Origin of the sequence: Listeria tempestatis (assembly GCF_963575625.1) — a bacterium.
In the GTDB taxonomy this organism is placed as follows: domain Bacteria; phylum Bacillota; class Bacilli; order Lactobacillales; family Listeriaceae; genus Listeria; species Listeria tempestatis.
Genome location: NZ_CAUYTK010000009.1, coordinates 1 through 56,300, shown reverse-complemented (window position 1 = coordinate 56,300; position 56,300 = coordinate 1). Strand labels below are relative to the sequence as shown.

Genomic DNA, 56,300 nt, shown 5'->3' with positions numbered 1-56,300 from the left:
CCCGAACAAACAACGATGATGCCGTTTTAAAAACCATCAAACAACTTTTAGAAGCTTAAAGCATGCGCATAATCTTGCGTGGAATGTTTTGTCTCGCGTAGACTCTGAAGCTAGCGCCTTTCTACTTAGAAGGGCTTTTTTTGTGTATAATGGAAAGATGTGGAGGGGATGCAATTGATACGATACCAAAATTTAAACGGCGTTTCTGTTCAGACGATTTACGAAACGTTTTTAGACGCTTTTTCAGACTACGCGATACAGATGAAACCAAGTGTGGCTGAATTTCAAAAGATGCTTATTGGTAAGGGATTTCAAGCGGATATTTCCGTTGGCGCCTTTTGTGGTGCCGATTTAGTCGGCTTTATTTTGAATGCAGAAAGAGAAAACTACTTTTATAACCTAGGAACAGGTGTGAAAATTTCGTATCGAGCGCACAAAGTGGCTTCTAAAATGCTAGATATGAGCTTGTGTTTACTAAAAGAGCGTAGCAAAGAAGGATATCTTCTTGAGGTTTTACAAGAAAATCAAAAGGCATTCGCGCTTTATGCACAAAAAGGCTTTCAAATCACGAGGCATTTTTTATGTCTCCGCCTAGATTTCCCGAAAATTCAGCCGCAATTGTCAACATATGTGACAAGAGAAGCAATTGAACAAGTTGGAAATCTTGAAACCACGCTTCTATTTCCGCCGTCGTGGCAAAATAATCGGCATGCTATATTAGCTTTGCGTGAGCAGTTCCAATGTTTTGTGTACCGGGAGGGTGGAAAAGTGCTTGGCTACGCTATCATCAATTCGGCTAGTCAATCACTCATTCAAATGGAGGCACACACGAAAGAAGCTGGCGTGGCGTTATTATCACATATTCTGGCGCTGTTTTCTTTTACAACGCTAAATATGATAAATGTGGATGAAAGAAATAAATCGCTTATCAATTTGCTTATGGAATTTGGTTTTTCGGACACAGTAAAACAATACGAGATGCTTTTCTCCCAGAAATAGGTTCTTATTCGCGCTAAAGCGGCAATTCCGTTATACTTATATTGAAGCGAACATGTTTTTGGAGAAAGTAGGGGTTTTATGAAGTGGAATCAACTTTTAAATGATAAGAGGCGGAGAGAATCTTCTGTGACGCGCACGAAAAGCACTGATATTCGTAGTGCTTTCGAAAATGATTACCAACGAATTGTTATGAGTGCGTCTTTTAGGCGTTTGCAAGATAAAACACAAATTTTTCCGCTGGAGAAAAGTGATTTTGTGCGGACGCGGTTAACGCATTCGATGGAAGTTTCGACGATTGCAAAATCAATGGGGAACATGGTGTCACATACGATTTTAACGGAGAAATTAGATGATTCTTTTACGCGGGAACACGCTATGAATATGGCTGATATTTTATCTTGTGCAGGCTTATTACATGACATGGGGAACCCGCCATTTGGTCATTTTGGTGAGGAATCAATTCGCGAATGGTTTAAGGAAAACTTAGCGAGTTTGGATTATGATGGGCAAGTTTTGACGGACATTTTAAGTGAGCAAATGAAGCAGGACTTTTACCATTTTGAAGGGAACGCCCAAGTTTTACGTGTTGTTTCAAAGTTGCATTACTTGTTTGATGAGTATGGGCTCAATTTGACTCACGCCACGCTAAATTCGATTATTAAATATCCAGTTTCGTCTTTAAAAATAAATAAAAAACAAATTCGGAGTAAGAAATTAGGTTATTTTTATGCCGATGAAGCGATTTTTCATGAAGTGACAGAAGCTACTGGCGCGGGAAATAGTCGCCATCCACTGACGTTTTTACTTGAAGTCGCAGACGATATCGCCTATTTAAATGCGGATTTGGAAGATGGTGTGAAGAAAGGGACCATCACGATACCGCAAATTTTGCGCGGCTTTGAAGAGGTTCCAGAACACAATTGGGTGACGGCCGCTTGCTTTAACGAGCTAAAGAAAAAAGCCGATCGTTATGAGGGGCAAGAGGATGGTTTTATTGCGCAGCAGTGGCTTGCATCTAACGTCCGCGGACATTTAATCAACCGCTCGCTAGAGAAATTTTATGAAAACTATGCGGCGATTATGGCGGGCACATTTCAAGATTCCCTTCTTGATGTGTCTGAGGCGTTTGAGCTTGTGCAAGTGCTTCAAAACTTGTCGGCCACATATATTTATACGAATCAAGGCGTTGTGGAGTCAGAAATTGCTGGCAATAAAATTATTACATCACTTTTAGATAGTTACATTCCGGCTGTGCTTTACTACGATAGCCCAATGCCTGAAAAAATAACCGCCAAAGATAAACGTTTGCTGTCGCTTATTTCAGATAACTATATCGGATGTTATCGAAAAAACGCTACAGGACAGGACGAAACGGTCAAACTTTACCTGCGCTTACTTCTTATTACCGACTTCATTTGCGGCATGACAGATAGCTACGCAAAAGATTTATACCAAGAATTAAACGGTTTACGCTAAACGAAAAGGAGAGAATAATTTTGAAAAAACTTTTAACAACAGCACTAATTTACTGTATTTTAGGACTAACTTCTGGAGTATATTACCGTGAAATCACAAAATTCAATGATTTTACTGGCGAAACACAGCTCTCTGTCCTACATACGCATCTTCTAATGCTCGGAATGTTCACTTTCATCATTGTCCTATTACTCGAAAAAAACTTCCATATTATGAAGAGCAAAAAATTCAACATTTTTTACTACGTCTACAACGCGGGTCTACTCCTAACCGTCGGCCTAATGACATTTCACGGCACGATGACCGTTATTGGGAAGGAAACTGGCGCCGCCGTATCTGGCATTGCGGGGTTAGGACATATTCTGCTCGCAGTCGGTCTAATCACCCTATTTTTAGCAATGTATGAGCGTCTTAAAGTAGAAAAATAACAAAAACCTTGAAGCAAACGCTTCAAGGTTTTTGTTTACTTATTTTCCCGCAAAACTTTCTCCATACTCTTCCCCTTCGCAAGCTCGTCCACAAGTTTATCCAAGTAACGAATCTTTTGCATCAAAGGGTCTTCAATTTCCTCCACACGAACGCCGCAAATGGTACCTGTAATAAGGGACACTTTTGGATTCATTTCGGGTGCTTTTTCAAAAAATGTTTCAAAATCAACCTGCTCCGCAATTTGTTCATCTAAAGTCGCCTGGTCATAACCTGTCAGCCAACAAATGGCAGTATCTAATTCTTCTTTTGTACGGTCTTTTCGTTCAATTTTCGTCACATAAAGCGGATAGACACTCGCAAAGCTCGTCGTGAAAATTCGATGTTTCGCCATCTTAAATCCCTCACTATCACATTAATTTTCTTCATCATAGCATATTTTTCCTAAATATACATGACTTAAAAAGAAAGGCTTTAACTTAGCATCATTTGGATTATCCAGGTAAGTAAATTTTCCTGTTGCGTTATGTCTACATAAAAAATATATTCTTCATGATAGAAATTAAAAAAGCAAACTATATTCTTGAAATCAGAGGATACAATTTGCTATGTAATTATACATTGAAAGACGGAAGACCTATTCATCTGCTGCAGTTTTCTAGCTAAAATGGAAAAGTAAAACTTTTTGTTCAGACTTCATGACAAAAGAAGTTATATGCACAATTGAAAGCGTTTTTATTTGCGTGTAAGCTTATTTTAAAGAGTTGGTGGGGGATAAAATTGAAATTAGATAGACGATGCATTGACATACTCGATTTACTGTTGACTCGTGATGATTATGAGAAAGTGAAGGAACTCGCGCTTGCTTTTAAAACTTCTGAACGCAATATTCGCTATAGCTTGGAGAAAATTGATGCCTTTTTGGTTGAATTGAACGGTGAAAAACTTAGTAGACATCCTAAAAAAGGTGTAATGATTGAAAATCGCAATAAAATTAGCGGAAGCTTTAAGAAGTTTAAGCAACAAATGACGCCAGAAAAGTATAAATATGATGCTGAAGAAATGGAACAGTTTTTATTACTCAAATTACTTTTAGAGGAAGAACCAGTTTCTGTGCAATATTTTCAGGATATCTTATTTATTTCTAGATCAACCGTGCTCAATCATTTACGCGCAATTGATGGCGATGTATTTTTGAATGACATGACGCTTATTCATAAAACGCGTATTGGGTATCAAGTGACTGGCGATATTGTAACAAAGTGTACGCTTTTTGCTAGAAAGCTACTTAAATTCATGAATATGCGCGAATTTTATCAGTTTCTCGAATCAGAACAAAGTTTATCCAAAAAAGGAGAGCTCTTTTTTTATAATCTTTTTGAACTTTCTCTTTTAAAGGAAGCAGTGTCAGAAGTGGATGCGATTACGCAAAATTTAAGAAGGAATGTGGATGACCAGCTCTACCTTACCATTTTGGTCATGCTTCTTAAAATGCGGAGTGTGTCTAAAGATTTTCGTTACGAAACATGGAAAAATGGCGGCAGTATGTATGATATGGGACTTGAAACGGTTATTAATGCGGTGAAACAGTTTAAAGATGCTGGACAAATTGAACATGTCATGGATTTTTCCAAACGACTTTGCGTCAAAATGGGCGAGCTTTACCATACCGATTTTTTGACAGACAATCAAGCATTTTTTAATCAGATTACCTCACACATTAGTTTAATGATTAGGCGAATTCGTGGTGGAATCAGTGTGGAAAATCCGATTTTTTCTGATTTCATGCGTGATAACAAAGAAATTTTTCTGGCAACAAAGCAAATTTGTGAGGAGCTGGAGGAAGAATTTGAGTTTTCTACGAGTGCACAGGAAGTTTCGTTTTTAGCCATTTATTTTGCTTCTGAGCTTGAAAGAAGTCATGCGCTAGAACGAAATCGTCCAACACTGTTAATCGTTTGTGCGGAAGGAATGGCTGTTTCTAATATGTTGCAAGTTCAACTCAATCAGCTTTTTGAGTTTTCGTCCATTTCAACAACGTCACTTCGAAAGTTCAATCAAAAAATGTTGGAACAATTTGATTACGTCATTACGACCGTTAAAATTCCTGATATATCTTCTAAAAAAATGATTCGCATTCATAGTTACTTACAAAAAGAAGATATGCAACTCTTGCAAGAGCATTTTCAAATGAAACTCGTAACGAACAGAAAACAAGCGATTGATAAATTTAGTGAAATTATGAATATCATTAGTGAAAATACACAAATTATCAATCTTAGTAAGTTGGAACTAGATTTGTTAGACGTATTAACCAAGCAGCCTAAAAAAGAACACATTGAACTGCCTGAAATCGAGTTCAAAGAGCAGCTTATCGTCACTGAAAAACATGTGAACACTTGGCAGCAAGCTATTAGGCTCGGAACAGAAGTTTTATTCCAAACAGGTTGTATTGAAAAACGTTATACGGAAAAAATCATCCAGCATTTAAAGGCGTTTGGTCCGTATATGGTCATTGCTCCCGGAATTGTTTTGGCACATGCAAGCCCAAAAGATGGTGTTTTAAAAGATAGTATGGCAGTGACCGTTTTAGAAGAGGGAATTTCCTTTTTTGATCGTTACGGCGAACCCGTCCGTTTGATTTTCACGCTTGCCTTTGAATCGAAGGAAGCAAGACGTTTGGTCGAGCAGCTGATGAAAGTAGTGCTAAACGAAGAACAAGTTAGCCGAATTCTTTCAGCCAAAAGCCACAAAGATATTTATAGTTATGTGAAATCTGCAATTTATGAATGAGAGAAGGTAGTTTTATGAAAACAGAAGAAATCGCATTTTCATTAATTTCACTTGCTGGAGATTCTTTTTCGCAGCTTGTTGAAGCATTACAATGTGCGAAAGCGGGCAGAAAAAGTGAAATGGAAGAAAAATTAGTGGAAGCAGATCGATTGATGAATGAAGCACATAAAGTGCAAACAGAATTAATGGTAGAAGAAATTCGCGGGGATAAAACGGAATTTTCCGTCTTGCTTGTACATGCACAGGACACACTAATGAACACGATTCTAGCTTCTACGCTAATTCGTGAAATGATTGATATGTATATCGAATTAAAAGGAAAGCAGGAGGCGACAGAAAATGAATTTTGATAAATTGCATATTTTATTAGTTTGTAACTTAGGGGCTTCAACCGGTGTGATGGTCACAAAAATGAAGGAAATTGCTGCTGGAAGCGAAAAATTAAAAAATACCGACATTCGCATTGAAGCACATCCAGCCGGGGAGCTACGTGAATATATTGAAGATTTTGATGTTGTTATGGTAGGGCCACAAATCAAACATCAATTTAAAATGTTGAAGGAAATTGCAGATGAAGCGGGAAAACCGATTCAAGTTATTGATACAAAAGATTACGGTACAGTAAATGGCGCCAATATTTTGAAAGATGCCATCATTCTTAAAACAAGCAATTAAAATTTAGGAGGAAAAGTCATGAGTAAGAATAAGACATCAGTCATGGAACGCTTTATTGCCTTCATGGAAAAGTATTTTGAACCAATTGCTGCTAAAATTGAGAAACAACGACATATTCAATCCATTAAAAATGGGATGATAGCCCTTATTTCGGTCCTTATCATTGGCTCGTTTTCACTGATTATCTCTGCCATTGGAAACATGTTTCCAGAAGGAACCGCAATCAAAACATTTTTTGTTGATAATGCTGAAATGTTGAATTTGCCTTTCCAATTTACTTTCGGACTATTGTCGCTTTATGCGGCGGTCACAATTTCATATAATCACGCTAAACAACTTAAAGTACCTATTTTACACAGCATTTTAGGTGCTGTAATGACAACTATTGTTTTAAACACAAAATTTATTGATGGGAAGCTCAGTACGGAATATTTAGATTCACGCGGCTTATTTATCGCGATTTTCGGTTCACTTCTTGCGGTTGAAACCATTCACTTCTTTATTAAAAAGAAAGTTACGATTCGAATTAAAGGCTTACCAGACGGAATAGCTCAAACATTTGAAGCTATCGTACCACTTGTTGTCATCCTCTTTTTATCTGTCATCATAAGCATTTTAATGCAAACGATTACAAAAGGGCAAATCATTCCAGAAGCATTTACAACGATGCTTGCACCAGCCATTAACAGTATTGATACGCCTTATGCAGTATTTTTAATTTGCTTCTTCGAAATGCTATTTTGGTTCATTGGACTAAATGGATATGCCATTTTAGTAGGCTTTGTTATGCCGTTTATGACACAATACTTGGGCGCAAATGCGGCGGCGTATGCTGCAGGCGAATCAATTCCACATGTTTTTGCTCCAAATTTCTGGGACTATTTTATGGGCTTTTCGGGCTCTGGGATTACGGGTGCACTCGTGTTACTCGCTTTATTTAGCCGCTCTAAAGAATTAAAAGCGGTCGGAAAAGCATCTGTCGTGCCAGCAGTCTTTACGATTTCTGAACCTGTAGTGTTCGGCCTGCCCATTTGTTACAACCCATATTTATTCATTCCATTTGTTCTTGGAACGCCAATTATTGCGGTGGGGCAGTGGTTTGTCTTCCATCTAGGTTGGGTTCGCCCGCCAATCGCAAACGTAGGCGGAACGCCGATTCCACTTGCGCAGTACTTAGCGACAATGGACTGGCGCGCCATCATTTTAATCATTTTCGTACTAGCAGCGGCTACCTTAATGTACTATCCATTCTTCAAAATGTACGAAAGAAGCCTCGTGAAGCAGGAGTCCGTCATTTCAGAACGGCAAGCTGCACACGATGCGTTAGAGCTTGATTTTTAGGAGGAAAAAAGATGTTAAAGAAATTTTATGACGACAAGGCAGTAGCAATCGCTATCAGCAACCAAATTGAAGCCCTCTTACATGAAAAGCCAGATGCGCTTATTTGTATCGCGGGAGGCGACACGCCGCTTAAAACTATGGCGGAACTTGTTCGTCGGAATAAAAAAGGCCAAATTGATTTCAGCAAAGCGTATTTTGTTGGCTTAGACGAGTGGGTTGGACTCGGACGTGAAACAAAAGGAAGTTGTCGCCAAACGCTCTATGATTATTTCTATGACCAATTGGAAAACGTAAGTCCAGATAATATTTGCTTTTTCGATGGTAAAGCGAAGGATTTAGCTGCGGAATGCAAGCGAATTGATGATTTTATTGACGAAAGAGACGGAATTGATTTTATTTTGCTTGGAATTGGCATGAATGGTCATATTGGATTTAATGAACCCGGGGTACCAGTTGACGTAAATGCGCATGTGGTTGAACTTGATGATGTTACTAAAAAAGTGATGAGTAAATATTTCGAACAAGAACTGCCGCTTACAATGGGAATTTCGCTTGGTATGCAACAAATTGAACAGGCAAAAGAAATCATTGTAGCTGCAACAGGTAGCAAAAAGGCAGAAATTGTTGAACGAACGATGAACACCGAGCCGACCGCTGAAATTCCAGCTACTTTGCTTAAAAACGCAGCAAGTACTCAATTTTTCGTAGATCAGGAAGCGGGCGCACGCGTTTAATATTAAAAACTAGTTTGAACTAAAAGAAACAGGTGGCGATAACATTGAAACAAATTCAAGTAAACGGAAAAAAAGATGGAAAAGATATTTTAATCCCATGCTCAAACCTTGTCATGGGCGCTGGAGACTTTTTACGAGCAGACAACATGGATGTGGCGGGGGAGATTTTGGATCGCTATTTTGAATGCGGTGGCAACATTTTTGATACCGCAAGACATTACCGCCATAGTGAAAATGCAATTGGCAAATGGATGGAATTGCGACAAAATCGGGACCAAGTCATTATTCAAACGAAAGGCTGCCACCCAGTGCGCGGCGCACTAGATGTACCACGTGTGACACCAGAAGCAATCCATGAAGATATTTCGACAAGTTTAGAAATGCTTCGAACAGATCATGTAGAACTTTTTGCGCTTCATCGCGATGATGAATCTGTCCCAGTCGGCCCATTAATGGAAGCTTTGCATAAAGAAGTTGAAGATGGCCGTGTCTATGCAATAGGTGTTTCCAATTGGGAGCTAGCACGAATCATTCAGGCGAATGAATATGCGAAAACACACGGTTTGACGCCGCTTAGCTTTAATAGCCCAAATTTAAGCTTGCCAAAAGTTAATCGTCCGCGCTGGGAGGACTGCGTCTCGGCAGATGATGCGATGATAAAATGGCATGAGCAGACGGATTTGCCGCTCTTTTCTTGGTCGAGTCAGGCGGGAGGATTCTTCTCAGGTAGATTCACGAGAGACAATTTGGAAGACAGTGAAATGGTCGAAGTTTACTACAGCGAAAAGAACTGGGAACGCTTTGCACGAGCGAAAGAACTCGCGCGGGAAAAAGGTGTGACACCGATTCAAATTTCACTCGCCTACGTCTTACATCAATCATTCCCGACAGCAGCGGTCATCGGTCCAGAAACAGCGAACGAACTGAATTCTTCCATCGAAGCAGCAAGCATTCACTTAACTCAAACAGAAGTTGACTGGCTCGATTTAAGGAGGAGTAACCGATGAGCTTTCACGATAAAATCGCAATTCAGCTATATTCTGTTCGAAAAGAAATGGAAGCAGATTTGGAAGGAACACTTCGCCGCGTGAGCGAACTAGGCGTAAAAAACGTTCAGCTTGACGGCATGCGTGGAAACCCGCCGCTTGAAGTGGCTAGACTGCTTAAAAAGTACAACCTAAACGTTGTTGGCATGCATATTAAACATGATCGCTTCTTTAGCGATTTAGACGGCATTATTTACGAAGCCTGCCTATTTGATTGTAAAACAATTTATGATAAATACATCGAAGAAGAAGACCAAAATGAAGCGGGATACCGGAAAACAAAACGTGCTCTACTAGACGTAGCGTATAAACTGGCGCCGTTAGGATTTCGAGTAGGCCTTCACAATCCCGAATACGATTTTAAAACGAAAATTGCTGGGCGAATGATGATGGATTTCATTACCGATCCTGAAGCGGGCGTTTCAATTTATGCGGAACCAGACACATACTGGATTTCTGCGTCCAATGTGGATCCGGTCGAATATATTAAGCGCTATTCCGGGCGAGCCCCAATTGTTCACATGAAAGATTATATCCCTGGCTTTGAGATGACAGATATGGATAATAATTTAACAGAAATCGGTTTTGGCTCCGTCGATTTTAAAAGCATCATCGAATGGGGCGAACAAAACGGCGTTGAATTTTATTGCATCGAACAAGATCGCAGTAAAATGGATATGTTTGACAGTTTAGCAACTAGCATGAAGGCTTTAAAAGCTATTCAAATTTAAATAGGAGCGCGCGCATGAAGGTTTTCCTTGTAGTGCGCGTGTTTTTGTCATTTCTGTGAATATTTTTCTATATTAATTTTAAAAAATAAAAGATGATATTGTAATTTCAAGCGAGATATGAAAAAATGAAAGAGATTGTAGCGGAAGGGGATGACTATGGAAAACGCACACAAATTTCAAGTGAATTTAGGTGGAATGATTGATATTCTTTCCAACCATTTATACGATTCAAAAGATGTTTATATTCGCGAGTTATTACAAAATGCAACAGATGCAATCCGCGCACGAAAAAAAATTACGCCTGATTTTGCAGGGGAAATTCATGTTGAACTGGCAGGTGAAACCATCGTATTTTCCGATAATGGGATTGGTTTGACAGAAGACGAAGTACACACTTTTCTTGCGACAATCGCTAATTCTTCCAAAGGTTTGAAGACATTTCAGCCAGGTGAGAACGATTATATTGGCCGATTTGGCATTGGCTTGTTATCTTGCTTTATTGTTAGCACGGAAATCGTGATGATTACAACTTCTGCTAAAAATGGTGAAACAACAGAGTGGCGTGGTAATGCAGATGGAACTTATAAGGTAAAACGGTTAGAAGCTGATGAGCGTGAGCCCGGCACCATTGTGTATTTACGAAAAGCAGCCGAAATTCTTTTAGAAGAAAGTTGTTTTGAACAAATAACGCTACAAGAAACACTTGAAAAATACGGAGCTGCTATTGAAATTCCGATTTTTGCAGGAGCTGATACGGCGCTAAATGGTTGGACGAAAGACTTTGCGGAAAAGAAAACTTTGTTTGCGAAATCAGACGAGGAAATTTTAGCTTTCGGGCAGAAAATTTTAAAACAAGATTTTCATGATTATTTCTTTTTGGAAAACGAGACGGGGAATACATTTGGCATCGCCTATATTATCCCCTATGCGGTTCAAATGTCGGCGCAAAATGCGCATACGGTCTTTTTAAATCGCATGTTTGTGACGAGTCAAATGGCTGATATTCTACCTAAATGGGCCTTCTTCACCAAAGCCATTTTGTTCACTACTGAACTACAACCGGTTGCTTCACGTGAAAATTTCTATAAAAATACCCATCTAAGTCAAACTGCAAATGCACTTGGTGAGGCACTCAAAAATGGCTTGAAGCAATTGCCAGCGCATACGTTAGAACGTGTTATCGCTACGCATTACCTCGCATTTAAAGCCGTTTCAACGGAAGATTCTGACCTTTTGACTTTTATTTATCCGTATTTGCCGTTTCGGACGCTTGACGGGGAAGAGACTTTCGGAGACTTGATGAAGCAATCAGAAACCATTTACTATACACATTCTGTCGATGATTTCCGTCAAATTCGTGATTTAGCCAGAAGCCACGGGCTGACATTAATCAACGGAGGCTATACGTATGACGCCGCACTGCTTTCACATTTAAGGCACTTTTTGCCAAGCGGGATTCAATTAGAGGCGATCGAACCCGAACAGCTAACGGAAAATTTGCTCATGCCGCCCGCTCACTTTATTCAAAAATCTCAGGGGCTTTTGGATAAAATAAATGGGATAATGCAGGAATACGAGGTAGAAATAGAAATACGGGAGTTCATGCCTAGCAATCTGCCGATGGTTTTTATTAATCCGGTCGTCACACAGACGCATAAAGAGCTTGAGCGTGCAGCGGAAGAAAGCAATCCACTTTTTAGTGAACTTTTAAATAATATTAAAAGTGATGAGGAAGTGCCATTTACGAAACTGTTTTTAAACTATGCGAATCCGCTAATTCAAAAGCTTTTTAACGAGGAAAAATCGCTAGCATCACTAACCGCTATTTTTAAAATGTTGTATATCCAGTCCTTGCTTTTAGGGCACTATCCGCTAAAACGGAAGGAAATGGAACTAATGAACACGAACTACTTAGAAATTCTAGATATGTTATAGGAGGGGAAAAATGGATTATTATGATGAGCTTGAAAAAGCATATGAAGTAGGGGTTGAAAGTAAAGAGGCACTCCCCATTTTAGAACGAGTCATTATGACGGCTGATGCTAATCATGATGTGTCAATCGGCATTGAAGCGCGCGATTTATTTGTTGAAGCGGCCGTTTTTAACGGTGAGTCGGTGAAACTCTTGCAGGCGTTTAGCTGGCTTGTGAAACAATACGAGGATGGAAATCAAGAGGTGAACACGTTTGACTTGCTTTGGAAGTATAAATGGGTTGGCGAAGAGATTCCCTACTTTGACGCGATTTCAAAACAGCAAATTGAAGCACTATTAAATGATATGAAGACGAAGTTTGAAGAAAATAATTATTCGCTACAACCTTACTACAAGGTGAAGACGCTTGTTGCCATTTATATGGGCGACAAACAAGTGGCAGAAGAATTTTTTGAGAAGTGGCAACATACAAAAGGCGACTATATGAGTGACTGCGCGGCGTGTGAAACGCATGAAAAAGCGCACTATTATGTTTTTATGGGTAAATATGCAGAGGCTATAAAAACGGCGAAACCAATTTTAAATGGAAGACAGAGATGCGCGGAAGTGCCACATTTAACTTATGGAATCATGTCAAAAGCGTTCTTAGAGTTAAATGAGGTTGAAAAAGCGAAAGAGTGCATAGATGCTGGCTATCCACTAGTGAAAGGTGAACCAGGTCTGCTCTTTTCGCTAGCAAGTCTAATCACAACTAGTATTAAACTCGGCGAAACCGACAGAGCATTAAACATGTTTGAGGAAAATGAGCATCTCGTTTGGGGTCGCGAAAATAATTTAAATAATTTCCTAGTGCTTCTAGCAATCTACCCGTTACTAGATGACGCAGAAAAGCGGGCACAAATTGCTGCTCAAGCTCGGAAATTCGATGAAAGAAATGGAAATACGTATTTCCAAGACCAACTTTGAGCCTAATTCCCCTGTTCTGAAGAGAGCAGGGGAATTGTGAATTTAGACAGAAAAAACTTGACACAAAACCCGGCAAGTGTTATTATATTCGAGGTGCCTCACCTATAGAGGTCTTGAAATAATGAATGTTGTAGTGCACATCTACAGCAGTTTTATTTTTTCGAAAAAATGAACCACCTGGATGTGTGGAACTACTAAACCGAGAAAGGAGGAACCTATCCAATGCCTACTATTAACCAATTAGTTCGCAAACCGCGTCAATCTAAATCTAAGAAATCTGACTCTCCAGCACTTAACAAAGGGCTAAACACTTTCAAGCGTGAACTTACTAACGTGAATTCGCCGCAAAAACGTGGTGTTTGTACTCGTGTTGGTACAATGACTCCAAAGAAACCTAACTCCGCGCTTCGTAAATATGCTCGTGTGCGCTTAAGTAACGGTATTGAAGTAACGGCTTATATCCCAGGTATCGGACACAACTTACAAGAGCACAGTGTTGTTCTTATTCGTGGTGGACGTGTAAAAGATTTACCAGGGGTACGTTATCATATCGTACGTGGTGCTCTTGACACTGCTGGTGTTGAAAATAGAGGACAAAGCCGTTCTAAATATGGAACGAAAAAACCTAAAGCAAGCAAATAATTCTTAAAATTTTATCCTTATGAAAGGAGGATATCCAATGCCTCGTAAAGGTCCTGTTGCTAAACGTGACGTGTTGCCAGATCCTATTTATAATTCGAAATTGGTAACTCGCTTAATTAATAAAATGATGGTTGATGGTAAACGTGGAAAATCCCAAGCGATTTTATACGCTGCTTTTGACATTATTAAAGAAGAAACTGGTAATGATCCAATGGAAGTTTTTGATCAAGCGATTAAAAATATCATGCCTGTTCTTGAAGTAAAAGCTCGTCGTGTCGGTGGTGCAAACTATCAGGTTCCAATCGAAGTACGTCCAGATCGTCGTACAACGCTTGGTCTTCGTTGGTTAGTAAACTATGCACGTCTTCGTGGTGAAAGAACGATGGAACTTCGTCTTGCGCGCGAAATTATGGATGCTGCTAACAATACGGGTGCTTCCGTTAAGAAACGTGAAGATACTCATAAAATGGCAGATGCAAACAGAGCATTCGCTCACTATCGTTGGTAATAATCATTTTTATCAATATAAATTAAACTCGAAAAGGCTAATCGCCTAAAAACGTTTTATGGAAGGAGAAAGAAAACATGGCAAGAGAGTTCTCCTTAGAAAAGACTCGTAATATTGGTATTATGGCGCACATCGATGCGGGTAAAACTACTACTACTGAGCGTATTCTTTTCTATACAGGGCGTATTCACAAAATTGGTGAAACGCATGAAGGTGCCTCCCAAATGGACTGGATGGAGCAAGAGCAAGAACGTGGTATCACAATCACTTCTGCTGCGACAACAGCTCAGTGGAATGGCTACCGCGTAAATATCATTGATACACCTGGACACGTAGACTTCACAGTTGAAGTTGAACGTTCGCTTCGTGTACTTGATGGTGCTGTTGCGGTTCTAGATGCACAATCTGGTGTAGAACCACAAACAGAAACAGTTTGGCGTCAAGCTACTACTTACGGGGTTCCTCGTGTAGTATTCGTCAACAAAATGGATAAAATTGGTGCAGATTTCTTGTATTCTGTAGGCACTTTACATGATCGTCTTGATGCAAATGCACATCCAATTCAATTACCAATTGGTGCTGAGGATACTTTCACTGGTATCATCGATTTAATTGAAATGAATGCACTATACTATGAAGACGATTTAGGCAACGATCCTCATATTAAAGAAATTCCTGAAGATATGAAAGATCTTGCTGAAGAATATCATGGTAAACTAATCGAGGCAGTTGCTGAACTTGATGAAGAACTTATGATGAAATATCTTGAAGGTGAAGAAATTACGAAAGATGAGCTTAAAGCGGCAATCCGTAAAGGAACACTTGCAGTTGAGTTTTATCCAGTAGTATGTGGTACAGCGTTCAAAAACAAAGGTGTTCAACCAATGCTTGATGCTGTTATCGATTACCTTCCAGCGCCAACTGACGTTCCTTCTATCAAAGGTATTTTACCTGATGGTGAAGAATCTGAACGTCATGCTAGTGACGAGGAACCATTCTCTTCTCTAGCATTTAAAGTTATGACTGACCCTTATGTAGGTCGTTTAACTTTCTTCCGCGTTTACTCTGGTACTTTGAACTCTGGTTCTTACGTACAAAACTCAACAAAAGGTAAACGTGAACGTGTAGGTCGTATCTTGCAAATGCACGCCAATCACCGTGAGGAAATCGATATCGTTTACTCTGGTGACATCGCTGCTGCTGTAGGTCTTAAAGACACTACAACTGGGGACACTCTATGTGATGAAAAGAACCAAATTATCTTAGAATCTATGGAATTCCCAGAACCAGTTATCTCGGTTGCGATTGAGCCTAAATCAAAAGCTGACCAAGATAAAATGGGTCAGGCTCTTGCTAAATTAGCAGAGGAAGATCCAACTTTCCGTACTGAAACAAATACGGAAACTGGGCAAACTATCATCTCTGGTATGGGTGAACTTCACTTGGATATCCTAGTTGACCGTATGAAACGTGAATTCCGCGTTGAGGCTAACGTAGGTGCCCCACAAGTATCTTATCGTGAAACATTCCGCACATCAGCACAAGTCGAAGGTAAATTCGTTCGTCAATCTGGTGGTCGTGGTCAATATGGTCACGTTTGGATCGAGTTCGCTCCTAACGAAGAAGGTAAAGGTTTTGAATTTGAAAATGCAATTGTCGGTGGGGTTGTTCCACGTGAATACATTCCAGCTGTTCAAGCAGGTCTTGAAGGCGCACTAGATAATGGTGTACTTGCAGGCTATCCGCTAATTGATATCAAAGCAAAACTTTATGATGGATCTTACCATGACGTTGACTCCAACGAAATGGCATTTAAAGTAGCTGCAAGCATGGCGCTTCGTAACGCTGCTAAAAAATGTGATCCAGTTATTTTAGAACCAATCATGTCTGTTGAAGTTGTTATCCCAGAAGAATATCTTGGTGATATTATGGGTAACATTACAAGCCGTCGTGGACGTGTAGATGGTATGGAAGCTCGCGGAAACGCTCAAGTTGTTCGTGCTTTCGTTCCACTTGCTGAAATGTTCGGTTATGCAACTGACTTACGTTCTGCAACTCAAGGTCGTGGTACTTACACAATGCAATTTGATCACTACGAAGAAGTTCCTAAATCTATTGCAGAAGACATTATCAAGAAAAACGGTGGAAACAAAGACGAAGATTAATCTCTTCTGATTTAACGCAATGAATTGCATTTTTGCTCAATTTCTTGTATAACATTAGTTAGAAGTATCTACTAAATGAATTTCATTTAGTGACTTAAATATCATTTTTTCAAACATTGAGGAGGATTTTATAAAATGGCAAAAGAAAAATTTGACCGCTCTAAACCCCATGTTAACGTTGGTACAATTGGACACGTCGATCATGGTAAAACTACTTTAACAGCAGCTATCACTACTGTTTTATCTAAAAAAGGTTTTGCACAAGCTTCTGCATATGACCAAATTGATGGTGCTCCAGAAGAACGCGAACGTGGAATCACAATCTCTACAGCACACGTAGAGTACGAAACTGAAAACCGTCACTATGCACACGTTGACTGCCCAGGACATGCTGACTATGTTAAAAACATGATCACTGGTGCTGCACAAATGGACGGTGGTATCTTAGTAGTATCTGCTGCTGATGGTCCAATGCCACAAACTCGTGAGCATATCTTACTTTCTCGTCAAGTAGGTGTTCCTTACATCGTTGTATTCTTAAACAAATGCGACATGGTTGATGATGAAGAATTATTAGAATTAGTTGAAATGGAAGTTCGTGATCTATTATCTGAATACGAATTCCCTGGTGATGACATTCCTGTAATTAAAGGTTCTGCTCTTAAAGCTCTTGAAGGTGACGCAGCTTGGGAAGAAAAAATCTACGAATTAATGGATGCAGTAGATTCTTATATCCCAACTCCAGAACGTGATAAAGCTAAACCATTCATGATGCCAGTTGAGGATGTATTCTCTATCACTGGTCGTGGTACAGTTGCAACTGGACGTGTTGAGCGTGGTGAAGTTCGTGTTGGTGATGAAATCGAAATCATCGGTATCGAAACTGAAACTTCCAAAACAACTGTTACAGGTGTAGAAATGTTCCGTAAGCTTCTTGATTATGCTGAAGCTGGCGACAACATTGGTGCATTACTTCGTGGTGTTGCACGTGAAGATATTCAACGTGGTCAAGTTTTAGCTAAACCAGGTTCGATTACTCCACACACTAACTTTAAAGCTGAAACTTATGTTTTATCTAAAGAAGAAGGTGGACGTCATACTCCATTCTTCAACAACTACCGTCCACAATTCTATTTCCGTACAACTGACGTAACTGGTATTGTTACTTTACCAGAAGGTACTGAAATGGTTATGCCTGGCGATAACGTAGAATTAACTGTTGAATTAATCGCGCCAATCGCGATTGAAGATGGTACTAAATTCTCTATCCGTGAAGGTGGACGTACTGTAGGCGCTGGCGTTGTTTCCAGCATCCAAAAATAATTAATCGTTATTTCAAAACCAACAGGACTTTTTGTTCTGTTGGTTTTTTTGTGCATAAAATAAAAGCAGCAGGCATATATAATGCTTGCTGCTTTTTTGATATAATAGAGAAAAAATAAAGGAGTTGCAGCAATTTGGAAAGAGAACAAAGCTATGTAGACGGACTGACACAATTACTTTTAGAAAATTATGAGCTTGTTCGGACAAGTAAAGTAAACTTTGTTGATAAGCGAATCCGTTTTTTAATTGCTAGACTATTTACTGGGAAAAATGAAGTGATTGACCCAAAGCGTTTTTTTGAGTTAAATGGTTTAATCAAAAGTGAACTAGGTTTTTTTACAAGTTTAAACGGGAATGTTCGCGCGTCACTTTCAGGGCTTTTACTGGCTGATGGATTAGAGGATACCGCAGTTGTAAAACAACTAATTAGAAATTACCGAGAACTTGTTGATGTGAAATTTAGTCGATCAGAGTTTACTTATTTTGCAGCATATTTACTTTTAAAGCAAGAAAATCAAGATGTGCCAGAAATAGCAAAACGGGCAAAAGAAATTCATAAATGCTTAAAGAAATTTCATCCGTTTTTAACGGGAGCAGAAGATGCCACCTCAAGCGTTATGCTTGCTACACTAGACGCTAAGCTTTCGCCTCAAGAGATTGCTGATATTGTGGAATTTTATTTTCAAGAGTTTGCAGACCTTGATTTTCATAAAAACAATGGTTTACAAGCACTAGCAGCCACTTCGGCACTCCTTTATGGAAAAAAAGACCGGACTTTTGTTGCGCGTGTTAGGTCGCTTCTAAACGAACTAGATAAAAATGACATGAAAGTAAAGGAATTATACTATAATACAATTGGAATTTTGGCCTATGTTTTAGATGGGAATAAACTAGATTCTCGTTTTTTTGAATTAGTAACAGGACTTAGTGAATTACGAGGCTTGAAATTTTTAGGAAAGACCTTTACAACAGCTTTAGCGATGAGTTTATATACAGAAGAAATTACGGGGCAAATGAATCAAGAGCAAGTGGAAAACTTGATGGTAAGTGTGCATGTGCTTATTGCTATGGAACAAGCGGGTGCAGTAGCCGCGACAGCCGCAGCAAGTGCCGCTGCAGCCAGCAGTTCGTAAAGTTTATTTTTTACGGGAATGGACAATAAAAGACAGCAAGGAGATAGTCTATTACTTTTTCGCTGTCTTTTATTGTATCGAGTAAGTGAACTGAGATAAAATCGTTTCATTAAGAATGCCACTTCCTCGTGAAAGAGGGGAATTCAATGGAAAAAATTGAAGTGACGTTCGTTACGAAATTTATATGAAAATAGTGCAATAAAAAAGAGCCTGGAGGCTCTTTTTTACTTACCAGTCCATTCGTCGTTGGAGTGCGCTGGCTTGCTACTTGTACTTAAAACATAGGTTTTTAAAAAACTAGCAGGTGCTTTTTGCCATAATGGAAGACCACTTGATTTAGGCGGCGCTACGCCGGCAAAGTAAGATAAGTTATTAAGTGCCATCGTATCAGCCATTTTTTCCTTTTCAAGAGTGGTATAGTCTTCAAAATCATCACTCGTAGTAAGGTCCTCCATCGCTTTTCCGTAGCCATTCAAATAAAATTGATCATAATCTTTTTTATTAAAAGAAGCGAATTTGGCGTCAGTAAGTCCATTTTTTTTCGCGTATGCCTCCAAATTTACTTTCCCCGTCTGATAACGAAAAAGAGCGTTTTCCCCCGTATAAGTGATTTTTCCATATTTGTGAGGGTAAACAGAGAGCGCATTCGTTGTAATATCGGTGAGAGAGCCTTTTGTAGCAATGTTTTGCGTATGAATATGACCACTCAAGGCGAAAGTGAAGTTTGCTTTTTTAAAAGTGTTTTGGACATCTTCAGCGTAATTAATGGTGTAGCCTTGCCTTAGAACCTCGCTATGGTCGAGTAAATTATGGTGCATGACGGGAATAACTTTAACGCCATTTTCTTTTGCTAAAGCGGCAGCCTCAGAAATCCACTCAAGCGTTCCAGTTGTGAGCCCGCCGTCTGTTTGCGGAGAACCAAGCTGCATATTACTCTTATAATGATTAGTATCAAGCATAAGGAGCCAAACGTCCTTTGACGCGGGTGCTAGGTAGCTAAGTGAAAATTTATCTTTTGAAATGGCTTCTTTTAGGCCGAAATCTTCATAAATTTTGGCGAAATCTTGTTCCGTAATGCTTTCCGTTTTATATTGCTCATCTGCTTTGAAACTTCTCGCCCAAGGATTATTAATATCATGGTTGCCTGGAATCACATAGACATCAGTGCCCGTTTTTTCAATGTTTTTTAGCTTTTTAGCTAAATTTTCATGGCTTTTTCGTTCACCATTATTCGTTAAATCGCCACTTAAAATTAAAATATCCGTTTTATCTTGCTTGACATTAGCTAAGAAAGCATCTGTCATTTCATCGCTTACTTGGAGGGCTTTCCCGTCTCCTGATGCCACATAGGTATTGAATGCTGGACCAAAATCCGTTAGTTCTGGTGCCAAATAATGAATATCTGTCGCCACTTGAATAGAAATATCCGTTTTATTTTTAATCGGATGAATGGTTTGTTTTGCCTCGCTAGATGAACATGCAGCAAGGTAAGCGCATGCGCTAAGTAACAATATAATCAGTGTAAAACGTTTCATGCAACTTCCTCCTTTGATAAAATATTCACAAGCACATTTGTGCAGAAAAATTAAATTTTCCGCGTAAGGATTTCATTTGTAAGGCGCCCAAGAATTTCTTTGTAACCACCCTCAGGCAATTTCGAAATTTCTTTTTGAGCCTTTTTCGTGTATTTCTGTGCCAAATCAAACGCTTTTTCAACGCCCTTGTGTTTTTCGATTAATTCAAGGAGCATCTTTAAATCGTCATCCGTCATCGCTTCTTTTTTAGAAAGTAAAGGTTCAAACTCACTTTTTTGTCCGCGCATTGCATAAATAAGCGGTAGCGAATAAACGCCTTGCAAGACATCGTTCAAGACAGGTTTTCCAAGTCCCGCATCTGAACTCGTATAATCCAAAACATCATCAATAATTTGGAAAGCCATTCCCAAATAATGCCCGATATTCCAAGCTTTCATCGCCATCTTTCGCGAGGCCTTACTCGCCGTCGCGCCAGAATAGCAACTAAGCGCAAAAAGTTGTGCCGTTTTCCCAGATATCCGCGACAAATACGCCTTCACCGACACGTCAAGATTGTAGCGCATCCGCATTTGGTCCAGCTCACCCATTAAAATCTTCTCGATATTGCGACTGCTAAACTCAATATTTTGTAGCGACTCAGAGTGTTTTGACAAAATTTTGAAACAAACCGTAAATAAATAATCGCCAGTATAAACCGCGTAATGGTTCCCGTAGCGAGAATGAATCGTAGGCTCCCCGCGTCTAAGTGGCGATTCGTCTACCACGTCATCGTGAATGAGCGTAGCCATATGTAAAACTTCAAGAGCTGCCGCAATCGAAATCGCCCGTTCGCGCTCATAATCTGGCCCGATCTCTGCCATCAAAAGCGCATATGCTGGACGAAGTAATTTGCCACCTGCATGAATGAGCGACTGTACATTTTGGTTCACACGCTTATCGCGAATTTGAATATTTTTTTCAATTGTAGTTAACACATCTTTTAAATCAGTTTTTAAATCTGGGTACGAAGCCCACATGGAATGAAGTTGCATCATGAAACTCCTTTTTTATTTATTAAAGCCTGTTCTTTCTTGGCATCGAAAAACGTGCGTAATGTTTGTACGTTCTGAAGTAAATAGTTCGCTGCAATCCCAATTGCAATCCCAGATAAAATCCCGATAAACGAAAGGACAGGTAAGTAGAGCATAACGTTCCAAGATCCAGCAATCCAGCTTGCCACAACAAGTTGACCAACATTATGCAAAATTCCGCCTGTCGTACTCACACCAATAATACTGACTCGTTTTGGCCCGAGCTTCTGCACCGCCCACATACCAACAAAACTAAGTAAAGCTCCCGCCGCGCTGTATAAAAACGTCGAAATTGTCCCACCTAAAAGTGTTGAAAGCACAAGCCTGATACAGACAATCATAAAAGCATCTTTCGTTGATAACGTATATAAAGAAATACACGTTATAATATTTGATAACCCCAGTTTAGCACCAGGCGCAAAAGCGAATGGGAAGGGGATAGCTCGTTCTAGCAAGCTAATGACAACCGCCTGAGCCGCCAAAAGCGCTATATAAACTAGACGTTTATTTTTAGTCATCAACATTCACAATCCTTTTTTTATAAAAATTAAGAAGAAATAATCATATCGTCATCGTTTGATGTCCCGTCAGTCGCTTTGACCTCAATAACAACTTTATGCGGCAAGCAAACAATCGTTTCGCCAAGCTTTCCGACCGCGCCAGTGCGAACGCAAACTTGATCCCCGCAATTTGCCTTACTAATCCTGATTTTTTCATCCTTAACTTCAATTGTATTGTAGTCGCCATCCTCTTGTGTAATTGTAAAAGTATCCGTTCCAGAGTGCCCCGTCAAATCAACGCGCTTATATTCCTTCCCGTCAACTGTAATAACTGCGACAAGCGTCTTATCCGCCCCGTCATCTGGCGCATTTGCTTGTACATAAGAAAAAATAGCTAGAGGCAGAAAAGAGAGCAGACTAAGCGTAATAACGATGATAACATCAAAGCGCCGAATCATTTTTAAATATGGTTTCACATCTTTGCCCCCTCTAAACATTTTTTCTAACCTTATTGTAAAGGATTTTGCATAAAAAATATACCTTAAATGAAAAGAAAAGATAAGCGAAAGGACGAGCCTCTCGCTTATCTCGAAATTGTATCGTTATTTGCCTGAATCGCGGTAAATAGCGCGAGGTTTACCATACCACCAGTGGCCAAGGTGTTTTTGGAACCAAGGAACAACCCAGTAGTCTAAACCGAATGTGCGGCCAGCACCGTTTAACATAGCAATAGAAGCAGGTAGTGCCCAGAATTTGTCCCAACCAAGCATAGCGCTTAATGTGAACATTGCTAGGAAACCAATACTTCCTGCGCTTGCTAACCAAGTGAACAGACCCACAACAAGTGCAAGACCGATAGCCAATTCCACGAAAGGAACAACTTTTTGCATAAATACAGCTACGTCTTGATTTGGCATAATAATTTTCATAATCCATTCAAACCAACCAGGCATGTGGCTGAAAATTGGTGTTGTAACGTTTTGCGCCGCATCACCCGCTGCATCACCAGCAGCTTGGCTTGCGCCAGACGTTGCCGCAGTTTGCAACCAAGAGAATGGCATTTTCGATGTTTCAGCAGTTAACCAAGAATCAGGACCCAATCCTTGGAATAATGGTTTTAAGTTTGTAAGACTAACTTTATCCCATGTGCTTTCACCATAAATTTTTGCAAGTGCTTCATCAACCCAGAACCAGCCAAGATAAATACGTAGTGGCAAGCTCCAAAGTACATTTCCATAACGGGAAGTCCAGCCGCGGAAAATGTTACGGTGGTCGCGAATATGGAAGAACTCATGGACGATATACTGCCACATATAGTAACCACTGCGAATTCCGAAGAAGTAGTACAAGTTTACCATGTGTTTCATAAAGATAGCGAACCAACCAGATAAATGCATGCTACCTAGATGGGCAACACCATACTTAGCGCCAATGGAAACCATGACACCATGATATTTCCCGTGGAAAGCTTCTTTTTGTCCGCCGCTGATTTCAGCAATAATGCTTTTTGCAGCAGTCATACCTGTTTGTTCGGCAGCTTCAACGATTTGAGGAGTAGGTTTTCCTTCTTCATCTTCGAAGTAAGCTAGGTCACCGATAACATAAGTGTTTTCGAATTTTTCAGCTTCCATGTATTGGTTAACTTTAAGTCGTCCAGCACGAGCTGTTTCCATACCATAATCTTTAGTATCAGAGTTAGCACGAACACCCGCTGTCCAGATTAAAGTATGAGTTGGAAGTTCTTCGCCAGATTTTAAAATGATGCTTTCAGGTTTAACCTCAACAATAGCAGCTTCTTTAAGGATTTTTATGCCTTTTTTCACCATGTATTTTTCAGCTTTATCGGCATCACGGCGTTCAAGCATATTCAAAATTGTTGGAGCAGCCTCGACAACCATTAACTCAATTTCATCTTGGTCAATTTTGTTATCTTTTGCAAGACGGTCTTTCCATTCAAGCAATTCGCCGACCATTTCGATACCAGTGAAACCTGAACCACAAACGACAAAGCGAAGCATCGCTTTACGTTTTTCAACGTCTTGTTCGCGACTTGCTTTTGTTACAGTTTCTTCGATGTGTGTACGCAAACGAACAGAATTTTCCCAAGACCATAACGTGAAGCCATTTTCAGCAACACCAGGCGTCCCGAAATCATTTGGCTCTCCGCCCATACCTAATACAAGGTAATCAAACGGATAAGTGCCGTTTTCTGTCACAACCACTTTCTTGTCGTGGTCAACATTTGTCACATTGTCTGTAACAAGATTTACTTTCGTGCGATTGAATAAACGACGCAAGTCATACTGAATGGCTGTAGGTTCTACGCGCCCACCAGCAACCTCATGTAATTCAGTCATCATTGTATGGTACGAATGACGGTCGATAAGCGTGATTTTAACGTCTTTGTCTTTTTTGTACTTTTTCGCTAACTTCTTAGCTGCATGTACACCTGCATACCCTGCCCCTATTAGAACGATATTTTTTTCAGGCATATGCTTTCTCAACTCCTTGTTTATTTTTTCACAAAAATAGTATTAGTTCAATAACCAAAATATAGTAATAACCTAACATAGTGTAACAGAAAAGAGGGGGGATTGTCTACATAATATATAGGAATAAGAGCATAAAAAACAAAAATAGTTCTTTCTTATAAAAAAGCCAATTTTTATGGTTAAAAACTCCTCATTTTTTATAGGCGAAAGGTCTGTTTTGTTGTTTTTATACAATTAAATCTACAAAATTGAATAAAAAAATAAGCCGAACGTCATTTTTTGAAAATTTATGGAATTAAGTAATTTTAATAAACCTAGACAAACCTAGTACTTGATGTTATTATTTGTATGTATCGTGATATCGCTTTTGCAGTCTATCTTATATTGCTCGTGATATCACAAACATTTTAATCAAACCAAAAGGTGGGAGCAAATTATGAAATTGAAAAAAGTGGCAATGGGCCTTACGGTAGTTGTAGCGTCCAGTATGTTATTAGTAGCTTGTGGAAATGACAACAGTTCAGACAAAAAATCTAGTGAAGAACCTAAGCAAACTGAAACAAAGAAAACTGAAGCTAAAACTGACGGTACAATGACAGACGGCACTTACAAATTAGAAGAAAAAAATTATGATGATAAAGGCTGGAAAGCTTTTGCGTCAATCGAAGTAAAAGATGGTAAAATTACTAAAGCTAACTACGATTACAAAAATAAAGATGGCGAATTGAAATCTGAAGACGCTGACTATGAAAAAGCAATGAAAGATAAAGTAGGTACAGGTCCTCAAGAATACTTAAAACAATTAAGCGATTCATTAGTTAAATCACAATCAGCTTCTGGTGTAGATGTTGTAACAGGAGCAACTCATTCTTCTGAAACATTCATTAACTATGCGAACCAATTAATCCAAGCTGCACAAAAAGCTGATACAACTACTATTTCTATCAACAATGGTGCTGAATTGCAAGATGGTAAATACAATCTTGAAGAACAAAACTATTCACACGGATACCGCGCTGTTTTCGCTATGGAAGTTAAAGATGGTAAAATCGTAACTTCTGATTACAACTATGTAAACGAAGATGGTCAAAAGAAAACAGACGATGCTGATTATGAAAAGAACATGAAAGCAAAATCTGGTACTGGTCCACAAGAATACATCCCAGCATTAAACAAATCTTTAGTTGACAAACAAAGCCCAGCTGAAGTAGATACTGTTTCTGGTGCTACAAGTTCTTCTAACCAATTCAGAATTTATGCAGCACAACTTGAAAATGCAGCACAAAATGGCGACACTGATACAATTAAAGTTTACAATAAAGTAGAAGAAGAGTAAGATTAGCAATTAACTTAAAACACAGAACACCCTTAAAGTTTATGCGAACTTTAAGGGTGTTTTAATATAGCGCTTGAATAAAATTTACGCTATAGTGTAAGAAGCAATAGAAAAATTGAAAGGTGTTCGCGCATGAAGAAAATCTTTTTTTTAACAGGACTTATTTTTATTTTATTATTAAGTGCATGCTCAGAGGAAAAAGAACAGACCGAGTTGCTGGATCAGCCTTATTCGAAAACAGAATTTTTAATGGGAACGGTCGTTACATTAAAAGTCTACGATAAAGGAAAAGAAGAGGCGATTAATAAGAGCTTTGAGCGCGTTAAAAAGCTTGCCGCCGAAATTACAACGAGTGATGCAGGTAAGTCTGAAATTGATAAAGTCAATCAAAATGCAGGAATAAAGCCAGTTAAAGTTACGTCAGATATGTTCTATCTTGTTGAAGAAGGAATTAAATATAGTAAAGCATCTGATGGTGATTTTGATATTACGGTAGGGCCGTTAACAGATTTGTGGCACATTGGTTTTTCAGATGCAAAAAAACCAACAGAGGCTGAAATTCAGGCGGTTCTGCCGCTAATAGATTATAAGAAAGTAGAAATGAACGAAAAAAATCAAACAATTTATTTGCCGGAAAAAGGTATGGCGCTAGATTTAGGTGGTATTGCAAAAGGTTATATTGCTGATGAGGTAAACAAAGTCATGAAAGACGAGGGTGTAACGTCGGCAATTATTGATTTAGGTGGCAATATTTTTGTGCGCGGCAATAATCCAAAAGGCGATAACTGGACAATAGGTATTCAAAATCCATTTGAAGCTCGCGGGCAAACAATTGGGAAATTGCCGGGTTCGGATATTTCGGTCGTAACATCAGGGATTTATGAGCGCTATTTAGAAGTTGATGGAGTAAAATATCATCACATTTTAAGTCCATTTACAGGCTATCCGTGCAACAATGAACTTGCGGGCGTTAGTATCGTTTCGAAAAAATCAATTGATGGTGATGGACTCTCTACTGCTGTTTTCATGAAGGGCGTCAAAGGCGGTATGGAGTATGTCGATTCATTTCCGGATGTGGAAGCCATTTTTGTAACGAAAGATAAGAAAGTATATGTGACAGATGGCTTGAAAGATAAATTTGAACTTACTAATAAGGCGTTTAAAATGGCCGAGCTAGATGGGAAGGAGGGGGAATAATTGACGTTTCGGACGTTTTTAGAACTAGTTGAAATTCGTACGAAAATTGCAAGTGTATACCCATTTATGTTCGGGACACTGTATGTGCTTTATGAATATCAAGTATTCAACTGGCAAAATACAATTATTTTCTTCCTCGCGATGCTGATTTTTGATTTAACCACAACGGCGATTAATAATTATATGGACTACCGTAAAGCAACAAATAATCATGACTATGATTTCCGTAAAACAAGTAATATAATTGGGCAAAAGGAAATTCCGGAACTTACGGTCATCATTTTAATTTTTGCGATGTTTTTCATCGCAACTGGGCTAGGGGTTTGGCTTGTTTTTAGGACTGACTTGCTCGTTCTTTTGATTGGGTTCGTATGTTTTTGTATTGGTATTTTATATACGTTTGGTCCGGTGCCACTTTCGCGTATGCCACTTGGCGAAATTTTTTCTGGCGTGACAATGGGGTTTGGCATTTTTTTCCTCGCTGTCTATGTAAATGCGTTTGACGCGGGGATTGCGAACCTCGTCTGGCAAGGTGAGTGGATCAACATTCGCTTCAACCTGTTAGAAATCATTCAAATCGCTGTTGTTTCGCTTCCTTGTATCTTCACGATTGCAAATATCATGCTGGCAAATAACTTATGCGATCTCGATGAAGATATTCGTAACCATCGATACACACTCCCTTATTATATTGGAAGGAAAATGGGGGTTCTCTTGTTCAACGTGCTTTATTACGCGTCATTCTTAGCCGTAGTTGTAGCCGTTCTACTTGGATACTTGCACCCAGTCATGCTGCTCGCGCTTATTGTGATTCTACCAGTTTACAACAATTTGAAAAAATTCAATCAAGAGCAGGTGAAAGCGAAAACGTTTATTATTGGCATTAAAAATTTTGTGATGATTAACGCTTCGCTAACCGTCTTAATGGCGATTAGTGTTGGCATTGTTTACTTCACGCGTTAAAGGAGAGAGCGGAAATGATAGATAAGCTTATATTTGGTCGTTTTGTTCCAGGTCAGTCGCTCATCCATGCGTTAGATGCGCGAACAAAGCTACTAGCAGGATTTTATTTCATTGGTATTCTATTTTTAGCAAATAACATCCAAACTTATGCGCTCATGATTTTATTTACGCTCATGGTTATTATGATGACAGGTATCAAAATTAAAGTTTTTATAAAAGGTGTTAGACCACTTATTTGGCTGATTCTATTCACGGTAATGATGCAAATGCTTTTTACAAGTGGTGGTACGATTTATTTAGATTTTGGTCCATTCGTAATCTCTTCTTTTGGAATTCTAAATGGTGTTTACGTATTCATCCGTTTTACGCTTATCATCATTTTGTCTACAGCGATTACTTTAACTACAACGCCGATGGATTTAACGGATGCAATTGCGTATCTTTTACAACCTTTTAAATATGTTAAAATGCCTGTCCAAGATATCGCGCTCATGTTGTCTGTCGCTTTGCGTTTTATTCCAACGTTAATGGAAGAAACAGATAAAATTATGAAAGCCCAGCGTGCCCGCGGTGTCGAATTCGGTGAAGGGAATTTATTTGAACAAATGAAAGTAGTCGTCCCAATATTCATCCCATTGTTCGTCAGCTCGTTTAATCGGGCTGAGGAATTAGCGGATGCAATGGAAGTTCGTGGCTATCAGGGTGACAAAGAGAGGACGCGCTTTAAAATTCTCCACTTCCATTTAAATGATGTAATAGCATTATTTGTACTTATTCTATTAACTGCGATGCTAATTTTATTCCGAACTTAAAATCTAGGAATCTTCAAGGATGAAGATTCCTAGATTTTTTGCAAAAATTGCACTTTATATTAGACGTGATTGCGTCTCGTAAACTCATTAATAGAAGATAATACTTGTTTTTTTAAAACCCATGTCTTTCTTGTAATTGTTTGGTCTTATGCTTTTAAAAAATAAGATAGGAACGAACGCTTGTTTTTAAACTAAAGAGAAAGTCAAACTTTTTTCAAAAAGCGGTTGATTACAAGGGGCAACACGTGTATAATAGATAAAGTGCAAATGAGTAGGCATCCGTCTGCCCTTTTGTATGAGCACCCCTAATCTATTGGGGCGCAAGATGTGATGAAGTGGAAGGTTGCTGACACACCCGGCCGCTTTGCCATGGCGGGTACTCAGGTAATTTCTACGGAGAATGTCTATTTTAAAAGTAGGCGAGAAGGAGGGAAAATAATGGCAAAACAAAAAATTCGTATTCGTTTAAAAGCTTATGATCACCGTATTCTAGATCAATCGGCTGAGAAAATTGTGGAAACTGCGAAACGTTCTGGTGCTTCTGTATCTGGTCCGATTCCACTTCCAACAGAGAAATCTGTATACACAGTTTTACGTGCGGTTCACAAATACAAAGATTCGCGCGAACAATTCGAAATGCGTACGCATAAACGTTTAATCGACATCGTCAATCCAACACCACAAACTGTGGATAGCTTGATGCGTTTAGACTTGCCAAGCGGTGTAGATATCGAAATTAAACTATAATAAACTCTTGGGTAATTTTTGCCCGAAAAAAATCAACTATTAACAGGAGGTGTGACTCATGACCAAAGGAATCTTAGGTAGAAAAGTAGGGATGACTCAAGTTTTCACTGAAAATGGAGAATTAATTCCAGTAACGGTAATTGAAGCAGCTAATAACGTTGTACTTCAAAAGAAAACTGTTGAAACTGACGGCTACGAAGCGGTACAAATTGGCTTCGAAGACAAACGTGAAGTTTTATCAAACAAACCCGAAAAAGGTCATGTAGCAAAAGCCAATACTACTCCTAAGCGCTTCATTCGCGAATTCCGCGATGTTAACTTAGACGAGTATGAGATTGGTTCTGAAGTAAAAGTAGACGTATTCGCAGAAGGTGACATCATCGACGCGACCGGCGTATCAAAAGGTAAAGGGTTCCAAGGTGTAATTAAACGCCACGGACAATCTCGCGGGCCTATGGCTCACGGTTCTCGTTACCACCGTCGCCCTGGTTCAATGGGTCCTGTAGCGCCTAACCGTGTTTTCAAAAATAAACTTCTTCCAGGTCGTATGGGTGGAGATCAAATCACTATCCAAAACTTGGAAATCGTAAAAGTAGACGTAGAAAAGAACTTGCTTTTAATTAAAGGTAACGTTCCTGGTGCGAAAAAATCATTAGTTCAAATTAAAACTGCTATTAAAGCAAAATAATTTATTTGGAAAGGAGGACTAACGAATGCCAAAACTAAGCTTACTTAAACAAGATGGTTCTAAAGCTGGCGAAATTACATTAAATGATGCTGTCTTCGGTATCGAACCGAATGAAAAAGTAGTTGTTGATGTGATTTTGAGCCAACGAGCTTCCTTACGTCAAGGAACTCATAAAGTAAAAAATCGTTCTGAAGTACGTGGTGGTGGACGTAAACCATGGCGTCAAAAAGGTACTGGTCGTGCCCGTCAAGGCTCGATTCGTTCCCCGCAATGGCGCGGAGGTGGTGTCGTATTCGGCCCAACACCTCGTTCATATGCATACAAGTTACCAAAGAAAGTTCGCCGTTTAGCGGTTAAATCAATCCTATCTTCTAAAGTGAAAGACGAAAACGTTCTTGTACTTGAAAACTTAGCGTTTGATACACCTAAAACAAAAGATTTTGCGGCTTTCCTTAAAAATATCTCTGTAGATTCTAAAGCTTTAATTGTAGTTGCTGGAGAAAGCGAAAACGTAGAATTATCTGCACGCAACATCCAAGGCATTACAGTTATCCCAGCTGAAAGTATCTCAGTACTAGAAGTTGCTAGTCATGATAAATTAATCATCACTAAAGCAGCTGTTCAAAAGATAGAGGAGGTGCTTGCGTAATGGATGCACGCGACATCATTAAGCGCCCAGTCGTAACAGAGGAATCTACAAGTATTCTTGATGACAAGAAATATACTTTTGAAGTAGACACTCGAGCAACGAAATCTCAAATTAAACATGCGATTGAAGAAATTTTTGAAGTTGACGTTGTAAAAGTAAACGTTATGAACTACAAAGGTAAAAAGAAACGCATGGGTCGTTACGTTGGCTATACAAACAAACGTCGTAAAGCGATTGTTACACTTAGTGCTGACAGTAAAGAAATTCAACTTTTTGAAGTTTAAAACGAACGTTTAGAATAAAAAAATCTAACGAGGAGGGAAAAAAATGGCGATTAAAAAGTACAAACCTACCACAAATGGCCGCCGTCATATGACAAGTTCTGATTTTGCTGAGATTACAACTAGTACTCCAGAAAAATCTTTACTACGTCCTATGAAAAAGAAGGCTGGTCGTAACAACCAAGGTAAGTTAACTGTTCGTCATCACGGTGGCGGTCATAAACGTCAATACCGTGTGATCGATTTCAAACGTAATAAAGATGGCGTTCCAGGTCGTGTGGCAACAATCGAATACGATCCTAACCGCTCTGCAAATATTGCGTTAATCAACTACGCTGATGGAGAAAAACGCTACATCATCGCAGCAAAAGGTCTTGAAGTAGGCCAAACAATTCACTCTGGAGCAGAAGCAGACATTAAAGTCGGTAACGCTTTAGAACTCAAAGATATTCCAGTGGGTACAGTTATCCATAATATCGAATTAAAACCTGGTAAAGGTGGACAATTAGTTCGCTCTGCCGGCACAAGTGCACAAGTACTTGGTAAAGAAGGAAAATATGTTCTAATTCGTCTTAACTCTGGTGAAGTTCGCATGATTCTTGCTACTTGCCGTGCTACTATCGGTCAAGTTGGAAACGAACAACACGAACTTATCAACATCGGTAAGGCTGGACGTAGCCGTTGGTTAGGCAAACGCCCAACTGTACGTGGTTCCGTTATGAACCCTAACGATCACCCACACGGTGGTGGTGAAGGTAAAGCGCCAATCGGACGTAAATCTCCAATGTCACCATGGGGTAAACCAACTCTTGGTTACAAAACACGTAAGAAAAACAATAACTCCGATAAATTTATCGTACGTCGTCGTAAAGGTAAATAATATCTGGATTAATATGACTAAATTAAAGTTAGCAGGACAGCACGGAGAAATGCTCCGAGCTGCCTGACTATACGAAGGGAGGTTCCGTCATGGGTCGTAGTTTGAAAAAAGGACCTTTTGTCGATGATCACTTGATGAAGAAAGTGGAAGCTGCTAATGAAAGCGACAAAAAACAAGTTATTAAAACTTGGTCTCGTCGTTCCACAATCTTCCCAGTATTTGTAGGTCAAACAATCGCTGTATATGATGGACGTAAACACGTTCCTGTTTATATCCAAGAAGATATGGTAGGACATAAATTAGGTGAATTTGCACCAACTCGTACTTACCGTGGCCACGCGGCAGACGATAAGAAAACTAGACGATAATTCGAGAGGAGGCTATCTAAATGGCAAATGAAGTTACAAGCGCAAAAGCCGTTGCCAAAACGGTACGTATTGCTCCTCGTAAAGCGAGAATCGTTATTGATTTAATCCGAGGTAAGCAAGTAGGCGAAGCAATCGCAATTTTGAAGTTCACTCCAAAAGCGGCTTCACCAATTATTGAAAAAGTATTAAAATCTGCTATGGCTAACGCTGAGCACAATTATGATTTAGACGTGAATAGTTTAGTTGTATCTGAAGCTTTCGTAGATGAAGGTCCAACTCTTAAACGTTTCCGTCCACGTGCACAAGGTCGTGCAAGTGCAATTAATAAACGTACTAGCCACATCACAGTTGTGGTATCTGAAGTGAAGGAGGGATAACGTTGGGTCAAAAAGTACATCCAATAGGTATGCGTATCGGTGTCATTCGTGACTGGGATTCTAAATGGTACGCTGAAAAAGAATATGCGGACTTCTTACATGAAGATCTACGCATTCGTGATTTTATCGCAAAACGTCTTGCTGATGCTTCTGTTTCACGTGTTGAAATTGAACGTGCAGCTAATCGTGTAAACATTACAATTCACACTGCAAAACCTGGTATGGTAATTGGTAAAGGTGGTTCTGAAGTTGAAGCACTTCGTAAATCACTAAACGATTTAACAGGCAAACGCGTACACATCAATATCGTTGAAATTAAACGTGCTGATTTAGACGCTAAACTAGTTGCAGAAAATATTGCTAGACAACTTGAAGGTCGTGTTTCCTTCCGTCGTGCGCAAAAACAAGCAATTCAACGTACTATGCGTGCTGGAGCAAAAGGAATTAAGACTCAAGTATCTGGTCGTCTTGGCGGAGCTGATATTGCTCGTGCTGAACATTATAGCGAAGGAACAGTACCTCTTCATACATTGCGTGCAGATATTGACTACGCATGGGAAGAAGCTGACACAACTTACGGTAAATTAGGCGTTAAAGTTTGGATTTATCGCGGTGAAGTCCTTCCTACGAAGAAAAACAATGTGGAAGGAGGAAAATAATAATGTTAGTTCCAAAACGTGTTAAATATCGTCGTGAGTTTCGTGGTAACATGCGCGGACGTGCAAAAGGCGGAACTGAAGTAGCATTTGGTGAATATGGTCTTCAAGCAGTTGAAGCTTCTTGGATTACTAACCGCCAAATCGAAGCTGCTCGTATCGCTATGACTCGTTACATGAAACGTGGCGGTAAAGTTTGGATTAAAATTTTCCCTCATAAATCTTACACTTCTAAACCAATCGGGGTTCGGATGGGTAAAGGTAAAGGTGCTCCGGAAGGCTGGGTAAGCCCAGTTAAACGTGGCAAAATTATGTTCGAAATCGCAGGTGTTTCTGAAGAAGTTGCGCGTGAAGCGTTACGTCTAGCGTCACACAAACTGCCGGTCAAAACTAAGATCGTAAAACGTGAAGAAATTGGTGGTGAAGCAAATGAAAGCTAATGATATCCGTGAACTATCCACTACCGAAATCAAAGATCAAGAAAAAGCGCTAAAAGAAGAGCTTTTCAACCTGCGCTTTCAATTAGCTACAGGACAATTGGAAAACACTGCACGTATTAGAGAAGTACGTAAATCTATCGCGCGTATGAAAACAATTGTTAAAGAAAGAGAACTTGCTTAAAAAGAAAATCGTAAGGAGGTTTTAATGCATGACTGACCGTAATCAACGTAAAATTTATACAGGTCGCGTAGTATCCGACAAAATGGATAAAACAATCACTGTAGTAGTTGAAACATACAAAAAGCATGGCTTGTATGGTAAACGCGTTAAGTATTCGAAAAAGTTCAAAGCGCATGATGAAAATAACACTGCTAAAGCTGGCGATATCGTTCGCATCATGGAAACTCGCCCTCTATCCGCAACTAAACGCTTCCGTTTAATTGATGTAGTAGAAGAAGCAGTAATTATCTAACGTTTATTATAAAAATAAGAAATTATTTCTTACCCGTTATTCTGGAAGGAGGGTGTCCTAATGATTCAACAAGAAAGTCGTATGAAAGTGGCTGATAACTCTGGCGCGCGTGAAGTGCTAACTATTAAAGTGCTAGGTGGATCAGGACGCAAAACTGCTAACATTGGCGATGTTGTCGTGTGTACCGTTAAACAAGCAACACCAGGCGGCGTTGTCAAAAAAGGTGAAGTTGTTAAAGCAGTAATCGTTCGTACTAAGAGTGGAGCACGTCGTCAAGATGGTTCTTACATCAAATTTGATGAAAATGCATGTGTCATTATCCGTGATGATAAAAGTCCTCGTGGAACACGTATTTTTGGACCTGTTGCTCGCGAACTTCGTGAAAACAACTTTATGAAGATCGTTTCTTTAGCTCCAGAAGTTCTTTAAAAAACAAGTTTCAAACCAAGGAGGTGCTAAGACTAATGCATGTCAAAAAAGGTGATAAAGTACAAGTTATTACTGGTAAAGATAAAGGCAAATCCGGCAAAATCCTTGCTGCATTTCCAAAAAAAGATCGTGTAATTGTTGAAGGAATCAACATGGTGAAAAAACATACGAAACCTTCCAACATCAATCCACAAGGTGGAATCTTGAATGTTGAGGCACCAATTCACGTATCAAACGTAATGCTTATCGATCCTAAAACTGGCGAACCTACTCGTGTAGGCTATGAAGTAAAAGGCGATAAAAAAGTACGTGTAGCTAAAAAATCCGGTGAAGTAATCGATAAATAAGTATTTGAGGAAGGAGGCAACATTACATGAATCGCCTTAAAGATCGCTATCTTAAGGAAATTGTTCCTGCTATGATGAGCAAGTTTAACTATTCTTCCGTTATGGAAGTACCAAAAATTGAAAAAATCGTAATCAACACTGGTGTTGGTGACGCAGTAGCAAACGCTAAAGTTTTAGACAGTGCTGTTGAAGAATTAGCTTTAATCACTGGTCAAAAACCTGTAATCACAAAAGCAAAAAACTCTATCGCTGGTTTCCGTCTTCGTGAAGGAATGCCAATTGGCGCTAAAGTAACGCTTCGTGGTGAGCGTATGTATGATTTCTTAGACAAATTAATTACTGTTTCGCTTCCACGTGTACGTGACTTCCGTGGTGTTTCGAAAAAAGCTTTCGACGGCCGTGGAAACTATACGCTGGGTGTGAGAGAACAATTAATTTTCCCTGAAATTGATTATGATCAAGTGTCTAAAGTTCGAGGTATGGATGTAGTTATTGTTACAACTGCCAAAACTGATGAAGAATCCCGTGAGTTATTAACTCTAGCTGGAATGCCGTTTCAAAAATAATCAATAATTAAAAGTAGGGAGGCGAAAACGTGGCTAAAAAGTCAATGATCGCTAAGCAAAAACGCGAACCAAAATTCGCAGTTCAAGCGTATACTCGTTGCGAACGTTGTGGACGTCCACATTCCGTTATTCGCAAATTCAAATTATGCCGTATTTGTTTCCGTGAACTTGCCTATAAAGGTCAAATTCCCGGCGTAAAAAAAGCAAGCTGGTAAGTTAAAGTTTAAGGAAGGAGGGTAATTACACATGGTGATGACAGATCCAATTGCAGATTTTCTAACTCGTATCCGTAATGCGAACATGGTAAAGCATGATAAATTAGAATTACCTGCATCTAAAATCAAGAAAGAAATCGCTGAAATCTTGAAACGTGAAGGTTTTGTACGCGATGTTGAGTATATCGAAGACGACAAACAAGGTACTATCCGTGTTTTCTTAAAATATAGTCCGTCTGGCGAACGTGTAATCACTGGTTTGAAACGTATCAGTAAACCAGGTCTGCGTGTATACGCTAAATCAAATGAGGTGCCTAAAGTACTTAACGGTCTTGGTATCGCAATCGTATCAACTTCTCAAGGTGTTTTGACTGATAAAGAAGCTCGCGCTAAACAAGTTGGCGGAGAAGTTCTAGCATACGTTTGGTAAGAAATATATAACACAAGGAGGTGCGGAAAATGTCCCGTATCGGTAAAAAGCCTATTACAATTCCTGCCGGTGTAACTGTTACACTTGACGGAGCTAAGGCTACAGTTAAAGGTCCTAAAGGTGAACTCGTTAAAGAGTTTAATCCAGATATTAAAATTGATATTGAAGGAAGCGAAATTAACATTTCCCGTCCAACTGATAATAAAACTCATCGTGCTCTTCATGGTACGACTCGTGCAATCTTAAATAACATGGTTGTCGGAGTGTCTGAAGGCTACGAAAAAACTTTAGAATTAATCGGTGTCGGTTACCGTGCACAAAAGCAAGGTTCTAAACTTGTTCTTAATGTAGGTTACTCTCATCCAGTAGAATTCGAAGCGCCAAAAGGTGTAGAAATTGATGTTCCTGCAAATACGAAAATCATTGTTAAAGGCTTCAATAAAGAACACGTTGGTGAACTAGCTGCGAACATTCGCGCTGTGCGTCCGCCTGAACCATATAAAGGTAAAGGTATCCGCTATGAAGGTGAATATGTACGCCGCAAAGAAGGTAAAACTGGTAAATAATGCCGCATAGGCTATTTAGAGAAGAGGTGAGTCGTGTGATTACCAAAATCGACAAAAATAAAGTTCGTAAAAAAAGACATGCTCGTGTTCGTTCTAAAATTACTGGAACTGAAAGTCGTCCGCGTTTAAACGTTTTTCGTTCTAATAAAAATATTTATGCTCAATTAATTGACGATGTAAATGGCGTAACACTTGTAAGTGCATCGAATTTAGATAAAGATTTCGCATCTAGCGAATCAAAAGTTGATGCTGCTAGCAAAGTTGGCGAATTAGTCGCAAAACGTGCTTCTGAAAAAGGAATTTCTGCTGTTGTATTCGACCGCGGAGGCTACTTATATCATGGTCGCGTAAAAGCTCTTGCTGAAGCTGCTCGTGAAAACGGATTACAATTCTAATAAGAAGGAGGGAAACCTTGCATGGCTGAAATTATTGATGGAAACAAATTAGATTTAGAAGAACGCGTTGTTACAATCAACCGTGTTGCTAAAGTAGTTAAAGGTGGTCGTCGTTTCCGCTTCACAGCACTTGTTGTTGTTGGTGATAAAAACGGTCACGTGGGCTTCGGTACTGGTAAAGCACAAGAAGTTCCAGACGCTATTCGTAAAGCTGTTGAAGATGCGAAGAAAAACATGGTATTCGTACCAACTGTTGACACAACAATTCCGCATACAGTTGTAGGTCACTTCGGTGGAGGAGAAATCCTTCTTAAACCTGCAAGCGCCGGTTCTGGTGTAACTGCTGGTGGTCCTGTTCGTGCCGTACTTGAGCTTGCTGGTGTTGCAGATGTATCTTCCAAATCACTTGGATCAAATACACCTATTAACATGGTGCGTGCTACAATCGACGGTATTAAACAACTTAAAAAAGCTGAAGAAGTTGCAAAACTTCGCGGTAAAACTGTAGAAGAATTGCTAGGATAAGGAGGGAATTATCATTATGGCTAAATTAGAAATCACTCTAAAACGTAGCTTAATCGGTCGTCCCGAACCACAACGTAAAACTGTTCAAGCATTAGGTCTTGGTAAAACAAATTCCGTTGTCGTTAAAGAAGATAATCCTGCAATTCGTGGGATGATTAACAAAGTTAGTCATCTTCTGGACGTTAAAGAAGTTTAAGCGAAATTTTCAAATGTAATAAACTAGAATTAGGAGGAGGTGCTTGACATGAAACTACACGAACTTAAACCTGCTGAAGGTTCTCGCAAGGAGCGTAATCGTGTTGGTCGTGGTACAGGCTCTGGTAACGGTAAAACTTCCGGTCGTGGACATAAAGGGCAAAAAGCTCGTTCCGGCGGTGGTGTGCGTTTAGGTTTTGAAGGTGGACAACTTCCATTATTCCGCCGTATACCAAAACGTGGATTTACGAACATCAACCGTAAAGAATTTGCAGTTGTGAATTTAGATGTTTTAAATCGCTTTGAAGATGGTACAGAAGTAACACCAGAATTATTAATTGAAACTGGTGTTGTGCGTAATGCGAAATCTGGTATTAAGATTCTATCAAATGGATCTATCGAGAAAAAACTTACAGTGAAAGCAAATAAATTTTCCACAGCTGCTAAGGAAGCAATTGAAGCCGCTGGTGGGAAAACCGAGGTGATCTAATGTTTTCGACGTTAGTCAACTTCTTTAGAGTAGCTGATATCCGTAAAAAAATTCTTTTCACCATTGCAATGCTAATTATTTTCCGTATCGGAACATTCGTGCCCGTGCCTGGGGTGAATGCTGCTGCATTGCAACAAACGATGGAAGGCGGTATTTTTGGCTTTCTAAATACATTTAATGGTGGAGCATTAAAAAACTTCTCCGTTTTAGCAATGGGCGTTATGCCGTATATTACGGCGTCCATCATTGTTCAACTATTACAAATGGATGTTGTTCCTAAACTTACGGAATGGGCAAAACAAGGGGAAATGGGTCGTAAAAAACTCAACCAACTCACTCGTTATTTAACAATCATTTTAGGGTTAATAGAAGCATTTGGTATGGCTTACGGCTTTAACAGACTTTCTGGCTCTACTTTGATTTTTAATGCATCAATTCCGCAATACATTCTAATTGCGATTGTACTGATGACAGGTACAATGTTCCTAATGTGGTTAGGGGAACAAATTACAGTTAAAGGTGTGGGTAATGGAGTTTCCATTATTATCTTTGCTGGTATCGTTGCACGTATTCCTGATGGTGTTCGTCAAGTTTATGTACAACAAATCGAAGGTGCTGGAGATCAGCTTTTCCTTCACATTTTAGTTCTTGCTGGAATTGCATTAGCTGCACTTCTCATTGTAGTTGTGGTTATTTACTTCCAACAAGCTTTACGTAAAATCCCGATTCAATATTCAAAACGTGTTGCAGGCAACAAACAAGCTGGTGCTCAGGCGACTCACTTGCCACTTAAACTGAACTCTGCTGGGGTTATTCCGGTAATCTTTGCGAGTGCGTTTATTATTACACCGCAAACTATTCTTACTTTCTTTGATAGTAGCAATGAAGTTGTTGCTGTGCTTAAAAATGTTTTTGATTATACAAAACCAATCGGCATGATTTTATATGTAGCACTAATTATCGCATTCACTTATTTCTATGCTTTCATTCAAGTTAACCCTGAAAAAGTGGCTGACAATTTGAAAAAGCAAGGTGGATATATCCCTAGTAAACGCCCAGGTAGAGAAACACAAGCATATCTTACTTCGGTACTTTACCGTCTAACATTTGTTGGTGCGCTTTTCCTAGCGGCAGTTGCTGTAATTCCAACTATCGGTACGACCGCTTTTGGTCTTCCTCAAACGCTTGCTATCGGTGGTACAAGTCTTCTAATCGTAATCGGTGTAGCACTTGATACAACGAAACAACTCGAAGGTCAACTTGTAAAACGGAATTATCGTGGATTCATCAAATAACACGCAGGCACTTGCTTAGGATTACCTAGCAGGGCCCCTGCGCGTAGCCGAGGAGCGAAACAGTTGAAATTAGTATTAATGGGACTACCAGGAGCTGGAAAAGGTACTCAAGCTGAGAAAATTGTTGAAAAATATAATATCCCTCATATTTCTACAGGGGATATGTTCCGCCAAGCGATGAAAAATGAAACGGATTTAGGACTAAAAGCTAAGTCTTATATGGATAAAGGTGATTTAGTTCCCGATGAAGTGACAAATGGTATTGTTCGTGAACGTTTAGCACAAGATGATGCGAAAAACGGTTTTCTATTAGATGGCTTCCCGCGTACAGTGGCACAAGCTGAAGAGCTAGAGAGCATATTGAAAGATTTTGGAACAGAACTTGATGCTGTTATTAACATCAATGTTGAAAAAGAAATTTTAATGAAACGCTTAACGGGTCGTTGGATTTGTAAAACTTGCGGTCGCACGTATCATGAAATTTATAATCCTCCTAAAGTTGCAGGAAAATGTGACGTGGACGGGACAGACCTTTATCAACGTGATGATGACAAAAAAGAGACTGTTGAAAATCGCTTGAATGTCAATATGAAACAAACAGAACCTCTTCTTAATTTCTACAAAGAAACAGGTAAGCTTCACAACGTAAACGGTGAACAAGACATTAATGACGTTTTTGCGGATGTGGATAAGATTCTTGCTTCTTTCTAAGTGTGGAAAATGCTTGTCCTGCTAACAAATTAATACGTGCAAATTCAATTGGATTGTAGTATAATGGATAATTGGCAGTGGAATAAAAGCATCATAGCAAATCATGATGAACGAGAGAACCATTTGAAGATCATCCGAAAGATTATATCGAGCTTTAACTTTGAGCATGTTTGTTCAAAATCTCGGCATTACGGATTCACTTTGCGGGTTGTCTAAAAACACCGAAAACGTTGCAATATGCGGCGAGTTTTGGCTTGTTTACCGTTTTTTCATGTAATCAAGTTTTACACTGATAAAATTTAGTAACCAAGTGGTCTAGTAACCGAGAAGGAGGTAGCGAACATATGGCTAAAGAAGATGTAATCGAAGTGGAAGGCGTTGTTCAAGAAACTTTACCAAATGCGATGTTTAGTGTTGAACTCGAAAATGGTCATAAAGTGCTTGCCACTGTTTCTGGTAAAATTCGTATGCACTACATCCGTATTTTACCTGGGGACAAAGTGACAGTTGAACTTTCCCCGTATGATTTAACTCGTGGAAGAATCACTTATCGTTTTAAATAATTTGCACTCCGAAATTGAATTTATATACCGGTCTGGTTCGCCAGCTTAGTAAGTATCGGTTTATAGAGACACTTTCTCTAATAAACAAGGAGGTATATGGAATATGAAAGTAAGACCATCCGTTAAACCTATGTGCGAAAAATGTAAGGTTATTCGTCGTAAAGGTAAAGTAATGGTAATTTGTGAAAACCCTAAACATAAGCAAAAACAAGGATAATATAAGGAGGTGCTTGACTAAATGGCACGTATTGCAGGTGTGGACGTTCCACGTGAAAAACGTATTGTTATTTCCCTGACTTACATTTACGGTATTGGTAAACAAACGGCTATTCAAGTTTTGAAAGAAGCAGGCGTTTCTGAAGATACTCGTACTCGTGATTTAACAGAAGAAGAATTAGGTAAAATCCGTGAAATCGTTGACCGTATTAAAGTAGAAGGTGATCTTCGTCGTGAAGTGAACTTAAATATTAAACGTCTGATTGAAATCGGTTCTTACCGTGGTATGCGTCACCGTCGTGGACTTCCCGTTCGTGGACAAAATACTAAAAATAATGCTCGTACTCGTAAAGGTCCTTCTAAGACTGTTGCAGGTAAGAAGAAATAATAAGTTAGTAAAGGAGGTAGTAAGTGAATGGCACGTAAAACAAATACTCGTAAACGTCGTGTGAAAAAGAATATCGAAAGCGGTATTGCACACATTCGTTCTACATTTAATAATACGATTGTAATGATTACTGACACGCATGGAAATGCTTTAGCTTGGTCTAGCGCTGGTGCTTTAGGATTTAAAGGTTCTCGTAAATCTACTCCTTTCGCAGCTCAAATGGCAGCTGAAAGTGCAGCTAAATCAGCTCAAGAACATGGCTTGAAAACTTTAGAAGTAACTGTTAAAGGTCCAGGTGCTGGTCGTGAAGCAGCGATTCGTGCTCTTCAAGCAGCAGGTCTTGAAGTTACAGCAATTAAAGATGTAACTCCAGTTCCCCACAACGGTTGTCGTCCTCCAAAACGTCGTCGTGTATAAGTAGTCGTATTTCTTATACCACTCTATACTTCGATTGTGAGACTTGTAAAGAGGTTCGACTAGATTTAGGAAATAAGACGTTTTGAAGGAGGGTAAATTTGAATGATCGAAATTGAAAAGCCAAAAATCGAGACGATTGAGATCAGCGATGATGCCAAGTATGGAAAGTTTGTTGTAGAACCACTTGAGCGTGGATATGGTACAACTTTGGGTAACTCCTTACGTCGTATTCTATTATCTTCACTACCAGGTGCTGCAGTCACTTCGATTCAAATTGATGGTGCATTGCATGAGTTTTCTGTTATTGAAGGTGTAGTTGAAGATGTGACAACAATGATTTTAAATATCAAAAAACTAGCACTTAAAGTTTACTCTGATGAAGAAAAAACTTTAGAAATTGATATGCAAGGACCAGGTGTTGTAACTGCTGGAGATATTAATTATGACAGTGATGTTGAAATTTTAAATCCAGATTTGCATATTGCTACATTAAGTGATAACGCAAAATTCCATGTACGCTTAAACGCCACTCGTGGGCGTGGTTATACACCAGCCGACCAAAACAAACGTGAAAGTATGCCTATTGGTGTATTGCCAATAGATTCTATTTTTTCTCCAGTAATTCGTGTGAATTATCAAGTTGAAAATACACGTGTAGGTCAATCGACAAATTATGATAAGCTAACTTTTGATGTTTTGACTGATGGAAGTATTAGCCCAGAAGAAGCTGTATCTCTTGGTGCGAAAATCCTTTCTGAGCATTTGAGCATCTTTGTTAACTTAACAGATGAAGCCCAAAAAGCAGAAATTATGATTGAAAAAGAAGAAAGCCATAAAGAGAAAGTGCTTGAAATGACAATTGAAGAATTGGATCTTTCTGTTCGTTCTTATAACTGTCTGAAACGCGCTGGAATCAATACTGTACAAGAATTAGCTGACAAATCAGAAGATGATATGATGAAAGTTCGTAACTTGGGTCGTAAATCTCTTGAGGAAGTTAAAGTTAAACTTGCTGACCTTGGCTTAGGTCTAAGAAACGAAAACTGATAGAAAAGTAAGGAGGGAATTCCATGGGTTACAGAAAATTAGGCCGTACGAGCTCACAACGTAAAGCATTACTACGTGATCTTGCAACGGATTTAATCGTACATGAACGTATCGAAACAACTGAAGCTCGCGCTAAAGAGATTCGTAAAGTTGTTGAAAAACTTATTACTTCCGGTAAAAAAGGTGACTTGCACGCTCGTCGTCAAGCTGCTGCTTTTGTTCGCCATGAAGTTGCTGACGTTAAACAAGTTGACGTAACAAACAAAAAAGGTGAAACTGTGAAGAAAAACCAAGCGGTATACGCGCTTCAAAAACTATTTGATGATGTAGCACCTCGTTACGCTGATCGTCAAGGTGGTTACACTCGTATTTACAAAAAAGGACCTCGTCGCGGTGACGGTGCTCCAATGGTAATTATCGAGTTAGTTTAATAGAAAATGTATGAAAGCAAGTAGAGTGTCATGATAAGCAGGAAACCCTGTCTTGTCTAGCTCTGTGCGCCTTCCTTTGTTTAAAACAGGGTGGGCGCAGGCTTTTTTTATTTCTGTCTAGACTCAAAGTCATTACTTTGAGTTTTTTTGTGTTCAAAAACGTAATTATTTCTAAAAGACTAAGTTTTTAAGAACAGGCTTTGCGTGTTATGACGCTTTATACTATAATAAATAAGGTGTAGCCTGTATGAAAGAGGTGCGAATAATGGCAGAAGATTTTGTGAAGATAGATCACGTTTTTTATAAATATGATGATGAGTCGAACTATGCAGTAAAAGACGTAACTTTTTCTGTTAAAAAAGGTGAATGGCTAGCTTTAGTAGGTCATAATGGTTCTGGAAAATCAACGCTTGCCAGACTTTTAAATGGTTTGCTTTTTCCAGAAAAGGGTTTAATTAAAATCGGACATTATGTTTTGTCGGAAAAAACAATTTGGGATATTCGCAGACAAGTTGGTATGGTCTTTCAAAATCCCGATAATCAATTTGTTGGCGCAACTGTGCAAGATGACGTTGCTTTCGGCTTAGAGAACCACGGCGTACCGCATGATGATATGGTGGAGCGTGTGAGCGAGGCGCTACGTGAGGTTGGTATGCAAGAATATAAGGAGCAAGAGCCAGCGCGTTTGTCGGGTGGTCAGAAGCAACGGGTAGCCATTGCTGGGGTTTTGGCACTTAAACCAGATGTTATTATCTTGGATGAAGCAACGTCTATGTTAGATCCGCGAGGCCGAGCTGAAGTAATGGAAACAATACGCAGGCTTAGGGAAAAAGAAGATATTACAGTTATTTCCATTACACACGACTTGGATGAAGTGCTTTATGCTGATAAGGTCATTGTGATGAATAATGGAGAGCATTTTAAAGAAGGCACGCCAAAAGAAATTTTTAAAAATACGGATGAAATGAAAAAAATTGGTCTAGGCGTTCCGTTTATTGTTGAATTAGAAGGACAGCTAGAAAAGCAAGGGATTCCAATTGGGGAGCCAGTTTTATCGGAAGGAGAGCTGTTAAATTTATTATGGGAATCAAACTCGAACAAGTAGGATATTGTTACCAAAAAAATAGCCCTTTTGAGAAACGTGCGCTCACTCGCGTTAATGTGACCTTTGAAACTGGCAGTTATACGGCAGTTATCGGCCATACAGGATCTGGAAAGTCGACACTTGTACAACACTTAAATGCACTTCTTTTACCTACTGAGGGAAAAATAACGTTGTTCGATCGTGAAATGATTGCGGGTGTGAAGCAAAAAAAATTACGCGATATTCGTCGCCGCGTGGGCATCGTATTCCAGTTTCCAGAGGCCCAATTGTTTGAAGAAACCGTATTAAAAGATATTATGTTTGGGCCGCTTAATTTTGGAGCGACAAAAGAGGAGGCGGAAAAACGTGCGCGTGAGGTTATCCAAGAAGTCGGATTAACAGACGCGATTTTGGAACGTTCTCCGTTTGAACTTTCGGGCGGTCAAAAACGGCGTGTCGCCATTGCTGGAGTTCTTGCGATGGAGCCAGAAGTCCTCGTATTAGATGAGCCGACAGCTGGTCTTGACCCAAACGGACGTCAGGAAATTATGGAAATGTTTTATGACTTGCATCAACATAAAAAATTGACGACCATCTTGGTCACGCATAGCATGGAAGATGCAGCACGTTACGCTGAAAAGATTGTGCTTATGAAAGACGGCACTGTGAATCAGGTCGGGGATCCCCGAACGATTTTTGCGGAGTCGGAGAAGCTGCTCAATTTGGGGCTTTTAGTACCAGAAGTAGTTCGGTTTCAGCGGAATTTTGAGCGGAAATTTGATGTGATGCTATCCAAAACGTGTCTAAATATGGAGGAATTGTTGCAGGAAATTTTGCCGTTTTTAGCGAAGGATGAGTCGTTATTATGATGGATAAAATGATTTTAGGGCGGTATATTCCGAGCGATTCGTGGTTACATAAAATCGATCCGCGCGCTAAGATTACGGCTGTTATGGCGTTTATTGTCATTGTTTTTTTAGCGAACAATTGGTTGACCTACGCAGTCTTGTTTATATACGTTCTAGCATTAGCTTTCACTTCGAAAGTTCCTTTTCTCTTCTTTCTAAAAGGCTTGCAACCGATCATGTGGCTAATTCTTTTAACATTATTACTTCAAGTTTTTTTCACGCAAGGGGGAGAAACGTTATTTGCACTCGGTCCGATTAAAGTGACGACACTTGGGCTTATGAACGGGGTTAAAATGTTTTGTCGCTTCGTGTTAATTGTGTTTATGACAACGCTTCTGACGCTCACCACAAGTCCGATAGAGCTTACTGACGGCCTGGAGAAAATTTTGGCGCCGTTCCGAATTGTTCGCCTTCCAGTTCATGAACTAGCTCTTATGCTTAGCATTTCGCTGCGCTTCATTCCGACTTTGATGGATGAAACGGAAAAAATAATGAAAGCACAAAAAGCGCGCGGTGTTGAATTTACAAGCGGTAAAATTAGCGACCGCATCCGAGCAATTGTCCCACTTCTTATTCCACTTTTTATTAGTGCATTTAAGCGTGCGGAAGATTTGGCTGTTGCAATGGAGGCACGCGGTTACCGCGGAGGGCACGGACGGACAAGATTCCGTCTACTCAAATGGCGTTTTTCCGATACTGGCTTACTTATTTCGCTCATCATTTTGACGGGGATATTAGTATTACTTAGAAATTAGGAGGCGTTTTTGTGACGCGATATAAAGCGGTTATTGCTTATGATGGCAGTGATTTCTCTGGCTATCAAGTACAGCCGAATGGACGTACAGTACAAGAAGAAATTGAAAAAGCGCTAAAAAAAATGCATAAAGGCAATTTTGGACGGATTGTTGCGTCAGGTCGGACAGACACAGGTGTTCATGCAACTGGGCAGGTCATTCATTTTGATTCGCCGCTTCAAATCGAGCCGGAAAAATTTCGGATCGCCTTGCAAACAGGAACCCCGCGCGACATTAGCTTTCTATCCGTAGAAAAGGTTCCAGACGATTTTCATGCTCGTTTCGACGTAACTGGTAAGGAGTACCGCTACGTTATCGATCGTTCTAAAATCTTTAATCCGTTTAAAAGGGATTTTGCGCTACATTTCCCGTATGCGCTAGACATTGAAAAAATGGCTGCAGTCGCTAAGCTCCTAATTGGGGAGCACGACTTCACTAGTTTTTGTTCGGCGCGGGCTGAACAAGAAAGCAAGGTGCGAACGATTTACCATATCGAAATTACCGAACTCGATGAAACGACGCTCATGATTTCTTATCAAGGAAGCGGCTTTTTGTATAACATGGTGCGGATTTTAACTGGTGCTCTATTAGATGCTGGGCAGGGCAAACTTAGTGAAGCAGATATTCTGCGCGTCTTTCATGCCAAAAATCGTAAAGCTTTAAAAAGTAAGACAGCACCTCCAGAAGGCTTATATTTACATGCCGTTTTTTATGATTCATTTTTCTATTCAAATAAAACATGATATACTTGTAAAAGATATGACAAATTATAAAGGATGTAAGGCATGAATGATACAAAGTACGAATTGATTGCAAGTGATATAAGGCGAAAAATCCAAGAAGGTGCCTATGAAGTAAATGAGCAACTTCCGTTTGAGAAAGACTTGTGTAAGGCGTATAGTGCGAGTAGAATTACTATTAGAAAAGCGATGGATATGCTTGTAAATGAAGGGCTCATATATAAACGCAGAGGTTCTGGAAGTTATGTAAAAGGCACCGAAATGAGTGCTAATCTACAAGCAACGACGTTAGAGAATTTCACGGGGAAAGATATAACAACAGAGATTATTGACTTTACGGTCATAAAATCACCCGATGAAATTGCAGAAAAGCTTAAAATTTCCTCTTTTGATTTTGTTTATGACATACGTAGGTTGCATAAAAAGAACGATTCTCCTTTTGCGATTGAACAGAGTTATATGCCGATTCAACTCATTCAAGGAATGCGGATGGACGTCTTAACAACATCCATTTATAATTTTGTTAAAGATGAAATCGGTCTCGTACCAAAAAGTGTTCATCGGCAGCTAAATGCTTCTCATCCAACGAAAAGCGAAGAGCAATTGCTTGAAGTCGATTGGAATTTTCCGCTTCTTGAAATGGAACAAATTGTGTATTTGGATAACGGGAAGCCTTGTGAATACTCTGTTTCTAAAATTAAAACAGGAGAATATAAATTTCAAACAGTAAATATTATTTAAAGAAAGCCAGATAGGTTTTCTTTTTTTATTCCTAAATATGTCATATCTTATATAAATAAGTATTGACTTATTTATATAAAACGTTATACTAATACTTAAGAAAACGTTTTCTAAACTAACATACAAGGAGTCTTTAATGATGAAAATAGCACTGTTTTGTAGTGGTGGAATGTCCACGAGTTTAGTAGGGTCGAAAATGCAAAAAGCTTATGATGCAAAAGGGGTGAAAAATGTAACTGTAGAGGCGTATGATTTTGCGATGATTGATGAAATCGGACATGAAGTAGATGTTATCATCATTGCCCCGCAAATTGCTTGGGCATTTGAACAAGTAAAAGCAGCACATCCAGATAAAAAAGTTGTAGATTTAACAATGGCTGAGTTTGGCGCGATGGACGGCGTTTCAATCATCAAAAGGCTTGAAAATGAAGGGGTGAGCCCCGAATGACTGATGGAAAATTTTCGAAATTTCAAATGGCCTTTACACGAATTGTGGGAAAAATCGCAGCGAATAAATTACTGTTAACACTTCGTGATACATTTATTTTAGTAGCCGCAGTCACCATGATAGCAGGTTTTGCAATCATGATCAGTTCAGTCTTCCTTGATCCGAATGGACTGATTTTCGGGCAACAAGGTTTACATTTAGGTAAGTTAATTAGCGGTTCTTGGGATGCGTGGGCAAACTCAAATTTCGCTGAAACACTAGTTTACATACAATCACTTATCAATTTGTTCTCTCAAGGTGCACTATCCGTATTTTCTTTACTCATCGTAGTCGTATTTTCATATACTTTTTCTAAGAAATTTTTTCCGAAAAATAAAGAACATATGACGTCTGTTTTATATGCGATGGCTGCATTTTTTATTTGTTTACCATGGAACTATGATTATATGGTGGGAACTAAAAATGTAGAAATTACAGGAATGCTAAATTCTAATTTTTTAGGAACGCAAGGTGTTTTTTCAGCACTTTTAATTAGTGGTTTAGCGGTGTGGGTTTATAATAAGGTGCTAGAAAGGAATCTTGTTATTAAAATGCCAGATTCTGTACCACCTGCAGTCGCTAGAAGTTTTGAGTCACTAATTCCTGGAATTATTACTTTAGCCGTTTTCGTTGCAGGAACTGGTCTTAGCGTCGGTTTAGCGGGTGTTTCACTACCAGAGTTATTACTGCAAATTTTACAAAAACCAGCCATGGCCATATCAGGAACTGCCATCTTTGCGCTTGTCGTTCAAATCACTTGGCCACTTCTGCAGTGGTTTGGGATTCACCCAACATCAATTTGGGGTCCAGTATTTGGCGTAACTTGGAATGTTGCCGATACTGAAAATATAATGGGAACCGCAAAACATTTATATTCTACAATGTTTATGAACTTTTCAACCATTGCGGCAGGAACATTTGCGCTTGCTCCAGTCATTGCGCTACTTATTTTTTCTAAAGTAAATTCGGATAAGAAAGTGGCTAAAATTGCGTTAATGCCCGCTGTCTTTAATATTAGTGAGCCCATTACATTTGGTTTGCCAATTGTTTTAAACCCCATCATGTTTGTACCTTTCGTCATTGTGCAACCCATTTGTTTTTATTTAGCCGTATTTTTCACGGAAATTGGATTTATAGATGTTATTACAAATAACGTTCCGTGGACGGTGCCGCCGCTCATTTCAGGGCTGCTCTTTACGGGGACGATAAACGGCGCCATTGTACAGCTCGTCAATTTGGCTGTTGCAACCGTTATTTATTTACCGTTTATTAAAATTGCAAACCAAATGAATCAAAAGCGTTTAGGGGATGTTTAAATGGATGAAAAAAGGCTAGAAGAAGCGATGCAATTAATTTTTATTGCAGGAAATGCTAAAACACAAGCAATGAAAGCCATTTTAAAAGCAGAAGAGGGTGACGCTATAGAAGCGGAAGTGATGCTTAGACAAGCGAAAAAGGAATTGCACGGCGCCCATTTGATTCAAACAAACTGGCTTACAAGCGAAATGAATAATACGGAAGTTGAAAAAAGCATTTTGCTTATTCATTCGCAAGATCATTTTATGGCAGCGACAACGACAATAGATATGGCAGAACGATTTTGCGCGCTCTATAAAAAATTGGAGGTCAACTAAATGAGCTTTCAACTTGCTAAAGTCTTTAGAAATCGAATGGTTTTGCAACGTGATGAGCCGCTACGCTTTTTTGGGAAAGCTAAGCCAGGAGTAGTTGTGACAGTTCAAATTGGAGAGGAGGTTTGGTCTTCTGAGGCAGACCAAACCTCCTCTTTTGAAGTTGTGGCAAGGGCGTTCAAATCAGGCCCATCAAAAGACATCGTCATCTCCGCTTTAGACAAAAAAGTGTTTTTAAAAGACTGTTTATTCGGTGATGTTTTCTTAGTTTCCGGCCAGTCCAACATCGAATACCCTCTAAAGCAGGATGCAGAGTACGAAAAAGAGCTCGCGAATTTCAAGAACATGAACCTCCGCTTTTACAACCTTTTAGCCCCTTTGGATGAAAAAGCAGAGCCGTTTTATTGGGAAGACGTGAACGGAAATATTTCTGCGGTAGCTTACTATTTCGCCAAACAGCTACACCTAGAAAATCCTGCTGTCCCAATTGGAATTGTCGGCTGCTATAAAGGTGGCACCTCAATTTCGAGCTGGCTTTCGAAAAATGTGTTGCAAACCAATTTGCTGTTTAATGAACGATTTATTCAGCCATTTGAATGTGAAATCTCTGGTAAAGATCCGCAAGATTTTAAGAGCTTACTGGAAGACTATGAAGAAAAGGTTACCGTTTATACAGCAAAACGTGAAAAATACATCATAGACCACCCCGAACTGACGCTTCAAGAAGTGAAAAAAATTGTAGGGCACACACCTTGGCCACCTCCTGCAACGCCTGACAGCTACCGTGCACCTGGAATTTTGTACAATAAAATGTTCGTAGAGACATATAAAATGAATTTTTCCGCTGTTCTATGGTATCAAGGCGAAGAAGATGCACAAAACGCTGACATTTACGACCTTTTATTAGAAAAATTGGTCCAAGAATGGCGTATCCATTTGGGAAATAAGCCGTTTTTCATTATCCAACTGCCAAAATACCAGGATGCCCCAAAAGACTCTTGGGCGCTACTACGCGCCAAACAAGAAAGCGTCACGCGGAAGCTTAAGGATTTGCACTTAGTGGTTACAATTGATTGCGGCGAATCGTACAACATTCACCCCATCTCAAAACGAGTCATCGGTGAGCGGACCTCCTTTTTATACAGAAAAAAAGAAACAAGTCCCGTGCTGGATTGCGCGGAAAAACTGTCAGAGAACCGCTATAAAATCACGATTAAACATGCAAAAAAACTAACACTTATGGGTGAAAATTGCGTTTCTGCCTCTTTCCACATAAAAGGAAATTGTCTGTTTGTAGACGTTTCCCCTGAAACGAAAAATGTAACTTACGCGTATGAAAACCACCCTGCAGGTTATTTGGTAAATGAAGCTGGGGTTCCTGTATCCCCGTTTAAAGTGTCGCTATCAATGTGATTTTTTTCTAGAATTCCCATTGACTTTTATCCTCAAAAATTGTATTATGGACTATGGTATTGTTTACCCCACAATATGCCCCGGAAGGTTGTTGTGTTGAATAAAACAATAGTAAGAAATTTTTATGATGTTTCGGAACAAGGAACGGTTCTGGGCGCAATTTTTAATTTATTAGGAGGGTAACTCATGCGTACAACTTATATGGCGAAACCAGGCGAAGTAGAACGTAAATGGTACGTGATCGACGCTGAAGGTGTTTCTCTAGGTCGTTTATCTAGCGAAGTAGCATCAATTCTTCGTGGTAAAACTAAACCACAATTTACTCCACATGTTGATACTGGAGATTTTGTAATCGTAATTAACGCTGGTAAGGTTGGTCTTACTGGTAAAAAAGCAACTGACAAAATTTATTACCGTCATTCTCAATATCCAGGCGGTTTAAAATCCCGTACTGCAGGCGAAATGCGTACGAACAATCCTGAGAAATTAATCGAGCTATCTGTTAAAGGTATGCTTCCAAAGAATTCTCTTGGGCGTGGGCAATTTAAAAAATTACACGTATACGGTGGAAGCGAGCATGAACATGCAGCGCAACAACCAGAAGTATACGAATTACGCGGTTAATTATTAAAGGAGGGAAATTATCGTGGCAGAAGTACAATATTACGGAACTGGTCGTCGTAAAAGCTCTGTAGCTCGTGTACGTTTAGTACCTGGCGACGGCAAAGTTGTTATCAATAATCGTGATTGGGAAGATTACATCCCATTCGCTGCACTACGTGAAGTAATCAAACAACCTTTAGTAGCAACTGAAACTTTAGGTAACTATGATGTATTAGTAAACGTTCACGGTGGTGGATACACTGGTCAAGCTGGTGCCATCCGTCACGGCGTTGCACGTGCACTATTACAAGTGGCTCCTGAGTACCGTCCTGCGCTTAAATCTGCTGGACTACTTACTCGTGACCCACGTATGAAAGAACGTAAAAAGTACGGACTCAAAGGCGCACGCCGTGCACCTCAGTTCTCAAAACGTTAATCTTATGCGTTTTAAACCCGCTTCCCATTTTTGGGAGAGCGGGTTTTTTTTGTCTAATTTTGCCTTTTGGTCATCTAAATAAACCTGAACATTTTTTCTGCCTCTTTCATAAAATGTTTACACAAAAAAATGGTTTGATGGTATGCTTAAAAAGCAAATTAATTTACATAAAGGAGAACCGAAAATGAAAAAATTTTTATTTGTTTTACTTCTACTACCTGTCCTGTTAGTTAGTGTAGTAAAAGTGAATACAGCTGAGGCGGCAGATTGGACAAACGTAACTTGGAACGTTATGGGGGACAGCTTAACGGATCCTACTAACACTCTTGCAACAAAAAAATATTATAACTATATTCAGGAAAAGTTGCATATTAAAAAAATTAATAATTATGGAATAAGCGGCTCTACGGTGTCGAATAATTCAAACCCGATGAGTGAACGTTATGCAGGAATGGCTAATGAGGCGGATTTAATAACGGTATTTGTAGGCTTTAATGACTTTAAAAGGAATGTACCACTTGGAACCCAGTACGATACTACTAATGATACATATTACGGGGCGCTTGATGTTCTTATGAAAGGTCTGGTTCAAAAGTTTCCCAATAAAAAAATAGGAATTATATCGATGTATGCCGTCACGCAGTATCCGGCGAATAATAAACTTGATATTCCTGATTATGCCTACGTTAATGCTGAAATAGGTGTTTGTAATCGTTATCATATTAAACATTTAAATCTATATGAAATGGATTCAATGAATTTAGCTACAGAAGGTTTTATGTATAAAGCATCTCAAAATCATTTAAATAACTTAGGCCAAGAACACCTTGCGGAAATCATAGAACCTTTTATAGAGAGTTTATAGAACGAATAATAGCTATGTTTAAGTCAGGCTTCCCATCCAATGTGATGGGAAGTTTTAGTATTATGCTGGAACATCATAATCAAAGAAACAAGTAAAGAGTTTGAACCTGAAAAAGTGGCATTGAAAAATGGCGAGATAGCTTATAAATCTGCACGCGGTGAGCTTGTTAAGTCCCCAGATCTTTAGCTGTTAAATTAAATACAAGATTGTTTCGCATTGCCTCTTGCACTTAAAGTGTATATATGCTAATATACACATATAAAGAAAAGGGAAGTGATCCAATGTCTAATCACAATCATTCGCATGACCACGGTCATAGCCACAACCACACACATAACGCTAACAAAAAAACACTTTTCATCTGTTTTCTCCTCATCGCGACTTTTATGATTGTCGAGGTTATCGGCGGAATTTTAACCAACAGTTTGGCGCTCTTGTCGGATGCTGGGCATATGCTTAGCGATGCTGCCGCGCTGGGGCTTAGTTTACTTGCGTTTAAATTCGGTGAGAAACGGGCGAACGCGCGTAAGACTTACGGCTATAAACGTTTTGAAATACTAGCCGCTTTTTTGAACGGACTGACACTAATTGTCATTTCGCTATATATATTTTATGAAGCTTATCATCGTTTTTTTGCTCCACCAGAAGTTGTTGGCGCTGGCATGATGACCATTTCCGTCATTGGTCTCCTTATAAACGTCTTAGTTGCCTTTATTTTAATAAAAGGCGGAGATACAAGTGAAAATTTAAATATGCGTAGTGCTTTCCTACATGTCCTTGGAGATTTACTTGGCTCTGTAGGCGCGATAATTGCGGCGTTGCTAATCATTTTCTTTGGCTGGAATATCGCCGACCCAATTGCTAGTGTCATTGTCGCTGCCTTGATTTTAGTTAGTGGCATTCGTGTTTTCCGTGACTCCGTCGATGTTCTAATGGAAGGAAAACCTGCGAACGTGGACTTTGAACAAATTCAGCATTTTTTGCAAAAGCAAGAGGGTGTTGTTTCTGTGCATGACTTACACGTGTGGTCGATTACTTCAGATTTCCCGTCACTTACGGTGCATTTGCAAGTGGCGGAGGGAGTCGATAGAGATGTTCTTTTGGAAGAAATTCAAACCGAGCTTGCGGCGGCATTCCATATCTCGCATTGCACGATTCAAATGGAACGACAACACGAGCATGAGCATTGCAATTAAATAAAACAACAGCGGTCAAATTTGACCGCTGTTGTTTTATGCCTTGCCGACTTCCGAATATGGCTGTGCATGAAGCATCCAAGTAATGCCGTATTTATCGACGAATTGCCCCATCTTACCGCCCCAAAATTGTTCCTCATAAGGCATGGAAATTTCAACTTGACCGGATTTTGCAAGCTTATCAAAAAAATCATTAGATTCTTTTAAAGCTTTTTCATCTTCCCAGTTCACATCGAGCATGATGGAGATTTGACGTGTAGGCCCAACATCATTGCCAAACGAATCAGAACAGTAAAGTTCGGCGCCTAAAATACGAAACTCCGCATGCATCGTAGCATCATCAATTTTATCAAGCGGAACATTGAATTCCTCAGCTTGATTTGGCTCAACTTTCACTCGTCTAATGTTTGTTGCCCCGAAAAATTCTTCGTAGTACTCTAAAGCTTCTTTTGCATTTTCAAACGACAAATATGGATAAATTTGTGCCATTTTATCACTCCTTTCCGATATTTTACCTCCTATATATCATTTATACAAAGAAAAACCCATTTTCGGTTCAAAAATTTCAAGTAAAAGTTTGCCTATGATATAATAATGTAATCGTATACATTTTATGGAGGGGAAAGTATGTTAAATGAACAGCAAGTCGGCAAATTGTTAGAGCGATTAGTAGATCCGGTTTTGGAGGCGACAATTGAAGAAACGAATGGCATCGTTGAAATCGAGATTATAAAACCAGACGGAATAAGAATCCGGTTAGCGCTTGCGGATCCAGAAATCGAAACCGCTGCTTTCACCCAAAACATAAAAGAACTTTTAGGGCAATTTAGTTTTGAAAATATCGACCTAGAGCTAGACTATCTGCCGGCCGCAACAATCGAGAGGATTTTGGAAGCACGTGACAATATTTTATCAGAAGAAAGTAAAACGAAATTTATTGCGATAGCTAGCGGAAAAGGTGGCGTTGGCAAATCTACAGTCGCCGCCAATTTAGCTGCTGCACTTGCTAGGCAAGGAAAAAAAGTCGGCGTGCTAGATGCAGATATTTACGGCTTCAGCCTCCCTGTCTTATTTGGAGACATGTCAGCCCCGCGTAAAGAAGGAAATTTTATTATTCCTGTTCAAACACACGGTGTAAGTATGATTTCGATGGACTTTTTTGTGGAAAAAGGCGAGCCGGTTATTTGGCGCGGTCCAATGCTCGGTAAAATGGTAAAAATGTTTCTCGAAGAAGTAAAGTGGGGAGAGCTCGATTTCTTGCTTATCGATTTACCGCCGGGGACTGGTGACGTAGCGCTTGACATTCACACGCTTCTCCCGTCTTGCTACGAGCTTATTATCACGACGCCACATTTTGCAGCTGCCCAAGTTGCGTCTCGTGCAGGCTACATGGCCGAGAAAAACGGGCATCATATTTTAGGAGTTATCGAAAACATGACCGCTCTAAAAACTAATGGCGAGTCCATCCAGCTGTTCGGACAAGGTGGTGGAGAAAAAGTGGCGCGCGACCTAAAAGCACCGCTACTCGCACAATTAGAAATGGCCCAACCGCAAAAAAATACATCCGGCTATATTGATGGCATATACGACATGAGCGACAACTTATGCAATGAATACAACTCCTTGTCCAAAAAAGTACTCCACAGAACCAATGAAATCCTATCCGAATGAGTAGCTTTTTAATAGTTTATGCATGAATATATGCAGTAATAAAGCTTTTTTGAAATAAAATATAAAAAGTTTTGAAAAACTATTGACGAATGCATAAAAAGTTGGTATATTTATAAACGTTGCTGATGCGTTAAGCGCGCACAGGACAAA

The 56,300-nt window shown here is 39.4% G+C and carries 72 protein-coding genes (1 of these 72 running past the window's edge); 65 read left to right on the top strand and 7 right to left on the bottom strand.

What is annotated here, in order from left to right; translation table 11 throughout:
* The 4 genes from R8923_RS10975 to R8923_RS10960 all read left to right on the top strand — a co-directional run.
* A protein-coding gene (locus tag R8923_RS10975; protein WP_485872801.1) for an HAD-IIB family hydrolase crosses the window boundary here: on the top strand, positions 1 to 59 show its final stretch. The gene continues 742 nt to the left of window position 1, outside the view; only the last 59 of its 801 coding nucleotides appear in the window; its start codon lies beyond the left edge, outside the window; its stop codon occupies positions 57 to 59.
* Between the two features lie 115 nt (positions 60 to 174).
* The gene (locus R8923_RS10970) at positions 175 to 999 is read left to right on the top strand and encodes an N-acetyltransferase (RefSeq protein ID WP_485872800.1); all 825 of its coding nucleotides are present in this window, start codon (positions 175 to 177) and stop codon (positions 997 to 999) included.
* A 78-nt stretch (positions 1,000 to 1,077) separates the two neighbouring features.
* Entirely contained in the window at positions 1,078 to 2,475 is a 1,398-nt protein-coding gene (locus R8923_RS10965; protein WP_485872799.1) for a deoxyguanosinetriphosphate triphosphohydrolase, read from the top strand.
* A gap of 20 nt (positions 2,476 to 2,495) precedes the next feature.
* Entirely contained in the window at positions 2,496 to 2,903 is a 408-nt protein-coding gene (locus R8923_RS10960) for a DUF2871 domain-containing protein (protein WP_485872798.1), read from the top strand.
* Positions 2,904 to 2,938: 35 nt separating this feature from the next.
* Here the strand turns inward: R8923_RS10960 and R8923_RS10955 are convergent, their stop codons facing one another.
* Entirely contained in the window at positions 2,939 to 3,295 is a 357-nt protein-coding gene (locus tag R8923_RS10955; RefSeq protein WP_485872797.1) for a DUF2200 domain-containing protein, read from the bottom strand.
* A gap of 386 nt (positions 3,296 to 3,681) precedes the next feature.
* Between R8923_RS10955 and R8923_RS10950 the strand changes: the two genes are divergently transcribed.
* The 14 genes from R8923_RS10950 to R8923_RS10885 all read left to right on the top strand — a co-directional run bounded on the left by R8923_RS10950 (position 3,682) and on the right by R8923_RS10885 (position 18,891).
* Positions 3,682 to 5,694 carry a BglG family transcription antiterminator gene (locus R8923_RS10950; protein ID WP_485872796.1) on the top strand — a complete coding sequence of 671 codons (2,013 nt, stop codon included), beginning with the start codon at positions 3,682 to 3,684 and terminating at the stop codon, positions 5,692 to 5,694.
* Between the two features lie 14 nt (positions 5,695 to 5,708).
* Entirely contained in the window at positions 5,709 to 6,044 is a 336-nt protein-coding gene (locus tag R8923_RS10945; RefSeq protein ID WP_485872795.1) for a PTS sugar transporter subunit IIA, read from the top strand.
* Positions 6,034 to 6,369 (top strand): PTS sugar transporter subunit IIB, encoded by a 336-nt coding sequence (locus tag R8923_RS10940; protein WP_485872794.1) that lies wholly within the window; start codon positions 6,034 to 6,036, stop codon positions 6,367 to 6,369. The genes R8923_RS10945 and R8923_RS10940 overlap by 11 nt, the downstream gene beginning before the upstream one ends.
* A gap of 18 nt (positions 6,370 to 6,387) precedes the next feature.
* The gene (locus R8923_RS10935; RefSeq protein WP_485872793.1) at positions 6,388 to 7,710 is read left to right on the top strand and encodes a PTS sugar transporter subunit IIC; all 1,323 of its coding nucleotides are present in this window, start codon (positions 6,388 to 6,390) and stop codon (positions 7,708 to 7,710) included.
* Positions 7,711 to 7,721: 11 nt separating this feature from the next.
* Complete coding sequence (locus R8923_RS10930; protein ID WP_485872792.1) at positions 7,722 to 8,444, top strand: glucosamine-6-phosphate deaminase; 723 nt, start codon at positions 7,722 to 7,724, stop codon at positions 8,442 to 8,444.
* A 44-nt stretch (positions 8,445 to 8,488) separates the two neighbouring features.
* Entirely contained in the window at positions 8,489 to 9,451 is a 963-nt protein-coding gene (locus R8923_RS10925) for an aldo/keto reductase (protein WP_485872791.1), read from the top strand.
* On the top strand, positions 9,448 to 10,221 hold the full coding sequence (locus R8923_RS10920; protein WP_485872790.1) for a sugar phosphate isomerase/epimerase family protein: 774 nt from the start codon (positions 9,448 to 9,450) through the stop codon (positions 10,219 to 10,221). The genes R8923_RS10925 and R8923_RS10920 overlap by 4 nt, the downstream gene beginning before the upstream one ends.
* A gap of 156 nt (positions 10,222 to 10,377) precedes the next feature.
* Entirely contained in the window at positions 10,378 to 12,156 is a 1,779-nt protein-coding gene (locus R8923_RS10915; RefSeq protein WP_485872789.1) for an HSP90 family protein, read from the top strand.
* A gap of 10 nt (positions 12,157 to 12,166) precedes the next feature.
* Complete coding sequence (locus tag R8923_RS10910; RefSeq protein WP_485872788.1) at positions 12,167 to 13,120, top strand: hypothetical protein; 954 nt, start codon at positions 12,167 to 12,169, stop codon at positions 13,118 to 13,120.
* A gap of 222 nt (positions 13,121 to 13,342) precedes the next feature.
* Positions 13,343 to 13,762, top strand: a complete 420-nt coding sequence (rpsL, locus tag R8923_RS10905) for a 30S ribosomal protein S12 (RefSeq protein ID WP_007474870.1) — start codon at positions 13,343 to 13,345, stop codon at positions 13,760 to 13,762.
* Positions 13,763 to 13,799: 37 nt separating this feature from the next.
* A complete protein-coding gene (gene rpsG / locus R8923_RS10900) occupies positions 13,800 to 14,270 on the top strand; it encodes a 30S ribosomal protein S7 (RefSeq protein WP_007474868.1) in 471 nt (156 codons plus the stop codon).
* 77 nt (positions 14,271 to 14,347) lie between these two features.
* Positions 14,348 to 16,435: an elongation factor G gene (gene fusA, locus R8923_RS10895; protein ID WP_485872787.1), complete on the top strand. Its 2,088-nt coding sequence runs from the start codon at positions 14,348 to 14,350 to the stop codon at positions 16,433 to 16,435.
* A 135-nt stretch (positions 16,436 to 16,570) separates the two neighbouring features.
* Entirely contained in the window at positions 16,571 to 17,758 is a 1,188-nt protein-coding gene (gene tuf / locus R8923_RS10890) for an elongation factor Tu (protein ID WP_088810694.1), read from the top strand.
* Between the two features lie 134 nt (positions 17,759 to 17,892).
* A complete protein-coding gene (locus R8923_RS10885) occupies positions 17,893 to 18,891 on the top strand; it encodes a DUF4003 family protein (RefSeq protein ID WP_485872786.1) in 999 nt (332 codons plus the stop codon).
* A gap of 224 nt (positions 18,892 to 19,115) precedes the next feature.
* Here the strand turns inward: R8923_RS10885 and R8923_RS10880 are convergent, their stop codons facing one another.
* The 5 genes from R8923_RS10880 to R8923_RS10860 all read right to left on the bottom strand — a co-directional run bounded on the left by R8923_RS10880 (position 19,116) and on the right by R8923_RS10860 (position 24,488).
* On the bottom strand, positions 19,116 to 20,426 hold the full coding sequence (locus tag R8923_RS10880; protein WP_485872785.1) for a metallophosphoesterase: 1,311 nt from the start codon (positions 20,424 to 20,426) through the stop codon (positions 19,116 to 19,118).
* 50 nt (positions 20,427 to 20,476) lie between these two features.
* On the bottom strand, positions 20,477 to 21,457 hold the full coding sequence (locus R8923_RS10875) for a polyprenyl synthetase family protein (protein WP_485872784.1): 981 nt from the start codon (positions 21,455 to 21,457) through the stop codon (positions 20,477 to 20,479).
* Positions 21,457 to 22,014 carry a flavinylation system FAD exporter subunit EetB gene (gene eetB, locus R8923_RS10870; RefSeq protein WP_485872783.1) on the bottom strand — a complete coding sequence of 186 codons (558 nt, stop codon included), beginning with the start codon at positions 22,012 to 22,014 and terminating at the stop codon, positions 21,457 to 21,459. The genes R8923_RS10875 and eetB overlap by 1 nt, the downstream gene beginning before the upstream one ends.
* Before the next feature lie 29 nt (positions 22,015 to 22,043).
* The gene (locus R8923_RS10865) at positions 22,044 to 22,472 is read right to left on the bottom strand and encodes a NusG domain II-containing protein (protein WP_485872782.1); all 429 of its coding nucleotides are present in this window, start codon (positions 22,470 to 22,472) and stop codon (positions 22,044 to 22,046) included.
* Positions 22,473 to 22,598: 126 nt separating this feature from the next.
* Entirely contained in the window at positions 22,599 to 24,488 is a 1,890-nt protein-coding gene (locus R8923_RS10860) for an FAD-dependent oxidoreductase (RefSeq protein ID WP_485872781.1), read from the bottom strand.
* 436 nt (positions 24,489 to 24,924) lie between these two features.
* Here R8923_RS10860 and pplA point away from each other — a divergent pair, with 436 nt between their 5' ends.
* The 46 genes from pplA (at position 24,925) to R8923_RS10630 (ending at position 54,479) form a co-directional block, all read left to right on the top strand.
* On the top strand, positions 24,925 to 25,824 hold the full coding sequence (pplA, locus tag R8923_RS10855; protein WP_485872780.1) for an extracellular electron transfer flavoprotein PplA: 900 nt from the start codon (positions 24,925 to 24,927) through the stop codon (positions 25,822 to 25,824).
* Positions 25,825 to 25,956: 132 nt separating this feature from the next.
* Positions 25,957 to 27,021 (top strand): FAD:protein FMN transferase, encoded by a 1,065-nt coding sequence (locus R8923_RS10850; RefSeq protein ID WP_485872779.1) that lies wholly within the window; start codon positions 25,957 to 25,959, stop codon positions 27,019 to 27,021.
* Positions 27,022 to 27,984, top strand: coding sequence for a 1,4-dihydroxy-2-naphthoate polyprenyltransferase (menA, locus tag R8923_RS10845; protein WP_485872778.1), 963 nt, complete (start codon positions 27,022 to 27,024; stop codon positions 27,982 to 27,984).
* A gap of 14 nt (positions 27,985 to 27,998) precedes the next feature.
* Positions 27,999 to 28,796: an FAD export ECF transporter transmembrane subunit FmnA gene (gene fmnA / locus R8923_RS10840; protein ID WP_485872777.1), complete on the top strand. Its 798-nt coding sequence runs from the start codon at positions 27,999 to 28,001 to the stop codon at positions 28,794 to 28,796.
* Between the two features lie 438 nt (positions 28,797 to 29,234).
* Complete coding sequence (gene rpsJ, locus R8923_RS10835; protein ID WP_007474836.1) at positions 29,235 to 29,543, top strand: 30S ribosomal protein S10; 309 nt, start codon at positions 29,235 to 29,237, stop codon at positions 29,541 to 29,543.
* A 58-nt stretch (positions 29,544 to 29,601) separates the two neighbouring features.
* Positions 29,602 to 30,231 (top strand): 50S ribosomal protein L3, encoded by a 630-nt coding sequence (gene rplC / locus R8923_RS10830; protein ID WP_485872776.1) that lies wholly within the window; start codon positions 29,602 to 29,604, stop codon positions 30,229 to 30,231.
* A gap of 25 nt (positions 30,232 to 30,256) precedes the next feature.
* Positions 30,257 to 30,880: a 50S ribosomal protein L4 gene (gene rplD, locus R8923_RS10825; protein ID WP_485872775.1), complete on the top strand. Its 624-nt coding sequence runs from the start codon at positions 30,257 to 30,259 to the stop codon at positions 30,878 to 30,880.
* Positions 30,880 to 31,164, top strand: coding sequence for a 50S ribosomal protein L23 (gene rplW, locus R8923_RS10820; RefSeq protein ID WP_007474831.1), 285 nt, complete (start codon positions 30,880 to 30,882; stop codon positions 31,162 to 31,164). The genes rplD and rplW overlap by 1 nt, the downstream gene beginning before the upstream one ends.
* Before the next feature lie 43 nt (positions 31,165 to 31,207).
* A complete protein-coding gene (gene rplB, locus R8923_RS10815; RefSeq protein ID WP_485872774.1) occupies positions 31,208 to 32,041 on the top strand; it encodes a 50S ribosomal protein L2 in 834 nt (277 codons plus the stop codon).
* 89 nt (positions 32,042 to 32,130) lie between these two features.
* Positions 32,131 to 32,409, top strand: a complete 279-nt coding sequence (gene rpsS, locus R8923_RS10810) for a 30S ribosomal protein S19 (RefSeq protein ID WP_007474827.1) — start codon at positions 32,131 to 32,133, stop codon at positions 32,407 to 32,409.
* Between the two features lie 20 nt (positions 32,410 to 32,429).
* Positions 32,430 to 32,786, top strand: coding sequence for a 50S ribosomal protein L22 (gene rplV / locus R8923_RS10805; RefSeq protein WP_007474825.1), 357 nt, complete (start codon positions 32,430 to 32,432; stop codon positions 32,784 to 32,786).
* A gap of 2 nt (positions 32,787 to 32,788) precedes the next feature.
* The gene (rpsC, locus tag R8923_RS10800) at positions 32,789 to 33,445 is read left to right on the top strand and encodes a 30S ribosomal protein S3 (RefSeq protein ID WP_485872773.1); all 657 of its coding nucleotides are present in this window, start codon (positions 32,789 to 32,791) and stop codon (positions 33,443 to 33,445) included.
* 2 nt (positions 33,446 to 33,447) lie between these two features.
* Positions 33,448 to 33,882 carry a 50S ribosomal protein L16 gene (rplP, locus tag R8923_RS10795; protein WP_485872772.1) on the top strand — a complete coding sequence of 145 codons (435 nt, stop codon included), beginning with the start codon at positions 33,448 to 33,450 and terminating at the stop codon, positions 33,880 to 33,882.
* Positions 33,872 to 34,063, top strand: a complete 192-nt coding sequence (gene rpmC, locus R8923_RS10790) for a 50S ribosomal protein L29 (RefSeq protein WP_007474820.1) — start codon at positions 33,872 to 33,874, stop codon at positions 34,061 to 34,063. Before rplP ends, rpmC begins: the two co-directional genes overlap by 11 nt.
* Before the next feature lie 28 nt (positions 34,064 to 34,091).
* Positions 34,092 to 34,355, top strand: coding sequence for a 30S ribosomal protein S17 (rpsQ, locus tag R8923_RS10785; protein WP_088810709.1), 264 nt, complete (start codon positions 34,092 to 34,094; stop codon positions 34,353 to 34,355).
* A 60-nt stretch (positions 34,356 to 34,415) separates the two neighbouring features.
* On the top strand, positions 34,416 to 34,784 hold the full coding sequence (rplN, locus tag R8923_RS10780; RefSeq protein ID WP_003723686.1) for a 50S ribosomal protein L14: 369 nt from the start codon (positions 34,416 to 34,418) through the stop codon (positions 34,782 to 34,784).
* A 35-nt stretch (positions 34,785 to 34,819) separates the two neighbouring features.
* Positions 34,820 to 35,131: a 50S ribosomal protein L24 gene (rplX, locus tag R8923_RS10775; RefSeq protein ID WP_007474807.1), complete on the top strand. Its 312-nt coding sequence runs from the start codon at positions 34,820 to 34,822 to the stop codon at positions 35,129 to 35,131.
* 26 nt (positions 35,132 to 35,157) lie between these two features.
* Complete coding sequence (rplE, locus tag R8923_RS10770; RefSeq protein ID WP_007542993.1) at positions 35,158 to 35,697, top strand: 50S ribosomal protein L5; 540 nt, start codon at positions 35,158 to 35,160, stop codon at positions 35,695 to 35,697.
* A gap of 29 nt (positions 35,698 to 35,726) precedes the next feature.
* Positions 35,727 to 35,912 carry a type Z 30S ribosomal protein S14 gene (locus R8923_RS10765; RefSeq protein WP_007474803.1) on the top strand — a complete coding sequence of 62 codons (186 nt, stop codon included), beginning with the start codon at positions 35,727 to 35,729 and terminating at the stop codon, positions 35,910 to 35,912.
* A 31-nt stretch (positions 35,913 to 35,943) separates the two neighbouring features.
* A complete protein-coding gene (gene rpsH / locus R8923_RS10760; RefSeq protein WP_007474801.1) occupies positions 35,944 to 36,342 on the top strand; it encodes a 30S ribosomal protein S8 in 399 nt (132 codons plus the stop codon).
* 29 nt (positions 36,343 to 36,371) lie between these two features.
* Entirely contained in the window at positions 36,372 to 36,908 is a 537-nt protein-coding gene (gene rplF, locus R8923_RS10755; protein ID WP_088810710.1) for a 50S ribosomal protein L6, read from the top strand.
* Positions 36,909 to 36,943: 35 nt separating this feature from the next.
* On the top strand, positions 36,944 to 37,303 hold the full coding sequence (rplR, locus tag R8923_RS10750) for a 50S ribosomal protein L18 (RefSeq protein WP_088810711.1): 360 nt from the start codon (positions 36,944 to 36,946) through the stop codon (positions 37,301 to 37,303).
* 21 nt (positions 37,304 to 37,324) lie between these two features.
* A complete protein-coding gene (gene rpsE / locus R8923_RS10745; RefSeq protein ID WP_007474795.1) occupies positions 37,325 to 37,828 on the top strand; it encodes a 30S ribosomal protein S5 in 504 nt (167 codons plus the stop codon).
* A 16-nt stretch (positions 37,829 to 37,844) separates the two neighbouring features.
* Positions 37,845 to 38,024 (top strand): 50S ribosomal protein L30, encoded by a 180-nt coding sequence (gene rpmD, locus R8923_RS10740; protein WP_007474793.1) that lies wholly within the window; start codon positions 37,845 to 37,847, stop codon positions 38,022 to 38,024.
* 48 nt (positions 38,025 to 38,072) lie between these two features.
* The gene (rplO, locus tag R8923_RS10735; RefSeq protein WP_485872771.1) at positions 38,073 to 38,513 is read left to right on the top strand and encodes a 50S ribosomal protein L15; all 441 of its coding nucleotides are present in this window, start codon (positions 38,073 to 38,075) and stop codon (positions 38,511 to 38,513) included.
* Positions 38,513 to 39,808, top strand: a complete 1,296-nt coding sequence (secY, locus tag R8923_RS10730) for a preprotein translocase subunit SecY (protein ID WP_485872770.1) — start codon at positions 38,513 to 38,515, stop codon at positions 39,806 to 39,808. The genes rplO and secY overlap by 1 nt, the downstream gene beginning before the upstream one ends.
* Before the next feature lie 63 nt (positions 39,809 to 39,871).
* A complete protein-coding gene (locus tag R8923_RS10725; RefSeq protein WP_485872769.1) occupies positions 39,872 to 40,519 on the top strand; it encodes an adenylate kinase in 648 nt (215 codons plus the stop codon).
* A 344-nt stretch (positions 40,520 to 40,863) separates the two neighbouring features.
* Positions 40,864 to 41,082: a translation initiation factor IF-1 gene (gene infA, locus R8923_RS10720; protein ID WP_485872768.1), complete on the top strand. Its 219-nt coding sequence runs from the start codon at positions 40,864 to 40,866 to the stop codon at positions 41,080 to 41,082.
* Positions 41,083 to 41,185: 103 nt separating this feature from the next.
* Positions 41,186 to 41,299, top strand: a complete 114-nt coding sequence (gene rpmJ / locus R8923_RS10715; RefSeq protein ID WP_003720928.1) for a 50S ribosomal protein L36 — start codon at positions 41,186 to 41,188, stop codon at positions 41,297 to 41,299.
* Positions 41,300 to 41,320: 21 nt separating this feature from the next.
* Entirely contained in the window at positions 41,321 to 41,686 is a 366-nt protein-coding gene (gene rpsM, locus R8923_RS10710; RefSeq protein WP_007474664.1) for a 30S ribosomal protein S13, read from the top strand.
* 27 nt (positions 41,687 to 41,713) lie between these two features.
* The gene (gene rpsK, locus R8923_RS10705) at positions 41,714 to 42,103 is read left to right on the top strand and encodes a 30S ribosomal protein S11 (RefSeq protein WP_007474662.1); all 390 of its coding nucleotides are present in this window, start codon (positions 41,714 to 41,716) and stop codon (positions 42,101 to 42,103) included.
* A 102-nt stretch (positions 42,104 to 42,205) separates the two neighbouring features.
* The gene (locus R8923_RS10700) at positions 42,206 to 43,150 is read left to right on the top strand and encodes a DNA-directed RNA polymerase subunit alpha (protein WP_007474660.1); all 945 of its coding nucleotides are present in this window, start codon (positions 42,206 to 42,208) and stop codon (positions 43,148 to 43,150) included.
* A gap of 23 nt (positions 43,151 to 43,173) precedes the next feature.
* Positions 43,174 to 43,581 carry a 50S ribosomal protein L17 gene (rplQ, locus tag R8923_RS10695; protein WP_088810716.1) on the top strand — a complete coding sequence of 136 codons (408 nt, stop codon included), beginning with the start codon at positions 43,174 to 43,176 and terminating at the stop codon, positions 43,579 to 43,581.
* A 265-nt stretch (positions 43,582 to 43,846) separates the two neighbouring features.
* Entirely contained in the window at positions 43,847 to 44,686 is an 840-nt protein-coding gene (locus R8923_RS10690; protein ID WP_485872767.1) for an energy-coupling factor ABC transporter ATP-binding protein, read from the top strand.
* Entirely contained in the window at positions 44,662 to 45,534 is an 873-nt protein-coding gene (locus tag R8923_RS10685) for an energy-coupling factor ABC transporter ATP-binding protein (RefSeq protein WP_485872766.1), read from the top strand. Before R8923_RS10690 ends, R8923_RS10685 begins: the two co-directional genes overlap by 25 nt.
* Positions 45,531 to 46,328: an energy-coupling factor transporter transmembrane component T family protein gene (locus R8923_RS10680; RefSeq protein ID WP_485872765.1), complete on the top strand. Its 798-nt coding sequence runs from the start codon at positions 45,531 to 45,533 to the stop codon at positions 46,326 to 46,328. Before R8923_RS10685 ends, R8923_RS10680 begins: the two co-directional genes overlap by 4 nt.
* A gap of 11 nt (positions 46,329 to 46,339) precedes the next feature.
* The gene (truA, locus tag R8923_RS10675; RefSeq protein WP_485872764.1) at positions 46,340 to 47,110 is read left to right on the top strand and encodes a tRNA pseudouridine(38-40) synthase TruA; all 771 of its coding nucleotides are present in this window, start codon (positions 46,340 to 46,342) and stop codon (positions 47,108 to 47,110) included.
* A 42-nt stretch (positions 47,111 to 47,152) separates the two neighbouring features.
* The gene (locus tag R8923_RS10670) at positions 47,153 to 47,848 is read left to right on the top strand and encodes a GntR family transcriptional regulator (RefSeq protein ID WP_485872763.1); all 696 of its coding nucleotides are present in this window, start codon (positions 47,153 to 47,155) and stop codon (positions 47,846 to 47,848) included.
* 136 nt (positions 47,849 to 47,984) lie between these two features.
* Positions 47,985 to 48,296 carry a PTS sugar transporter subunit IIB gene (locus R8923_RS10665; RefSeq protein ID WP_485872762.1) on the top strand — a complete coding sequence of 104 codons (312 nt, stop codon included), beginning with the start codon at positions 47,985 to 47,987 and terminating at the stop codon, positions 48,294 to 48,296.
* Entirely contained in the window at positions 48,293 to 49,651 is a 1,359-nt protein-coding gene (locus R8923_RS10660; RefSeq protein ID WP_485872761.1) for a PTS sugar transporter subunit IIC, read from the top strand. The genes R8923_RS10665 and R8923_RS10660 overlap by 4 nt, the downstream gene beginning before the upstream one ends.
* Positions 49,652 to 49,969, top strand: coding sequence for a PTS lactose/cellobiose transporter subunit IIA (locus tag R8923_RS10655; protein ID WP_485872760.1), 318 nt, complete (start codon positions 49,652 to 49,654; stop codon positions 49,967 to 49,969).
* Positions 49,970 to 51,379: a sialate O-acetylesterase gene (locus R8923_RS10650; protein ID WP_485872759.1), complete on the top strand. Its 1,410-nt coding sequence runs from the start codon at positions 49,970 to 49,972 to the stop codon at positions 51,377 to 51,379.
* Between the two features lie 186 nt (positions 51,380 to 51,565).
* Positions 51,566 to 52,003: a 50S ribosomal protein L13 gene (gene rplM, locus R8923_RS10645; protein WP_485872758.1), complete on the top strand. Its 438-nt coding sequence runs from the start codon at positions 51,566 to 51,568 to the stop codon at positions 52,001 to 52,003.
* A 22-nt stretch (positions 52,004 to 52,025) separates the two neighbouring features.
* Positions 52,026 to 52,418 carry a 30S ribosomal protein S9 gene (gene rpsI, locus R8923_RS10640; protein WP_007474648.1) on the top strand — a complete coding sequence of 131 codons (393 nt, stop codon included), beginning with the start codon at positions 52,026 to 52,028 and terminating at the stop codon, positions 52,416 to 52,418.
* 142 nt (positions 52,419 to 52,560) lie between these two features.
* On the top strand, positions 52,561 to 53,283 hold the full coding sequence (locus R8923_RS10635) for an SGNH/GDSL hydrolase family protein (protein WP_485872757.1): 723 nt from the start codon (positions 52,561 to 52,563) through the stop codon (positions 53,281 to 53,283).
* A gap of 281 nt (positions 53,284 to 53,564) precedes the next feature.
* Positions 53,565 to 54,479, top strand: coding sequence for a cation diffusion facilitator family transporter (locus tag R8923_RS10630; RefSeq protein ID WP_485872756.1), 915 nt, complete (start codon positions 53,565 to 53,567; stop codon positions 54,477 to 54,479).
* A gap of 36 nt (positions 54,480 to 54,515) precedes the next feature.
* Here the strand turns inward: R8923_RS10630 and R8923_RS10625 are convergent, their stop codons facing one another.
* Positions 54,516 to 54,968, bottom strand: a complete 453-nt coding sequence (locus tag R8923_RS10625; protein ID WP_485872755.1) for a VOC family protein — start codon at positions 54,966 to 54,968, stop codon at positions 54,516 to 54,518.
* 138 nt (positions 54,969 to 55,106) lie between these two features.
* On the opposite strand from R8923_RS10625, the gene R8923_RS10620 reads away from it, so the two are divergent.
* Positions 55,107 to 56,150 (top strand): P-loop NTPase, encoded by a 1,044-nt coding sequence (locus tag R8923_RS10620; RefSeq protein WP_485872754.1) that lies wholly within the window; start codon positions 55,107 to 55,109, stop codon positions 56,148 to 56,150.
* Positions 56,151 to 56,300: the final 150 nt, after the last annotated feature.

Coding starts and splice junctions, on each gene's coding strand:
- rplO (WP_485872771.1), top strand. CDS start 38,073: ATGAAACTACACGAACTTAAACCTGCTGAAGGTTCTCGCAAGGAGCGT.
- rpmD (WP_007474793.1), top strand. CDS start 37,845: ATGGCTAAATTAGAAATCACTCTAAAACGTAGCTTAATCGGTCGTCCC.
- rpsG (WP_007474868.1), top strand. CDS start 13,800: ATGCCTCGTAAAGGTCCTGTTGCTAAACGTGACGTGTTGCCAGATCCT.
- fusA (WP_485872787.1), top strand. CDS start 14,348: ATGGCAAGAGAGTTCTCCTTAGAAAAGACTCGTAATATTGGTATTATG.
- R8923_RS10910 (WP_485872788.1), top strand. CDS start 12,167: ATGGATTATTATGATGAGCTTGAAAAAGCATATGAAGTAGGGGTTGAA.
- R8923_RS10915 (WP_485872789.1), top strand. CDS start 10,378: ATGGAAAACGCACACAAATTTCAAGTGAATTTAGGTGGAATGATTGAT.
- tuf (WP_088810694.1), top strand. CDS start 16,571: ATGGCAAAAGAAAAATTTGACCGCTCTAAACCCCATGTTAACGTTGGT.
- R8923_RS10945 (WP_485872795.1), top strand. CDS start 5,709: ATGAAAACAGAAGAAATCGCATTTTCATTAATTTCACTTGCTGGAGAT.
- rplF (WP_088810710.1), top strand. CDS start 36,372: ATGTCCCGTATCGGTAAAAAGCCTATTACAATTCCTGCCGGTGTAACT.
- fmnA (WP_485872777.1), top strand. CDS start 27,999: ATGATAGATAAGCTTATATTTGGTCGTTTTGTTCCAGGTCAGTCGCTC.
- R8923_RS10860 (WP_485872781.1), bottom strand. CDS start 24,488: ATGCCTGAAAAAAATATCGTTCTAATAGGGGCAGGGTATGCAGGTGTA.
- R8923_RS10880 (WP_485872785.1), bottom strand. CDS start 20,426: ATGAAACGTTTTACACTGATTATATTGTTACTTAGCGCATGCGCTTAC.
- R8923_RS10680 (WP_485872765.1), top strand. CDS start 45,531: ATGATGGATAAAATGATTTTAGGGCGGTATATTCCGAGCGATTCGTGG.
- rpsH (WP_007474801.1), top strand. CDS start 35,944: ATGGTGATGACAGATCCAATTGCAGATTTTCTAACTCGTATCCGTAAT.
- R8923_RS10635 (WP_485872757.1), top strand. CDS start 52,561: ATGCTTAAAAAGCAAATTAATTTACATAAAGGAGAACCGAAAATGAAA.
- rplE (WP_007542993.1), top strand. CDS start 35,158: ATGAATCGCCTTAAAGATCGCTATCTTAAGGAAATTGTTCCTGCTATG.
- R8923_RS10660 (WP_485872761.1), top strand. CDS start 48,293: ATGACTGATGGAAAATTTTCGAAATTTCAAATGGCCTTTACACGAATT.
- R8923_RS10650 (WP_485872759.1), top strand. CDS start 49,970: ATGAGCTTTCAACTTGCTAAAGTCTTTAGAAATCGAATGGTTTTGCAA.
- R8923_RS10955 (WP_485872797.1), bottom strand. CDS start 3,295: ATGGCGAAACATCGAATTTTCACGACGAGCTTTGCGAGTGTCTATCCG.
- R8923_RS10670 (WP_485872763.1), top strand. CDS start 47,153: ATGAATGATACAAAGTACGAATTGATTGCAAGTGATATAAGGCGAAAA.
- R8923_RS10875 (WP_485872784.1), bottom strand. CDS start 21,457: ATGCAACTTCATTCCATGTGGGCTTCGTACCCAGATTTAAAAACTGAT.
- rpsJ (WP_007474836.1), top strand. CDS start 29,235: ATGGCAAAACAAAAAATTCGTATTCGTTTAAAAGCTTATGATCACCGT.
- rpsS (WP_007474827.1), top strand. CDS start 32,131: ATGGGTCGTAGTTTGAAAAAAGGACCTTTTGTCGATGATCACTTGATG.
- R8923_RS10935 (WP_485872793.1), top strand. CDS start 6,388: ATGAGTAAGAATAAGACATCAGTCATGGAACGCTTTATTGCCTTCATG.
- R8923_RS10630 (WP_485872756.1), top strand. CDS start 53,565: ATGTCTAATCACAATCATTCGCATGACCACGGTCATAGCCACAACCAC.
- R8923_RS10965 (WP_485872799.1), top strand. CDS start 1,078: ATGAAGTGGAATCAACTTTTAAATGATAAGAGGCGGAGAGAATCTTCT.
- rplW (WP_007474831.1), top strand. CDS start 30,880: ATGGATGCACGCGACATCATTAAGCGCCCAGTCGTAACAGAGGAATCT.
- rpsL (WP_007474870.1), top strand. CDS start 13,343: ATGCCTACTATTAACCAATTAGTTCGCAAACCGCGTCAATCTAAATCT.
- rplM (WP_485872758.1), top strand. CDS start 51,566: ATGCGTACAACTTATATGGCGAAACCAGGCGAAGTAGAACGTAAATGG.
- R8923_RS10940 (WP_485872794.1), top strand. CDS start 6,034: ATGAATTTTGATAAATTGCATATTTTATTAGTTTGTAACTTAGGGGCT.
- infA (WP_485872768.1), top strand. CDS start 40,864: ATGGCTAAAGAAGATGTAATCGAAGTGGAAGGCGTTGTTCAAGAAACT.
- R8923_RS10655 (WP_485872760.1), top strand. CDS start 49,652: ATGGATGAAAAAAGGCTAGAAGAAGCGATGCAATTAATTTTTATTGCA.
- rplQ (WP_088810716.1), top strand. CDS start 43,174: ATGGGTTACAGAAAATTAGGCCGTACGAGCTCACAACGTAAAGCATTA.
- R8923_RS10620 (WP_485872754.1), top strand. CDS start 55,107: ATGTTAAATGAACAGCAAGTCGGCAAATTGTTAGAGCGATTAGTAGAT.
- rpsK (WP_007474662.1), top strand. CDS start 41,714: ATGGCACGTAAAACAAATACTCGTAAACGTCGTGTGAAAAAGAATATC.
- rplP (WP_485872772.1), top strand. CDS start 33,448: ATGTTAGTTCCAAAACGTGTTAAATATCGTCGTGAGTTTCGTGGTAAC.
- R8923_RS10690 (WP_485872767.1), top strand. CDS start 43,847: ATGGCAGAAGATTTTGTGAAGATAGATCACGTTTTTTATAAATATGAT.
- R8923_RS10665 (WP_485872762.1), top strand. CDS start 47,985: ATGATGAAAATAGCACTGTTTTGTAGTGGTGGAATGTCCACGAGTTTA.
- rplN (WP_003723686.1), top strand. CDS start 34,416: ATGATTCAACAAGAAAGTCGTATGAAAGTGGCTGATAACTCTGGCGCG.
- rpsM (WP_007474664.1), top strand. CDS start 41,321: ATGGCACGTATTGCAGGTGTGGACGTTCCACGTGAAAAACGTATTGTT.
- R8923_RS10700 (WP_007474660.1), top strand. CDS start 42,206: ATGATCGAAATTGAAAAGCCAAAAATCGAGACGATTGAGATCAGCGAT.
- rplD (WP_485872775.1), top strand. CDS start 30,257: ATGCCAAAACTAAGCTTACTTAAACAAGATGGTTCTAAAGCTGGCGAA.
- rpmJ (WP_003720928.1), top strand. CDS start 41,186: ATGAAAGTAAGACCATCCGTTAAACCTATGTGCGAAAAATGTAAGGTT.
- R8923_RS10625 (WP_485872755.1), bottom strand. CDS start 54,968: ATGGCACAAATTTATCCATATTTGTCGTTTGAAAATGCAAAAGAAGCT.
- R8923_RS10850 (WP_485872779.1), top strand. CDS start 25,957: ATGAAGAAAATCTTTTTTTTAACAGGACTTATTTTTATTTTATTATTA.
- rpsQ (WP_088810709.1), top strand. CDS start 34,092: ATGACTGACCGTAATCAACGTAAAATTTATACAGGTCGCGTAGTATCC.
- rpmC (WP_007474820.1), top strand. CDS start 33,872: ATGAAAGCTAATGATATCCGTGAACTATCCACTACCGAAATCAAAGAT.
- rplB (WP_485872774.1), top strand. CDS start 31,208: ATGGCGATTAAAAAGTACAAACCTACCACAAATGGCCGCCGTCATATG.
- rplX (WP_007474807.1), top strand. CDS start 34,820: ATGCATGTCAAAAAAGGTGATAAAGTACAAGTTATTACTGGTAAAGAT.
- eetB (WP_485872783.1), bottom strand. CDS start 22,014: ATGACTAAAAATAAACGTCTAGTTTATATAGCGCTTTTGGCGGCTCAG.
- rplV (WP_007474825.1), top strand. CDS start 32,430: ATGGCAAATGAAGTTACAAGCGCAAAAGCCGTTGCCAAAACGGTACGT.
- R8923_RS10685 (WP_485872766.1), top strand. CDS start 44,662: ATGGGAATCAAACTCGAACAAGTAGGATATTGTTACCAAAAAAATAGC.
- R8923_RS10920 (WP_485872790.1), top strand. CDS start 9,448: ATGAGCTTTCACGATAAAATCGCAATTCAGCTATATTCTGTTCGAAAA.
- secY (WP_485872770.1), top strand. CDS start 38,513: ATGTTTTCGACGTTAGTCAACTTCTTTAGAGTAGCTGATATCCGTAAA.
- rplC (WP_485872776.1), top strand. CDS start 29,602: ATGACCAAAGGAATCTTAGGTAGAAAAGTAGGGATGACTCAAGTTTTC.
- pplA (WP_485872780.1), top strand. CDS start 24,925: ATGAAATTGAAAAAAGTGGCAATGGGCCTTACGGTAGTTGTAGCGTCC.
- rpsE (WP_007474795.1), top strand. CDS start 37,325: ATGGCTGAAATTATTGATGGAAACAAATTAGATTTAGAAGAACGCGTT.
- R8923_RS10930 (WP_485872792.1), top strand. CDS start 7,722: ATGTTAAAGAAATTTTATGACGACAAGGCAGTAGCAATCGCTATCAGC.